This is a genomic window from Halobellus sp. H-GB7, from assembly GCF_030848585.1.
Lineage (GTDB): Archaea > Halobacteriota > Halobacteria > Halobacteriales > Haloferacaceae > Haloquadratum > Haloquadratum inordinatus.
Genome location: NZ_JAVDDW010000005.1, coordinates 110004 through 165299, shown reverse-complemented (window position 1 = coordinate 165299; position 55296 = coordinate 110004). Strand labels below are relative to the sequence as shown.

The 55296-nt window shown below is 67.0% G+C and carries 54 protein-coding genes and 1 tRNA gene (2 of these 55 running past the window's edge); 22 read left to right on the top strand and 33 right to left on the bottom strand.

Annotated features, from left to right (window positions below; all coding sequences use genetic code 11):
- Positions 1–860, top strand: partial view of a site-specific DNA-methyltransferase gene (locus tag RBH22_RS11145; RefSeq protein WP_306677509.1) — the 3' portion only. The gene continues 259 nt to the left of window position 1, outside the view; only the last 860 of its 1119 coding nucleotides appear in the window; its start codon lies off the left edge, out of view; it ends in the stop codon at positions 858–860.
- A 24-nt stretch (positions 861–884) separates the two neighbouring features.
- On the opposite strand, the gene RBH22_RS11140 is transcribed toward RBH22_RS11145, so the two are convergent.
- From RBH22_RS11140 to gatD, 4 genes are all read right to left on the bottom strand, one after another.
- Complete coding sequence (locus RBH22_RS11140) at positions 885–2189, bottom strand: 5'-deoxyadenosine deaminase (protein WP_306677523.1); 1305 nt, start codon at positions 2187–2189, stop codon at positions 885–887.
- 80 nt (positions 2190–2269) lie between these two features.
- Complete coding sequence (locus RBH22_RS11135; protein WP_306677508.1) at positions 2270–3814, bottom strand: hypothetical protein; 1545 nt, start codon at positions 3812–3814, stop codon at positions 2270–2272.
- The gene (locus RBH22_RS11130) at positions 3804–4088 is read right to left on the bottom strand and encodes a DNA-binding protein (protein ID WP_256288983.1); all 285 of its coding nucleotides are present in this window, start codon (positions 4086–4088) and stop codon (positions 3804–3806) included. Before RBH22_RS11130 ends, RBH22_RS11135 begins: the two co-directional genes overlap by 11 nt.
- A gap of 51 nt (positions 4089–4139) precedes the next feature.
- Positions 4140–5393 (bottom strand): Glu-tRNA(Gln) amidotransferase subunit GatD, encoded by a 1254-nt coding sequence (gatD, locus tag RBH22_RS11125; RefSeq protein ID WP_306677507.1) that lies wholly within the window; start codon positions 5391–5393, stop codon positions 4140–4142.
- A gap of 92 nt (positions 5394–5485) precedes the next feature.
- Between gatD and RBH22_RS11120 the strand changes: the two genes are divergently transcribed.
- The 6 genes from RBH22_RS11120 (at position 5486) to RBH22_RS11095 (ending at position 10963) form a co-directional block, all read left to right on the top strand.
- Entirely contained in the window at positions 5486–6034 is a 549-nt protein-coding gene (locus RBH22_RS11120; protein ID WP_306677506.1) for a hypothetical protein, read from the top strand.
- Between the two features lie 93 nt (positions 6035–6127).
- Positions 6128–6949, top strand: coding sequence for a DUF63 family protein (locus tag RBH22_RS11115; protein WP_306677505.1), 822 nt, complete (start codon positions 6128–6130; stop codon positions 6947–6949).
- A 100-nt stretch (positions 6950–7049) separates the two neighbouring features.
- Complete coding sequence (locus RBH22_RS11110; RefSeq protein WP_306677504.1) at positions 7050–7913, top strand: carbohydrate kinase family protein; 864 nt, start codon at positions 7050–7052, stop codon at positions 7911–7913.
- Between the two features lie 90 nt (positions 7914–8003).
- Positions 8004–8582 (top strand): hypothetical protein, encoded by a 579-nt coding sequence (locus RBH22_RS11105; RefSeq protein ID WP_306677503.1) that lies wholly within the window; start codon positions 8004–8006, stop codon positions 8580–8582.
- Between the two features lie 125 nt (positions 8583–8707).
- Entirely contained in the window at positions 8708–9436 is a 729-nt protein-coding gene (locus RBH22_RS11100; protein WP_256288978.1) for a nucleoside phosphorylase, read from the top strand.
- Positions 9437–9439: 3 nt separating this feature from the next.
- Positions 9440–10963, top strand: a complete 1524-nt coding sequence (locus RBH22_RS11095) for an HPP family protein (RefSeq protein ID WP_306677502.1) — start codon at positions 9440–9442, stop codon at positions 10961–10963.
- A gap of 15 nt (positions 10964–10978) precedes the next feature.
- Here RBH22_RS11095 and RBH22_RS11090 read toward each other — a convergent pair whose 3' ends face one another.
- A complete protein-coding gene (locus RBH22_RS11090; RefSeq protein WP_306677501.1) occupies positions 10979–12235 on the bottom strand; it encodes an NAD-binding protein in 1257 nt (418 codons plus the stop codon).
- A gap of 120 nt (positions 12236–12355) precedes the next feature.
- On the opposite strand from RBH22_RS11090, the gene RBH22_RS11085 reads away from it, so the two are divergent.
- The 3 genes from RBH22_RS11085 to RBH22_RS11075 are packed head-to-tail and all read left to right on the top strand — an operon-like array spanning position 12356 to position 15130.
- Positions 12356–13600 (top strand): TrkA C-terminal domain-containing protein, encoded by a 1245-nt coding sequence (locus RBH22_RS11085; RefSeq protein WP_306677500.1) that lies wholly within the window; start codon positions 12356–12358, stop codon positions 13598–13600.
- On the top strand, positions 13600–14820 hold the full coding sequence (locus RBH22_RS11080; RefSeq protein WP_306677499.1) for a TrkA C-terminal domain-containing protein: 1221 nt from the start codon (positions 13600–13602) through the stop codon (positions 14818–14820). Before RBH22_RS11085 ends, RBH22_RS11080 begins: the two co-directional genes overlap by 1 nt.
- 31 nt (positions 14821–14851) lie before the next feature.
- Complete coding sequence (locus RBH22_RS11075; RefSeq protein WP_256545585.1) at positions 14852–15130, top strand: ubiquitin-like small modifier protein 1; 279 nt, start codon at positions 14852–14854, stop codon at positions 15128–15130.
- 40 nt (positions 15131–15170) lie between these two features.
- On the opposite strand, the gene RBH22_RS11070 is transcribed toward RBH22_RS11075, so the two are convergent.
- Genes RBH22_RS11070 through RBH22_RS11055 form a run of 4 tightly spaced genes read right to left on the bottom strand, consistent with a single transcriptional unit; the run spans position 15171 to position 22935 of the window.
- A complete protein-coding gene (locus RBH22_RS11070; protein ID WP_306677498.1) occupies positions 15171–17186 on the bottom strand; it encodes a SpoVR family protein in 2016 nt (671 codons plus the stop codon).
- A gap of 43 nt (positions 17187–17229) precedes the next feature.
- On the bottom strand, positions 17230–18579 hold the full coding sequence (locus RBH22_RS11065; protein WP_306677497.1) for a DUF444 family protein: 1350 nt from the start codon (positions 18577–18579) through the stop codon (positions 17230–17232).
- Entirely contained in the window at positions 18570–20864 is a 2295-nt protein-coding gene (locus tag RBH22_RS11060; protein WP_306677496.1) for a kinase anchor protein, read from the bottom strand. The genes RBH22_RS11065 and RBH22_RS11060 overlap by 10 nt, the downstream gene beginning before the upstream one ends.
- A 1-nt stretch (position 20865) precedes the next feature.
- The gene (locus RBH22_RS11055) at positions 20866–22935 is read right to left on the bottom strand and encodes a serine protein kinase PrkA (RefSeq protein WP_256288970.1); all 2070 of its coding nucleotides are present in this window, start codon (positions 22933–22935) and stop codon (positions 20866–20868) included.
- A gap of 95 nt (positions 22936–23030) precedes the next feature.
- On the opposite strand from RBH22_RS11055, the gene RBH22_RS11050 reads away from it, so the two are divergent.
- Positions 23031–23162: a hypothetical protein gene (locus RBH22_RS11050; RefSeq protein WP_256288969.1), complete on the top strand. Its 132-nt coding sequence runs from the start codon at positions 23031–23033 to the stop codon at positions 23160–23162.
- Between the two features lie 123 nt (positions 23163–23285).
- Positions 23286–23729 (top strand): DUF5820 family protein, encoded by a 444-nt coding sequence (locus RBH22_RS11045; protein ID WP_306677495.1) that lies wholly within the window; start codon positions 23286–23288, stop codon positions 23727–23729.
- A 37-nt stretch (positions 23730–23766) separates the two neighbouring features.
- On the opposite strand, the gene RBH22_RS11040 is transcribed toward RBH22_RS11045, so the two are convergent.
- The 3 genes from RBH22_RS11040 to RBH22_RS11030 form a co-directional block, all read right to left on the bottom strand.
- A complete protein-coding gene (locus RBH22_RS11040) occupies positions 23767–25356 on the bottom strand; it encodes a hypothetical protein (protein WP_306677494.1) in 1590 nt (529 codons plus the stop codon).
- 82 nt (positions 25357–25438) lie between these two features.
- Positions 25439–26503 carry a hypothetical protein gene (locus tag RBH22_RS11035; RefSeq protein WP_256546642.1) on the bottom strand — a complete coding sequence of 355 codons (1065 nt, stop codon included), beginning with the start codon at positions 26501–26503 and terminating at the stop codon, positions 25439–25441.
- Between the two features lie 259 nt (positions 26504–26762).
- On the bottom strand, positions 26763–27593 hold the full coding sequence (locus RBH22_RS11030; protein WP_306677493.1) for a PspA/IM30 family protein: 831 nt from the start codon (positions 27591–27593) through the stop codon (positions 26763–26765).
- 58 nt (positions 27594–27651) lie between these two features.
- Here RBH22_RS11030 and RBH22_RS11025 point away from each other — a divergent pair, with 58 nt between their 5' ends.
- On the top strand, positions 27652–28359 hold the full coding sequence (locus RBH22_RS11025) for an alpha/beta hydrolase (protein ID WP_306677492.1): 708 nt from the start codon (positions 27652–27654) through the stop codon (positions 28357–28359).
- On the opposite strand, the gene RBH22_RS11020 is transcribed toward RBH22_RS11025, so the two are convergent.
- From RBH22_RS11020 to RBH22_RS11000, 5 genes are all read right to left on the bottom strand, one after another.
- A complete protein-coding gene (locus tag RBH22_RS11020; RefSeq protein WP_256288964.1) occupies positions 28338–28760 on the bottom strand; it encodes a hypothetical protein in 423 nt (140 codons plus the stop codon). The genes RBH22_RS11025 and RBH22_RS11020 overlap by 22 nt on opposite strands.
- A 345-nt stretch (positions 28761–29105) precedes the next feature.
- Positions 29106–29435, bottom strand: coding sequence for a transcription factor S (locus RBH22_RS11015; RefSeq protein WP_256288963.1), 330 nt, complete (start codon positions 29433–29435; stop codon positions 29106–29108).
- 75 nt (positions 29436–29510) lie between these two features.
- Positions 29511–30695, bottom strand: a complete 1185-nt coding sequence (locus tag RBH22_RS11010; protein ID WP_306677491.1) for a lycopene cyclase domain-containing protein — start codon at positions 30693–30695, stop codon at positions 29511–29513.
- Positions 30696–30759: 64 nt separating this feature from the next.
- Complete coding sequence (locus RBH22_RS11005; protein ID WP_306677490.1) at positions 30760–31428, bottom strand: hypothetical protein; 669 nt, start codon at positions 31426–31428, stop codon at positions 30760–30762.
- A gap of 7 nt (positions 31429–31435) precedes the next feature.
- On the bottom strand, positions 31436–32395 hold the full coding sequence (locus RBH22_RS11000) for a CopG family transcriptional regulator (RefSeq protein ID WP_306677489.1): 960 nt from the start codon (positions 32393–32395) through the stop codon (positions 31436–31438).
- A 104-nt stretch (positions 32396–32499) separates the two neighbouring features.
- On the opposite strand from RBH22_RS11000, the gene RBH22_RS10995 reads away from it, so the two are divergent.
- The gene (locus RBH22_RS10995; protein WP_256288959.1) at positions 32500–32760 is read left to right on the top strand and encodes a ubiquitin-like small modifier protein 1; all 261 of its coding nucleotides are present in this window, start codon (positions 32500–32502) and stop codon (positions 32758–32760) included.
- 82 nt (positions 32761–32842) lie between these two features.
- Here RBH22_RS10995 and RBH22_RS10990 read toward each other — a convergent pair whose 3' ends face one another.
- Complete coding sequence (locus RBH22_RS10990; RefSeq protein WP_256288958.1) at positions 32843–34147, bottom strand: acetamidase/formamidase family protein; 1305 nt, start codon at positions 34145–34147, stop codon at positions 32843–32845.
- A 97-nt stretch (positions 34148–34244) separates the two neighbouring features.
- Positions 34245–35603, bottom strand: coding sequence for a RimK/LysX family protein (locus tag RBH22_RS10985; RefSeq protein WP_256288957.1), 1359 nt, complete (start codon positions 35601–35603; stop codon positions 34245–34247).
- A 197-nt stretch (positions 35604–35800) separates the two neighbouring features.
- Here RBH22_RS10985 and RBH22_RS10980 point away from each other — a divergent pair, with 197 nt between their 5' ends.
- The 7 genes from RBH22_RS10980 (at position 35801) to RBH22_RS10950 (ending at position 41155) form a co-directional block, all read left to right on the top strand.
- Positions 35801–36817 (top strand): succinylglutamate desuccinylase/aspartoacylase family protein, encoded by a 1017-nt coding sequence (locus RBH22_RS10980; RefSeq protein ID WP_306677488.1) that lies wholly within the window; start codon positions 35801–35803, stop codon positions 36815–36817.
- Positions 36818–36941: 124 nt separating this feature from the next.
- Positions 36942–37337 carry a succinate dehydrogenase, cytochrome b556 subunit gene (gene sdhC, locus RBH22_RS10975; RefSeq protein ID WP_121569476.1) on the top strand — a complete coding sequence of 132 codons (396 nt, stop codon included), beginning with the start codon at positions 36942–36944 and terminating at the stop codon, positions 37335–37337.
- A complete protein-coding gene (locus RBH22_RS10970; protein WP_121569475.1) occupies positions 37337–37708 on the top strand; it encodes a succinate dehydrogenase in 372 nt (123 codons plus the stop codon). Before sdhC ends, RBH22_RS10970 begins: the two co-directional genes overlap by 1 nt.
- Before the next feature lie 13 nt (positions 37709–37721).
- On the top strand, positions 37722–38612 hold the full coding sequence (sdhB, locus tag RBH22_RS10965; protein ID WP_256288955.1) for a succinate dehydrogenase iron-sulfur subunit: 891 nt from the start codon (positions 37722–37724) through the stop codon (positions 38610–38612).
- Between the two features lie 69 nt (positions 38613–38681).
- The gene (locus RBH22_RS10960; protein WP_306677487.1) at positions 38682–40526 is read left to right on the top strand and encodes an FAD-binding protein; all 1845 of its coding nucleotides are present in this window, start codon (positions 38682–38684) and stop codon (positions 40524–40526) included.
- Positions 40527–40605: 79 nt separating this feature from the next.
- Positions 40606–40699 (top strand) — tRNA-Met (locus RBH22_RS10955).
- A gap of 216 nt (positions 40700–40915) precedes the next feature.
- Complete coding sequence (locus RBH22_RS10950) at positions 40916–41155, top strand: helix-turn-helix domain-containing protein (protein WP_121569472.1); 240 nt, start codon at positions 40916–40918, stop codon at positions 41153–41155.
- Between the two features lie 122 nt (positions 41156–41277).
- Here RBH22_RS10950 and RBH22_RS10945 read toward each other — a convergent pair whose 3' ends face one another.
- The 6 genes from RBH22_RS10945 to RBH22_RS10920 all read right to left on the bottom strand — a co-directional run bounded on the left by RBH22_RS10945 (position 41278) and on the right by RBH22_RS10920 (position 48334).
- Positions 41278–41427 carry a hypothetical protein gene (locus RBH22_RS10945; RefSeq protein WP_256288953.1) on the bottom strand — a complete coding sequence of 50 codons (150 nt, stop codon included), beginning with the start codon at positions 41425–41427 and terminating at the stop codon, positions 41278–41280.
- A 91-nt stretch (positions 41428–41518) separates the two neighbouring features.
- The gene (locus RBH22_RS10940) at positions 41519–41866 is read right to left on the bottom strand and encodes a hypothetical protein (protein WP_256545569.1); all 348 of its coding nucleotides are present in this window, start codon (positions 41864–41866) and stop codon (positions 41519–41521) included.
- Entirely contained in the window at positions 41859–42776 is a 918-nt protein-coding gene (locus tag RBH22_RS10935; RefSeq protein ID WP_306677486.1) for an ABC transporter permease, read from the bottom strand. The genes RBH22_RS10940 and RBH22_RS10935 overlap by 8 nt, the downstream gene beginning before the upstream one ends.
- Positions 42773–43786, bottom strand: a complete 1014-nt coding sequence (locus RBH22_RS10930; protein WP_121569469.1) for an ABC transporter permease — start codon at positions 43784–43786, stop codon at positions 42773–42775. The genes RBH22_RS10935 and RBH22_RS10930 overlap by 4 nt, the downstream gene beginning before the upstream one ends.
- Positions 43787–43828: 42 nt before the next feature.
- Entirely contained in the window at positions 43829–45553 is a 1725-nt protein-coding gene (locus RBH22_RS10925) for an ABC transporter substrate-binding protein (RefSeq protein ID WP_306677485.1), read from the bottom strand.
- A gap of 51 nt (positions 45554–45604) precedes the next feature.
- A complete protein-coding gene (locus tag RBH22_RS10920) occupies positions 45605–48334 on the bottom strand; it encodes an ABC transporter ATP-binding protein (protein ID WP_306677484.1) in 2730 nt (909 codons plus the stop codon).
- Positions 48335–48414: 80 nt separating this feature from the next.
- Between RBH22_RS10920 and RBH22_RS10915 the strand changes: the two genes are divergently transcribed.
- The gene (locus tag RBH22_RS10915) at positions 48415–48900 is read left to right on the top strand and encodes a hypothetical protein (protein WP_306677483.1); all 486 of its coding nucleotides are present in this window, start codon (positions 48415–48417) and stop codon (positions 48898–48900) included.
- A gap of 95 nt (positions 48901–48995) precedes the next feature.
- Here the strand turns inward: RBH22_RS10915 and RBH22_RS10910 are convergent, their stop codons facing one another.
- The 8 genes in view from RBH22_RS10910 to ilvC are tightly spaced (at most 59 nt apart) and all read right to left on the bottom strand, a layout consistent with a single transcriptional unit that may run on beyond the window.
- Entirely contained in the window at positions 48996–49478 is a 483-nt protein-coding gene (locus RBH22_RS10910; RefSeq protein ID WP_306677482.1) for a PTS fructose transporter subunit IIB, read from the bottom strand.
- Complete coding sequence (gene ptsP / locus RBH22_RS10905) at positions 49475–51175, bottom strand: phosphoenolpyruvate--protein phosphotransferase (RefSeq protein ID WP_306677481.1); 1701 nt, start codon at positions 51173–51175, stop codon at positions 49475–49477. Before ptsP ends, RBH22_RS10910 begins: the two co-directional genes overlap by 4 nt.
- A gap of 4 nt (positions 51176–51179) precedes the next feature.
- On the bottom strand, positions 51180–51449 hold the full coding sequence (locus RBH22_RS10900) for an HPr family phosphocarrier protein (RefSeq protein ID WP_256288944.1): 270 nt from the start codon (positions 51447–51449) through the stop codon (positions 51180–51182).
- Positions 51449–51913 (bottom strand): fructose PTS transporter subunit IIA, encoded by a 465-nt coding sequence (locus tag RBH22_RS10895; RefSeq protein WP_256288943.1) that lies wholly within the window; start codon positions 51911–51913, stop codon positions 51449–51451. Before RBH22_RS10895 ends, RBH22_RS10900 begins: the two co-directional genes overlap by 1 nt.
- A 59-nt stretch (positions 51914–51972) precedes the next feature.
- The gene (leuB, locus tag RBH22_RS10890; RefSeq protein WP_306677480.1) at positions 51973–52953 is read right to left on the bottom strand and encodes a 3-isopropylmalate dehydrogenase; all 981 of its coding nucleotides are present in this window, start codon (positions 52951–52953) and stop codon (positions 51973–51975) included.
- Positions 52946–53554, bottom strand: coding sequence for a 3-isopropylmalate dehydratase small subunit (gene leuD, locus RBH22_RS10885; protein ID WP_121569460.1), 609 nt, complete (start codon positions 53552–53554; stop codon positions 52946–52948). Before leuD ends, leuB begins: the two co-directional genes overlap by 8 nt.
- Positions 53551–54972 (bottom strand): 3-isopropylmalate dehydratase large subunit, encoded by a 1422-nt coding sequence (gene leuC / locus RBH22_RS10880; protein ID WP_256288941.1) that lies wholly within the window; start codon positions 54970–54972, stop codon positions 53551–53553. The genes leuD and leuC overlap by 4 nt, the downstream gene beginning before the upstream one ends.
- 52 nt (positions 54973–55024) lie before the next feature.
- Positions 55025–55296, bottom strand: the end of a protein-coding gene (ilvC, locus tag RBH22_RS10875; RefSeq protein ID WP_256288940.1) for a ketol-acid reductoisomerase. The gene runs 769 nt beyond the window's last position; 272 of the gene's 1041 nt are visible here — the last part of the coding sequence; the start codon falls outside the window, past its right edge — the gene reads right to left on this strand; it ends in the stop codon at positions 55025–55027.

Genomic DNA, 55296 nt, shown 5'->3' with positions numbered 1-55296 from the left:
CGATCATCGTCGGCGACGCGACGCGAAGCCTCGGCGATCACTTTCGCGTCTACCAGAATCACGCCCGCGTGATCGGGGCCTTCGACTCGCTCGGATTCGACCCGCTTCCGGAGGTACTCTGGCGGAAGCCGACGAACAGCGCGGCGAAGTTTATGGGCAGCGGGATGGTGCCGCCGAACGCCTACGTTACCCTCGAACACGAGTACGTCCTCCTGTTCCGAAACGGCACCTCGGGCCGCTCGTTCGAACCGGGCGAGACGCGGCGCTACGAGTCGGCGTACTTCTGGGAGGAGCGCAACCGATGGTTCTCGGACGTCTGGACCGACGTCCGCGGCGCGCGCCAGGCACGAAACGAGGACAGAGACGTCGCGTCAGCCGGACTCGGTGGCAGCGACGGCGACGTGGAAGCGGCCCGCGCCTCCGACGCAGACCGGGCGGCGGGCGAGCGCGACCGAACCGCGGCGTACCCCTTCGAGATCCCGTACCGACTCGTCTGTATGTACTCGCTGTACGGCGACACCGTCCTCGACCCGTTCCTCGGGACGGGAACGACGACGCTGGCTGCGATGGTCGCCGGGCGCAATTCGATCGGCTACGAACTCGACGCCGACGTCCTTTCGGAACTCGACGACAGCGTCGGCCGGGTCCGCGATCGGTCGCGCCGAGTCGTCGAAGACCGTCTCGCCGCCCACCGGGCGTTCGTCGAGGCACAGCGCGCCGAGGGCACGGTGTTCGAGTACGAGGCGGAACACTACGACTTCCCCGTGCGGACGCGTCAGGAGCGCGAAATCAAGTTCCGCGTGGTCGACGCGGTGGACGAGACTGACGACGGTTATCGGGTACGGTACGAGCAGATCTGAGCGCGGCGCGCAACCCGTCGCGCCTCACCCGCGCAACGCGGCCGCGACGTCCCGCGCGCGCCGGCGAATATCGTCGGCGTCGCCGGTCTGGAGGCCGCCGAAGTCGGCGTCGTAGACGACCTCGCCGTCGACCATCGTGAACGTCACGTCGTCGCCGTGTGCGGAGAAGACCAGATGCGAGAGCGGATCGTACAGCGGCGTCGCGCGCGTCACGTCCGTGTCGATCGCGATCACGTCCGCGTTCCACCCCTCGCGCAGCGCTCCGACCCGCTCGAACCCCGCAGCGCGCGCGCCGCCGAGCGTCGCCATCTCGAAGACGACCTGCGCGGGCGCGACTTCCGGATCGAGCGTGTCGACCTTCTGGAGGAGGCTCGCCTGCCGCATCTCGGTGAACGGGTCGAGCGTGTTGTTACAGGGTGGCCCGTCGTTGCCGAGCGCGACGTCGATGCCGCGGTCGAGATAGTCCGGGATCGGCGCGATGCCGGAGGCGAGTTTCATATTCGACGACGGGCAGTACGTGACGTGCGTCCCCGTCTCTGCGAGTATCTCGCGCTCCCGTTCGTTCGTGTGGACGCAGTGAGCGAGAACGACGTCCTCGCCGGTCAGGCCGACTTCGTCGAGCCACTCGATGTTCCGCATTCCCGTGTCGTCCTCGACGGTCTCGATCTCGTCGCGGTTCTCGCTGGCGTGGGTGTGAATCCGAACGCCGTCGTAGCGGTCGGCGATCTCGCGCGCGCCCCGGAGGCACGCTTCCGTACAACTCACGGCGAAACGAGGCGTGACGGCGTACCGGATCCGGCCGTCGGCCGCGCCGTGATAGGCTTGGACGAGCCGCTCCGTCGATTCGAGCGCCGCCTCGGTGTCTTCGGCCAGCCCTTCGGGGGCGCGCTTGTCCATCAGGACCTTCCCCAGTCGACCCCGGATCCCGAGGTCGATCGCGGCCTCGAATGCCGCCTCGGCGTGGTTGACCGAGAGGTGGTCGATCGCGGTCGTCGTCCCGCTTTCGAGCAGTTCCAGATAGCCCAGTTCGGCCGCCGTTCGCATCTCCTCGCGTCCGAGTGACGCCTCCATCGGGAGGACGTGCTCGAAGAGCCAATCCAGGAGGGCGGTGTCGTCGGCGATGCCGCGGCCGACGCTCTGGACCGAGTGGACGTGGCCGCCGACGAGCCCCGGTGCGAGCAGGTCGAACTCACGAACGGGGTGGTCGGGATAGGCGTCTTCGAGGTCGGCGCGCGGTCCGACGGCGGCGATTCGGTCCTCCGCGACGACGACTGCGCCCTCGTCGTAGACGGTCTCCGGGTCGGCGACGACAGTTCCTGCGAGGAGCATCCCACCGCTCTCAGTGGACGCGGCGACAAGTGCTTTGCGCTCGTCGCGGACGGTCGAAAGCGAGACGGGAGACCGCCCGGTCACCCGAGGAACGCGGGCGTCGTCGACGGCAGCGAGATGAGCCACAGACTCACCGCGGTGTAGCCGATCATCACGAAGACGAACGGGTACTGGCTCCGAATCGCCTGGAGCCGGCTGGGAAAGAGCTGATACGCCGTCGAGTGCGCGACCCAGATCGCGACCAGGTGTCCGCCGAGCACGAAGACGATGTTCAGCGCCGACACCCACGCCGGGAGCGTGAACACCACGGGGTTCGCCGGCGCCGACAGCGGGTCCGCGAGCACGGCCGACAGCGACGGCAAGAGCGAGAGGAAGAACGCGAAGTAGTGTGCGAGGTGGTAGCCCGCCGCGATGACCAGCAGCGACGGCGCGAAGGCGACGACGAGTTCGCGGGGCGTGCGCGTGGTCAGGATGCGGCGCACCGCGATGCGGGCGGCTCCGAGGAACGCACCGTAGAAGACGGCAAAGCCGCCGACGAAGAGCACCGCGTAGACGAGGATCGGCGGGAGGCCGACGCCGACGACAGCCCGGATCACAGAGGCGCCCTGCTCGGTCGTGACGAACCCGCTGAACGTGAGTTCCCAGACCAGCGCCACGGCGATTGCGACGTCGTCGAGGCCGCGGACGAGGCGGGTGTCGTCGGCGTCGACTGTCTGGCTGTCGCCACCGTCGCGGCGGGACTCGTCGGCCCAGTCCTCGACGAGCCGCATCGCCGGCAGCGACAGCCGAAGTCGTCCGTCCTCCCACGCGAGCGGCGCGACGCGGCCGTAGAACCGGAAGAACGCCGAAACCGGATCGGCGTTCCGGAACCACGCGTCGCTACCGACGAGCACCGCGCCCGCGAGGGCGACGACGGCGTAGCCGGCGACGGCGGCCGCGAGCAGGTTCGGTTTGTTCGTGACGCCCGTCGTCGTCTCAACCCAGATGAGAAGGAGAATCCCGGCGACAGCGGGCCACCGACCCAGCCGCTCGGGATAGTCGACGACGCCGGTCGGCAGCCGCGAGGTGACGGCGCGGAACGGGTTCAGCGCCGGCCACGGGTTTCCGATCGCGTACGCCGCCATCGTCAGGCCGGCACGACCGCCCGCGAAGACGACGACGACCGCGAAGTTGATGGTCGACACCTGCGGACCGGTGATACCACGGTAGACGATCAGCGCAACCAGGAGCGCACCGAGCAGGCTGCCGACCGCCATCCCGACGCCTCGGAGCCGGTCGCGTGTTCCGAGCCCGTGCCGCCACTCGTGGACGCGATTCACGAAGCCGCGATCGGTCACGAAGCCCGCCAGGAGCGCCGACGCGCCGATCGCAGCGCCGCCGGTCGCGACGTAGAGCCAGCGCGGGATCGAGAGCCCCTCGCTGGAGGCCTCAGAGAGTCCGACGGCCGCGTTGCTCGCGGCGACGCCGCGCGCGAGGAGCAGCACGCCGACCAGCGCGAGCGCGAACGCGCCGATTCGGGCGCCGCGCGGGCCGATGGTGCCCCCGAGACGTCCGGGTGCTGTCTCTGCGAGGTCGTTCACGGCGTCCTCGTCGTGATCGGACTGCGATGGGGTTTCAGGACGCATAGAACACGTAGAGGAAGAGAAAGCCGAAGTACAGCAACACCAGGATGCCGAGCGCGCGGATGCGGAACGAGCGGATCGCGCGCTCTTCGGCCGCGTAGGCGTCGCGGTAGGCGTCGCGGTCGGCCTCGTCGAGCACGCTCGGGTGGCGGACGCCGCGGTGCAGTACGAGCAAGTCGTCAGTGTAGAACGCGCGGCCGCAGACGTCGCAGACGTACTCGGGTGCGTCCCGAGTGTCGGCGGACCCCGCAGGGGCCGCGCTCGTGTGATCGCTCATCGTCGTTACCTGACCGTATCGGCGGCGTCGGTGTGTGTCTGTCGCTCTGTTTCAGGTCCAGGGAACCGATCGCTCCTGGAGTTCGCCGGCGAGCGGGCGCTGCATCGCCGCCGCCGGGTCGTCGACGTTCGCAAGCGTCCACATCAGTTTCACCTTGGCCGTCCCGGGGAGGGTGTCGCCGGCTTCGACGACGCCCGCATCGAGCAGATCGCGGCCGGTGTCGTACACGCGGTCGCAGACGCGGCCTTCCAGACACTGACTCGTCATCGCGACGACGACGCCGTCGTCGACCAGCGATTCGAGCACGGGGATGAGATCCGTGTGGACGTGTCCGAGGCCGGTGCCCTCGACGACGAGGCCGTCGAGATCCGCGTCCCGAAGCATCTCGGCGTAGCGGTCGACGTCCATCCCGGGGGTGAACTTCAGGAGGTCGACGTTCTCTTCGAGGTCAAGATGCGTCTCCAGGTCCGTCTCGCCGCGTTCGGCGTACTCGCGGCGGAACGTGACTTCCTCGGCGTCGTAGTCGACTTCGCCGAGCGGTTCGGCGCCGATGGTCTCGAAGGCGTCGCGCCGGGAGGTGTGGTTCTTGCGGACGCGCGTGCCGCGGTGGAGCGCACAGACGTCGTCCGACGTGGAGGCGTGCATACAGACGAGTACCTCCGCAGCGTCTGCTTTGGCGGCCTCGACGGCGCTGACGGCGTTCATCACGTTGTCCGAGGAGGGACGGTCCGCCGAGCGCTGACTGCCCGTGAAGACGATCGGGACGGGCGTATCGAGCATATACGACAGCGCGGACGCGGAGAACTGCATCGTGTCGGTGCCGTGCATCACGACGACGCCGTCCGCGCCGGCACGGATCTCCTCGACGACGGCCTCGGCGAGTTCCTGCCAGACGCCCGGCGTCATATTCTCCGAGAGGATGTTCGTGACGACCCGCCCGCGGTAGTTGGCGCGGCCGGCGAGATCCGGCACGGCCCGAAGCACGTCTTCGGCGTCGAACTGCGCCGTGACGGCGCCGGTGCGGTAGTCGACCGTCGAGGCGATCGTCCCGCCCGTCGAGATGAGCGAGATCGTCGGCAGGTCGTCGTCGAAGTCGATCTCGGAGGGGCCGGACTCCGTCTGTGCGGACTCGACGTCGTAGACGTCGGATTCGAGGACGTCCACGTCGGCGTCCTCGCGCGTGATGCCGACGTTGTACCCGCCGTCGAGTTTGACGACGAGGTGCTCCGACGTCGAGGAGGGCATCAAGACGCCCTCGTTCGTGACGCCCGCGCGTTCGACGCGGACGCGGTCTCCCGGGTTCATACCCCCGGATACCCAGGGCGCGGACTTGAATCCATTCGTTCGCGGCGAGCGAGTGGCACAAGAGTCACGACCCGTCGCAACGATGGTCGTGTATGCAGCGCTCAGAGGAACAGGAAGAACGGACGGCCGACCCCGCGTCGCTGCTCGACGACGACGGAGCCGAGAGTGATAACGCGGGTCCGCGTGACGCGGCCGGCAGATCAGCAGACGATGCGAGCGCGCGCGGTGGGCGGCTTCGGCGCGTACTTCCGTCGGCACCCGGGTCGCTTCGCTCGCCGTTCTCGATCCGCTCGTTCCTCGTCGTCCTCGCGCTCTCGGTGGTCGGCGTCGTCGCCGGCGGCTCGATCCCGCTCGTGGGGTCGGTCGGTCAGTTCCTCGGGCTGTTCGTCGTCGCCTTCGCGGTCGGGGCCGTCGGCTCGCGGCGGCGCTATCTGGAAGTCGGCCTCGCCGGGGCAATCGCGGCGGGACTCGCGTTCGTTCTCGGGACGCTCACCAGCGTCTTCGCGCCCGTCGCCGTGCGGATCCTCGCGGATTACGGCGTCGCCATCGCCGGCGTCGGGGTCGGCGCCGGACTCCTGGCCTCGCTCGCGGGTCATTACTTCGGTCGCGACCTCCGCGACGGGCTCACCCGGGATGTTTGAGGGACGGCCCAGGAACTGTTCGACACGCACTCCGTGGCGGTCGGATTCACTTCGCTTCGGTAGCGTTTTGCCGCCGGCTCCGGACTCGCGAGTATGGCGATACTTCCGGAGGGGTTCAGCCTACCGCCGCTGCCGTATCTCGTACTCCTCGTCGTGGCCGCGGGCGCCGTCGTCGGCGCGGTCTCCCGACGCCGCCCCGCGGTCACGCCCGGTCGCATTCTGGCGTTCGTGCCGTGGATGGTGCTCGGTTCGGCGCTGCACGTCCTCTACGTCGAGAACTCGCTCCCGTCTCCGGTCCGCCCGCTCGCTGGAACGCCCGCCGTCTACGTCACCGTCGCGATCGTCGGCGTCGGGGCGTGGGTCGCGGCGGACGCGCTCCTCGACAGCGGGACGGTCGCCCGTGCGCTCGCGCTGGTCGGCGGCGTGCTCGCGCTCGCGTCCGTCGCGGGCGTTTTCGCGGTCGGCGCGTCCGCGGGCACGCTCTCGCCGGTCGTCCCGCTGGCTGGACTCGTCGTCGCGGGCGTCGTCGCGGCCGTGACCTGGCTTCTGCTCACGCGCACCGTTCCCGATGTCCGGGCGACGGGCCCGATCGGTGCGTTCGCGGTCTTCGCGCACGCCCTCGATGGGGTTTCGACCGCCGTCGGCATCGACGTGCTCGGCTTCGGCGAGCGGACGCCGCTCTCGCGAATCATCATCGAGTTCGCCGCCGGGCTGCCGACCGAACCGGTGCTGGGTGCGGGGTGGCTGTTCGTCCTCGTGAAGATCGCGATCGTCTCGCTTCTCGTGTGGCTCTTCGCGGACCTGATGGAAGAGGACCCGACGCAGTCGCAGTTGCTCCTCGGCTTCGTCGGTGCCGTCGGCCTCGGGCCGGCGGTGCACAACATCCTGCTCTTTACCATCAGCGCGCCGGCGTAACTGCGCTACCTCGCAGGACGACGCTGTCTGATACCCTGATCACGCGCGCCCGCGAGCCACGCCCGAGCGCTTTTGTGAACTGGGGGCGTCTCCCCGAGAAATGTCACGCGTCATCTGCGCCGGCCACCTGAACTGGGACGTGACTCTCCGCGTCGACGCGCTGCCCGACCCTGACGGCGAGGTGGCCGTCGACTCGCGACGCTGCGGCGGCGGCGGCAGCGCCGCGAACGTCGCCAACGGCCTCGCGGATCTCGACGTCGACTCGTCGCTCCTGGGTAGCGTCGGCGACGACGAACACGGGCGAACGGCGCGGGCGGAACTGGCGGACAACGGCGTCGACGTCTACCACGTCGTCACCAGCGAGGAACTGGAGACGTCGACGAAGTACATCGTCGTTGAGCCCTCGGGCGAAGTGATGGTGCTCGGCTGTCCCGGCGCCAACGAGGCCTTCTCGGCCGACGACCTCCCCGACGCGGCGCTCGACGGGGCAGACCACCTCCATATGACGAGCCAGCGGCCCGAGACGGCGACCCGTCTGGCCGAGCGCGCCGCCGAACACGGCGTTCCGGTCAGCTTCGACCCCGGCCGCCGAATCGACGACCGGGGGTACGGTCCGGCGATCACGTCGGTCGATTACCTCTTCTTGAACGACCGCGAGGCCGCGCTCGCGCTCGATGCGTTCGATCTCACCGAGCAGACGCTCGTCCTCAAGCACGGCCCAGAGGGGGCCGAGATACGGGACGGCGAGCGGCGCGAGGCGCATCCGGGCTACCCGATCGACGTCGTCGACACGACCGGCGCGGGCGACGCCTTCGCGGCGGGGTTCCTCGCCGCGCGTGTCGAGGGCGCCGACGACCAGCGCGCGCTCGCGGTCGCGAACGCCTGCGGCGCGCTCGCGTCGAAAGCCCCTGGCGCGCGGACGTCGCTGACGTGGGACGACGTCCGGGCGTTCCTCGGGGAGTGACGCCGGACCTCTGCGGTGTGAGTTCGGACCGCCATCGGTGACCCGAAACAGGGGTGTTTTTGCCACCGGACGCGGGAGGTGTGATCGATTGTGACGTTCGTGCTCGTCGCTGCCGCCGCACTCGGGAACGCGCTCTCGGCCGCAGCCGGCCGTATCGGGTCCGTTTCACTCGTGACCGACACGGGGGGGATCATCGATGGCGGCGCAGCGTACTTCGTCGTCGCCTGCGCGCTCTGTGGCCTCCTGGCCGCCGTGGTGATGGACGTCCCGATGTCGAAACAGGAAGACGGATTCACGCCCGCGTACGTCGCCGCCGCCGTCGTCCGTCGGGTCGCGCCCGAGAAGGTCTCGCTCTCGGAGGCGATCGCAGTGCACCACGCCACCGGCGCCCTCGCGGGCGTGCTGTACGCGCTGCTGTATCTCGTGGTTTCGATCACCATTCCCGGACTGCTCAGGATCGGCGGCGTGGATCTGCTCCCGCATCTGGCCGCCACGGTCGGCGTCTCCGCGTTCGTCTATGGCTTTTTCGCGCACGTCGTCCTTCCGCGTGCCGGCCGCCGGATCTACGAGGAGCGCTCGACGGCAGTCCGGGGCCAGTGGCTCCGGTCGACGTTCGTCTTCGCCGCCGTTGTCGCGGTCGCGACGCCAGCGTTGACGACGCTCCTCTAGGCGCGAGGACCGATGGCGTTCCGCCGAGCGCCCGCGGCGACGACACGGACGGTCGGTGCGTTCCGTCGCCGCGCGATCGGCCGGTGACCGCGTCGTTTTTCACCGTCTCCCGCGAGCAATCGGATATGGCGAAACAGCCGCACCTCCTCGTCGAATCGGGCGACGTTCACGACACCGCGCTCATTCCTGGTGACCCCGGTCGCGTCGACCGGATCGCGAGTCAGTGCGAAGACGCCGAGACGGTCGCCGAAAACCGCGAGTACAAGGTCGTGAACGCCACCTACGAGGGCGTGCCGCTGACGATCTGCTCGACGGGGATCGGCTGCCCCTCGGCGGCGATCGCCGTCGAGGAACTCTCCCGCGTCGGGGTCGAGACGGTGATCCGCGTCGGGACGACGGGCGCGCTCCAGTCCGGGATCGAGATCGGGGATATGGTCGTCGCGACCGGCGCGGCGAAAGAGGAGGGGACCTCGAAGCGCTACGAGGACGCCGTCATTCCGGCCGTCCCCGACTACGACGTGCTCTCGGCGCTCGTCGACTCCGCCGAGGCGAACGACGAAGACGTACACGTCGGGCCGATCGTCTCCGACGACGCGTTCTACAACGAGACCGACGCCTACGTCGACGACTGGGAGGACGCGAACCTCCTCGCCGTCGAGATGGAAGCCGCCGCGGTGTTCTCGATCGCGCGACGGAAGGGGATGGCCGCCGGCGCGATCTGCACCGTCGACGGCAACCTCGTCGAGGGGACACAGAAGGGCGCCGACTCCGACGCCGAACTCCCCGAGAAGGCGAAGAACAACGTCGAGCGAGCCATCTCGCTCACGCTGGACGCCGTCGTCGATCTCGCGTAGGCGATGTTCGGACGGCGTCTCCTCGACGCGGCGCTCGAAGCGCTCGCCGCGGCGCGGAACCGCCTCCGACGGATCGAGCGGCGAGAGGCGTCTGAACTCCGCCGCTGGGTCCAGAACACGGGCAATCTGTTACACCTCTCGATCGTCCTCTTCATCCCGGTCGTCATCGGATTCGTCACGTACCTCTCGAATCAGGTCCAGACGCTCTCGTTCCTGCTGTTCCCGCCGCTCGCTTCGGGGACTTACACGCTCGTTTCTGATCCCGAAGGTCAGTACGCCGACCCGCTTCGGTTCGTCGCGAGCCTCACCGTCGGCGCGCTCTGCGGCCTCGCGGCGTACACGGCGACGACGTGGGCGTACGGCCCCATCGAAACGGGGATCGTCCACCCCGAGAGCGCGGCGCTCGCGATCTTTCTCACCGGTCTCGTCACCTGGGCGGCGCGCATCGAGGCCCCCTCGGCGTTCTCGACGGCGCTCCTCGCGCTCGTGACCGGCGACGTGGAACCGGTGACATACGTCGCCAGCATCTTCCTCGCGGCGACGGTGGTCGCGACCGCGTTCGTCGTCTGGCGCGAGGAGTTCTACGAGAAGCGCGCGCAGTACCTCTACGAGACCGTCCACGGCGACGACCACGTGCTCGTCCCGATGCGGGGCGAGACAGCCGAGCGGACCGCGCTCTTCGGCGCCCGGCTCGCGGCCGCCCACGAGGCTGGTAAGGTCGTCCTCTTCGACGTGCTCTCGACGGCGGAAGCTGAGGCCACGGAAGCTGAGGCTGTGGAAGCTGAGGTTGCGGACGCCGACACCAGCGCGGAATCGGCCGCCTCGATGGCCGGAGGCGGGGATGCGACCGCAACGACAGCGGCGGAGACGACCGGAGAACGCGGCGACGACACCGACGCACCCGTGGCGAACGAGTCCGTCCAGCGACTCGAACGGTGCGCCGACGTCATCCGCACGCGCGTCGGCGTCCCCTGCGAGGTCGTCGTCGTCGCCGGCGAGCCGGTCTCGGCGACGGTCGAGGCGGCGCGGAACGCAAACTGCGACCTCGTGGTGACGCCCTACGAGGAGGACCGCGGCACGCTCTCGGGCTACGTCAGCGGTATCTTCGACAGCGACCTCGACGCGGTGGCGTTCCGGTCGGTCTCCGATCGTCGCCGCTGGAACCGCGTGCTCGTCCTCGTGGCCCGCCCGGGCGACGTCGCTCACGGGATGGTCGATTTCGCGACCCGCCTCACCGGACAGCGCGGGACCGTGAGCGTCACCACCTGCATCGGGGGCGAGGTCGAGCGCCGCCCGGCGGAACGCCGGCTCGACCGCCTCGTCGAGACCGTCGAGGGGAACATCGAGACGCGCGTCGCTCGCTCGCCCGTCGACGAGTTCATCGCCGCCAACGCCGACAACTACGACCTCCTCGTCATCGGCTCTAGCGGCGAGCGATCGCCGGCCTCGCGGTTCGTCTCTCCGCCGACGTTCGAGCGCGTCCAGCACCTCGATTGCGACGTCGCCGTCTTCGACAGAGGTCGCTGATCCGATGCGTCGTGATCAGTGATCGGAGTCGGCGTGGCCGCTGCGTTCGCTGCCATTCTCGTCGTCTCCATCAGCGGCTTCACTAACGGCTGCGGCGGCAGCCTCTAGGTCTTCGTCGCCCTCGGCACCCAGCAGGCGTTCTTCGAGCGCTTCGGCCCCGTGGCCGCCGAGCGCGGACTCCGCGAGGAAGTGCGCGCCCAGCGTCGCCGGACTAATGACGGTGTCGGCACCGGCGCGCTTCAGCTTGTTCACGTTCTCGCGCTGCGTCGCGGCCGCGACGATCGTCACCTCGGGATTGAGCTGGCGCGCGGTCAGAATCGCGAGCGCGTCCTCGGCGTCGTTGTTCGTCGCCGCGACGACGGCCTGTGCGACCTCGACCTTCCCGCGTTGCTGGGCCTCCTCGTCGCTCGGATCGTCAGTGAGGACGGTGTAGCCGCGGTCCGAGAGCCGCCGGGCGCGCTCCTCGTCGGGGACGACGACGAGCACGTCGGCCTTCGAGGAGAGTTCTTCGAGAATCGGTTCCGTCAGGTCCCCGAAACCGAGAACGAGGACGTGGTTTTCCAGTACGTCGAGTTGTTCTTCTGTCATACGTCCGAGTGCTTTCGAGAACTGCGCTTCGATGAGTGGGGTGAAGACGACACCGAGGACGACCGCGAACGACGAGACCGTCACGAGCAACACCGACAGCGCGAACAGTTCGCCGACCGCCGAGCGCGGCGTGATGTCGCCGTAACCGACGGTGCTGCCGGTGACGAGCGAGAAGTAGAATGCGTCGAGGAGCGTGCTCACGCCGTTGAACTCCTCCTGTAAGGCGTACGCCCCGACGGTCCCGTAGCCCTGTGCGCCGGCGAGCGCCGCCAGCGACGCGATCTGCGTCGTCGACAGCGACAGTTCGCGGTCGAACGCGCGGACGTTCACTCCGACGACGAGCAGCGCCAGCACCGAGAGGGCCACGAGCGGTAGCGACAGCTCCGAGGACTGCAGGACGCCCTGAGCGGCCGTGATCGGAAACAGGAAGAGCGTCGCATACCACGCCGCGCGGAGGCGTCGCCGAAGCCCGAACGCGCTCACGAGGAGCAGGAACCCGGTCAGTGTCCCCGTGAAGGCGGTGATCTGGCGGACGACGCCGGAGACGACAACGCCGAACAGCTGAAAGTCCGCCGTGCCGCCGACGCCGATGTTGGCGATGCCGGTCACGACGGCGAGGACACCGACGAAGAACGTCAGTACGACTGACGCGCGTGCGCCGATCCAGTCCCGCGAGAGCGCCATATCTCTCTCTGCGTCGTCTCTGGGTTAATAGTCTCGTCATTTTCCTCGCGCGACCGCTTCACGGCTTCCGGAAGGCGATGCAGCGACAACTGTAAATCGTCGGGCCGAGAGGTGCCGTCGATGGCGTCGCTCCCTGTCGAGGTCCTCTACGGACTCTACCTCGGCGTGTTGACCGGACTCGTTCCCGCGCTCATCGCGTGGCTGCTCGGGTTCGGGTTCAAATACTTTACCGGAATTACGATCCCGGGGCTGGGGGTCGTCGGCCTCGGTGTCGCGATCGCGGGGCTCAACGGCGGTCTCCTCGCGCTCGCGGACCCCTCGCTCACCGGGTCGACGAACCAGTTGCGGCTCACGATCGCCTTGCTCGTCGTGCTGATGGGGACGCTGTACGCCCACGCACAGGGCGATAAGATGGGGGCGGCACTCCCGAAGCGGCTCAACCTTCGGGAACTCACGAAGCGGACGCTCTCGACCGACGTCGTCGAACTCGTCGGCGGGCGCGGGCAGGTCCGCATCAGCGTCGTCGGGGACGTCGGCGACGTCGAGGGGTATCCGCCGCTCCCCGAGGCGCTCCACGAGTCGATCCGCGCGGAGACGTGGACGTTTCCGGCCGACCTCCCGCTCGTCGAACTGGAATCGCGCGTCGAAGCCGCGCTCCGGACCGAGTACCACCTCGTCGAAGTCGCTGTGACGCTCGACGAGCGCGGCCGGGCGACGGTCGCGGCCGCGCCGCCGACGAGCGGGCTCTCGAAGCACCTCGATCCCGGGGAGCGGGCCGTCTCGGTCGACGCGCTGATCCCGACGGGCGCGGCGCGTGGCGACGAGGTGACCGTTCTGGCGGACGGCGAGCAGTTCGACGCGCGACTCCTCGGCGTCGTCGACGGGGGAACGACGCCGACTCCGTCCGGGGATACCGAGACCGACACGACTGACGAGGCGGCCACCGACGGCGGCGACGCAGACCTCCCACCGGAGTCGCCGTCGCTACCCAGGGCCGTCGGCGGTCGGGTCCGAGTCACGCTCGCGACCGATCGGCAGACGGCGACCTCGCTGCTCGGAGCGGACGACGTCCGCCTCGCCGTCCGTTCGCGAGGGAGCCGCCGGGAATTCGAACTGGTCGGACTCCTGCGCCGGACGGGCAAGCGATTCCGGCGGGTCACGGTCAGCGATCGGAGCGAACTGGCTGATACGACGCTCGGTGAGGCGTCGGTCCGGGACACCTACGGCGTGGCGGTACTGGCGGTCAGACACGGCGGATCGTGGGCTATCGCCCCGCGCGGGACGCGGTCGATCACCGCGGGCGACGACCTCGTCGTCGTCGGGAGCACGTCGGAGCTCGATCGGTTCGCGGAGGTGGCGTCGTAATGTCCTCAGTCGGCGTCGCGCTCACCGCGCCCCTCCAACTCGGCGACACTATCCCGGCGGACCCGTCGTTGATCGGCGCGCTCACTCGGGTGGTCGGGCTCGCAGCAGTCGCTGCGATAGTCGCTGCCGCTGCCGCGGTCGTCTATCGCTGGTACACGCGCGAGGAGATCCCGGCGTGGCTGGCGACGCTCACGGGGGCGTCCGGCGTCGCGCTGTATCTCAACGCCGTGGGCCTCTTCCAGCAGGCCGTCGGATCCGACCCGGCGGCGGTGTTCGACCCGATGGTCGTCCTCGTCAACGCGGCGGCGCTCGGCGCGGCAATCGTCGTCTCGCCCGCCGGACGCGCGGTCGGCGATCGGCTCACCACGAGCGCGTTCGCCGTCGTCGGCGCCCGCGAACTCGACACCGAAGTCAGCCGGCTCGTGAGCAACGTCGGGCGCGTCCGCGCCGTCGAACTCCCGGAGGTCGAATCCGACGTCGACGACATCGAGGGCTACGAGCCGGTCCCGGCGGCGACGAAGGACGCGCTCGCCGGGAAGACGCTGCTCGTCCCCCGCAATCTCCGCGGTGACGCCCTCCGCGACCGGGTCGTCGCGCGCATCAAGGAGGACTACGGCGTAGGCTACGTCGACCTCGAACTCGACGACGACGGCACCGTCACGCGGCTCGGGCTGGGCCGGCGCGTCGCGGGACTCGGAACGACACTCGCCCCCGGCTTTGCCGCCGTCGCTGTCCGGGCGGACCCCGGGGCGGGCGCGTCGGCGGGCGACGCCGTCCAGTTGTGGCGGCGGACCGAGGCAGGTGAGGGCGCGGTGGAGAGCGCGAGCGGGACCGCAGCGCGCGTCGCGAGCGGCGAACTCCGGGCGGTGACCGGCGACGTCGCCACCGTCGTCGTCGACGAGGCGGACGCCGAAAACCTCGATCCCGCGGCGTCCTATCGACTGCTCACGCTCCCCAGCGACCCCGGCGCGGAGCGGGAGTTCACCTCGCTGCTACGCGCGGCCGACGAGACGATGGACGTCGTCACCGTCGGCGCCGGGAGCGACCTCGACGGGGCGACGGTCGGCGACGTCGACGCCACTGTCGCCGCCGTGCGCCCCACGCGTGGGGCGATCGAGCCGATTCCGGCGCGGAGCCGCACGCTCGCCGCCGGCGACGCGCTCTATCTGGTCGCCCGCCCGGAACGGCTGCGCGACGTGGCAACGCTCGCAGCGGCGTAACGCTCAACTCGCCCGGCGCGCGAGTGGAAGTATGCACACGGTCAACTGGCGACTGTTCGCCGACCTCGCCGAGGTGGCGGGCGGACGCGAACACGCCGTCTCTGTCGAGGCTGAGTCGACGATCGGCGACGCACTCGACGCGCTCTTGGCTGACTGTGAGGGACTCGGCGACCGGATTCTCGACGGCGAGGACCTCGCGGACGACGTGAATCTGATGCAGAACGGCTCGCCGGCGGACCTCTCGGCGTCGGTGGCCGACGGCGACGAACTCGCGATGTTCCCGCCCGTGACCGGCGGGTCCGCGCGCTGACGGGCGGCGACCGCCGATACGAGGAAAAACGGCGCGGCGACTACGACAGCCACTCCTCGGGCTTGGTGTCGTAGTCGACGTCGGACGCCTGAATCCGCTCTTCTAGCTCGGGGTCGAGTTCGAACTCGTCGAACGAGTCGCCGTCGTAGCGGATTCGAACGCCGGCTTCGGTCGGTTCGGGCTCGCGGTTCCGCCGCCGAGCGACTTCGACCTCGTGTTCGTCGAACTCCTTGCGGATCGTCATCAGATTCACCGGGCGCCCCCACAGCTCGTGGATGCGTTCGAGCACGTCGCGTGCTTCGCCGATGTCGAGCATAATGCCGTTGTAGCGGTGCCCGAGCAGCAGTTCGCCACGGTTCTCGAAGTTGTCGTCGAAGACGGCGATCGTCGGCTTCCCGAAGTTGGTGAACTGCAGGAGCAGCTTCTTTTTCACGTCGGCGTGGTCCGTCGACGCCACGCGGAAGTCCCCCGTCGCGCGGGTGTACTCGTAGGTGAAGTAGTGGTTCTCCTCGACGAACTCCGGCGAGAGGAACGCGTCGACGAACGTCACGTCGTTGTGACTCCGGCGGACCTCCCGCATCCGGTCCCAGCCGGCCGTCTTGTCGACGTCGTCGATAGCCTCCTCGACGCTCGCGTACTTCTCGTCGTCGAACATGTATCTGGAGAGCTGTTCGAGTTCCGAGCGGCGGATGCGACGCAGGAAGCCGCAGTACTGCGGTTTCAGGAGCGAGAAGTGCCGCTCGGCGAGTCCCTCGTAGGTGAGGACCTTCCACGGGTAGCGGTCGACGTCGACGGCGTCCGGATCCGACAGCGCCCGGTCCAGCGACTCCCAGTCGACGCGCGGGTCGTCCTCGGGCAGCGCAGCGAGGTCGTCGATGGTGTCGCTTCGGACCGTGTCGATCGCCGCCGGCGGTTCGAGCAGCGACTGCACCCGCTCGAAGTCGACGGCGTCGTGGAAGTTCCGCCAGGTAATCCCCTCGACGCGGAGCAGCTTGTCCGCCACCTCGCGCCGGTTGGTCGTGTTCTCGACGTACTCCCACAGCTCCTTCCCGAGCTTGTAGGGGTTCATCCCCGGCGAACCCAACACCCGCGATTGGTGATCGGCGTAGGTGAGGAACTCGTCTTCGCCGGCAAAGCGCTCCTCGCCCATCATCAGCGACTCCCAGAAGGCGGCCCACCCCTCGTTCATCGTCTTCGTCATCTTCTGGGGGGCGAAGTAGTACGCCTCCCGGCGGAGCAAGTCGAGGACGTCCTTCTGCCAGGACTCCATCTCGACGGCTTCGCCCGCCTCCTCGTCGTAGACCGTCGCGTGCTCGCGGAGGAACCCGAGCACGTCCGAGCGCGGGTGATCGAGGTCGGCCGCGGCGGCTTCCGCCTCCGCGAGGTCGTCGAGCCACTCGTCGTCGAAGACGGCCTCTCTGACCGCCGCAGAGAGGTCCATCCCGTCGAGTCGCTCCCGGAGGTCCTCGGGCTGGGTCCGGCCGGTATCGGGGTCGGCGCTCAGGGGTCGGTGTTGGTCGATCGTATCCTCTAAGCACGTGACGGCGTCGACGAAGCGCTCGACCGCCTCGCGGTCGATGTCGGAGCCGTCGACGTACCGCTGGATGGTCTCGGCGTGCCGTTCGAGCATCGCCGCGGCGTCGAGGTCGTTGTCGCCGGAGAACCGGCTGAACCACTCGTTGTTGCGGAAGAAGTCCGCGTGGGCCTCGACGTGGGTGATGACCGCCTTCTGGTCGGCCAGCGTGTTCGACTCCTGCAGGAAGGCGTGGCTCGGGTCGTCGTTGTTGACGATCTCGAAGGCCTTGCCCATCCCGAACTGGTCTTGTTTCTGCTGGCGGTCGTAGGTCATCCCCCAGCGCCAGTGCGGATACCGCCGCTGGAACCCGCCGTAGGCGATGAGCTGATTCATCTCGTCGTAGTCGACCACCCAGTAGTTCACCGGGTAGGGGTCGAGTCCGAGTTTCCGGGCGAGCGCGGCGGCCTCCCGGACCGGCTCTTCGAGCCGCTCGGCCTCCTCGCGTGCCGCCCGTCTGAAGCGTCGCAATCTGGTGGTCATAGTGTGTGTTGTGTGATTGGTTGAGTGGTGTCGGCGCGCATCGTCACGACGTCTCCGCCTTGGCCTTCGCCGACGCCGGCTGGAGGATCTCGTAGATCGCGTCGGTGACGTCCTCGGGCGAGCCGACGGACGCGACGACGACGTCGCCGTCGTCCGCGAAGGCGCGATCGACCTCCTCGGCGTGCGTCGCGTTGATCGCGGTGCCGCCGGGCTGGGTCTCCACGTACGCGTGGCGGTTCGCCGGGATGTCCCGCATCAGCGGGATCACCCGCTCGGTCGTGTCGTTCGAGGAGTTCTCGGAGTCGCCGGCGGCGAAGACGTAGCGGTTCCACTCCGCCCAGGGGTACTGCTCTTCGAGGACCTGCTTCGCCAGTTCGTACGCGCTGGAGATGCGCGTGCCGCCGCCCGAGCGGATGCCGAAGAACTCCTCGCGGTCGACCTCCCAGGCGTCGGCGTCGTGGGCGATGTAGACGAACTCGGCGTTGTCGTACTTCCCCTGGAGATACCAATCCAGCGGCGTGAACGTCCGCTCGACGAGTTCGCGCTTCGTCTCGCGCATCGAACCCGAGACGTCGCGGATGTTGACGACGACGACGTTCTTCTGCTTTTTCTCCTCGATCTCGGGATGCCGGTAGCGCTCGTCGTCCCGGCGGAACGGGATCTCGCGGAGCCCGCGCCGTCGGATGCGCTGGACGGCCGTGCTGCGCTCGACGTTGTCGGTCATCTCCTCGAAGGAGTCCCAGCGGCCCCGCTCGTCGTCCGAAATCTTGTCCCACTCGGACTCGATCCACGGGAGCGAGACGAGGATGTTCTCCTCCCGGCACCAGCGGTAGACCGACTCGGGCGTCTCGCCCGCGACTCGCATCGCCTCGCGGACGAACTCCTCGTCGAAGTCGGTCGCGAGCTTCCGCTTGAGTCCCTGTTTGAACAGCCGTTCGAAGTCGAGCGTGCTGTTGGGGCCGGTGCGGGTGACGTCGGTGAAGTCGCCCTCGATCTCTTCGATCACTTCCTTCCCTTTGGGTTCGAGATCGAGACCGAGCTCCTCGTCGAGTTCCTCGGCGAACTCCTCGGGGTCCATCTCGTAGTAGCCGTGCTCGCCGCCCTCCTCGCCGGGTTCGCCGTCCTCGTCGCCGTCGCCGTCCCCGTCGCCGGGTTGCGGCTGTGGCTGGCCGACGGGCTGGCCGACGTCTGGGGTGCCGCCCTGTCCCTGGCCGACGCCGCCGCGGTCGAGTTGGTCGTACTTGAACTCCGGTAAGTCGACGACCTTGATCGGAATCTCGATCTCGTCGGAGTTCGAGCCGCTGAGATCCCCGTATCGAATGAACGATTCGAGGTCTTCGCGGCGCTCTTCGCCCACTTCGCGGAATCGTTCGAGGTCTTCTCTCAGTCCCATCGGTGGCGCACCTCACGCATCACTGCGCGGCTCGTCAGTTCGGCCGACGCCGGCGTGTAGCCGCGGGCCGTCAGTTCGTCGATCGTCTGTGCTTTCAGCCGCGCCGTCTCCGTGTTCTCCGGCGGGTCGTCCCACTGTGCGGGGTCGAAGTCCTCGTAGAGCCGTTTGACGTCGTCCCAGTCGTAGGTGTCGAGCACCGATCGGATCACCGGAATCTCCGAGAGGTCGACGTCGTCGACGGTGAACCCGGCGTCGCGGTTCTCCCACGCGTAGCGGTTCAGCGCGGTGATGATCTTCTCGCGGCGGAACTCCTCGACGGAGTCGGTCGGGCGGTTTCCGAGGTAGTCGTCGTCGTCGAACCGACCGAGCTGTTCGGTCTCGAAGAGCTTCATCAACAGCGGATCGGGATCGACCGGTCCGCGCTCGGTCTCGATCTGCTCGTCGCCGTCCCACGCGTAGACGTGCTCGACGTACTCTGCGACCGTCTCGCGTTCGACCGAGCGGTCCGCGAGCAACGCAGCGAGCACGTCGGACTCCTGTCTGTCGAGAACGTACTCCTTTGCCAGCGTTACGCGGTCCTCGTACTCCGCGCGCTCCGAGCGGGAGAAGACGGGGGCGTCGTGGAGGCCGGCAGCCATCGCGTCGAGTACGTCCTCGGGCAGGACCACGTGTTCGACGGCGAGGTCGGTGTGCCAGCGGTCGGTCTCCTCGTGCAGCAGGTCCGCGATGACGTCCCGGGTGAACGTGACGGGGACGCCGTGGATCCCCTCGCCGTCGCCGTCGAAGTCGAACTCGTCGACGCGCGTCCGGTCGTCGCCCTCCTGAACGTAGCCGAAGTCGAAGAGCAGCGCCTTGTCGACGAGGTCGTAGCCGGCGGGGACGTCCTCGCTGTCGAGTCGGGTGAGCACGCTGTACATCGCGGCCGCCTCCACAGCGTGCGGCGCGAGCTCTCTGGCCCGCACCGACCCCGGCGCGTTCTGCACGTCGACGACGAGCGGCGCGCGGACGCGCTCGCGGAGTTCCTCTTCGTCTTCGACGTCCCAGACGGCCGTTTCGTCGGTGAGCTCCCGGCGGATCAACTCCGCCTCCAACGAGACGTTCGTGAGGTAGCGGAACTCGTGTTTGTCGAGCCGGCGCTTGAGCGCCTTCAGCGGGTCGCGACCGTTCCGGTCGGCGTACTTGTCGAGTTCGGCGTCGAGGTCGGGGTTCGAGATGATGACGAGTTGGGTGTCGACGTCCATCCCGATTCCCTTATCTAGCTTGACGTGTCCTTCGTCGGGGACGTTCAGGAGCTTCTGGAGCAGGTCCGCGTGCTGGGCGGCGTCCTCGACGATCGTGAGGAGGCCGTTGCCCTGCGAGAGCACGCCGTCGTAGCTGAACGCCTGGGGGTTCTTCCGCCCGCGCGAGTCGAGTTCGCGGAGCATCCCCGGCATCCACGACCCGACGAGGCGCTCTTTGGGCGAGCCGTCGTCCTCGGAGTGGAGGACGCCGATCCCGCGCCCGACGTCGACGACGTAGTTCTTCACGCGCAGGTGCGAGGGGTCGGTCACCGCCGAGAACAACTCCCGGCGCCCGTTGCGGCGGTACTTCTCCTCTAAGAACTCGTAGGCTTCCCTGCAGAACGGGTCGAGTTCCTCGTCGACGGCGATGGGGACGTGATCGCCGGACTGGCGGTTCAGTTCCGCCAGGAGGTCGCTGCGAACCGCCGACGGGAAGACAGACAGCGGGTGTGACTGTACCGGGCTCTCGTACCAGTCGGACTCCTGTTCGGGCGCGGTCGACTCGCCGCCGTACGAGAGGCCGCGGGTGTCGCTGGCGGCCGCGACGTTCCACTCGACGGTGTAGCGCCGACCGGCGTCGGTCTTCGAGTACGCGCGCAGGCCGTTGATGAGACAGCGCTTGAGCTCGGACTTTCCGGTCGCGGTCGGGCCGTCGAACCAGAGGATCTTCTCGGACTTCCCCCGGTCGGCGGCGATCGTCCGGAGGTCGTCGACGAAGCGGTTCAAGACCTCGGTGTTGCCGAGGACGGCGTGTTCGCCGTCGTTCGCGGGGTCGTCGAAGAAGCGGTAGCGCTCGCGCGTCTCCCCCTCTTCGAGAACCGTTCGCGTTCCCATCGACTCGATCGCGTCCAGCAGGTACTTCGAGGCGTGGGCGGCGATCGACGGTCGCTCGAACGCGGCATCGACGTACGCCTCCAGGCTCATCGGCTCCTCGTAGGTACCGCGGAGGTGGTCGTCTGCGGTCTCGACGTAGTCCTTCGCGGGGTTTGGGTTGTGGGCGGTCATCTTACTCTTCCAGTTCGCTCTTTGCCACCTCCGCGCCGGCGAACTCGAGCACTTCGCGGGCCCCCTCCGGGGAGTAGCCCTGGTCGATCAGGGCGTCGATCCACGCGCTGCGCTCGTCGTCGTCGAGTTCGTTCGCGCTGACCAGCGCCGAGAAGTTGATGTTGTGTTTCTTGTCTTCCCAGAGTTTGCGTTCCAGCGCGCGGCGGAGTCGGTCGTTGTCCTGCGGGTCGAAGGAGGTCCCGTCGCGGGCGCGGCGGGAGACCCAGTTCGAGACCTCCTGGCGGAAGTCGTCCTTCCGGTCTTCGGGGATCTCGAGTTTCTCCTCGACCGAGCGGAGGAACGTCTCGTCGGGGTCCTGCTCGCGCCCGGTGAGTTCGTCTTCGACGGTGGCGTCGTCGATGTACGCCATCACGTGATCCATGTACTTCTCGCCCTGCCGCTGGATCTCTTCGAGATCGTACGCGAGCGCGTGCCGCACGTCCTCGATGGCGCGCGCCTTGTACTCCTCGCGGACGAGTTCGAGGTAGCGGTAGTAGCGGTCGAGGTTGTCCTCGGGGATCGACCCGTGGTTCTCCAAGTTGGCCTCGAAGTGCGAGAACACCGACAGCGGCGAGAGGTACGACCGGTCGCGGTGGGTCGAGTCCATAATCGCCTCGGCGATCTCGTCGCCGATGAACCGCGCGGAGACGCCGTCCATCCCCTCGCCGATGTCGGCTTTCTCCTCGCCGCTCTCGCGGATTTTTCGGACGTCGACGTCGTCGCCGTCGTCGATTTCGCCGTTGTACGCCTTCGCCTTCTGCACGAGCGAGACGTTGCCGTCGGGTTCGGTGATCCGGGTGAGCACGCCGAACAGCCCCGCCATCTCTAAGGCGTGCGGTTCGATGTGCATATCCGGGACGTCGGCGTTCCGGAGCATCTTGCGGTAGATTTCGGCTTCCTCGTCGTACTCTAACACGTACGGGAAGTCGATCCGCTTGGTCCGGTCGTTGAACGCCTCCATCTTCTCGTCGCCCTTCTTCTCTCTGTATTCGGGCATGTTCGTCCGCCCGACGATCACCTGGTCGATGTCGATCCGGGGGTTGTTCTTCGGCTTGATCGTCTGCTCCTGGGAGGCGTGCAGGAAGTCATAGAGGAACTCCCGCTGGAGCTTCAGCAGCTCTTCGCCGGAGAAGAGCCCGCGGTTGGCGTTACAGAACGCCCCGGAGTAATCGAACGCGCGCGGGTCGGACTCGCCGTAGACGGCGAGTTTCGAGTAGTTGACGTCGCCGGTGAGTTCGGTCTCGTCTTGGTTCTTCTTGTCCTTCGGCTCGAACGTCTCGACGCACTGCCGCTTGTTCTCGGAGGCGACGAGGCGGACGATCTCGACGTGGTTCTCCAAGACGGCCTGGAGGTCGTCGTCGTAGGACGCAAGCAGCGAGTCGAGATAGAACTCCGAGGCGGGGTCGAGCGTCTGGTCGTTCCGGATCGTGTACGGCGCGTCCAGTCGCTCGTTGAGGCGCGCGAGGACCTCGTCGCGCTGCTCTTGTGGGAGGAGGACCAGCGGGTCCTGATTCATCGGGGAGGTGACGACGTCGTCCTCGGGGTCCTGATCGCGGATGACGTCGCAGAGGTTCGTCCACCGGAAGGTGTACATCCGCCCCGCGTCCGTCGCGGTGTAATCCTCGAAGTAGCGTCGGACCATCCAGTCGAAGTGCGATTTCCCGGAGCCGACCGGGCCGAGGAGGAGTTTGATCCGCTTCTCGGGACCGAGTCCGCGCGCACCGGATTTCACCTTGTTCACGAACTCGTGAATCGACTCGTGGACCTCCCGTCCGTAGAAGGTGTTTTCACCGTCGTGGAGCGGATCTTCGGCGGCCATCCGATACTCGACGACGCCGGCGTCCTCGTCGTAGTCGGTGCCGTAGTGGTCGAACATATCGGCCACGCGCTGGTGGGCGTTTCTGGCGATACGCGGGTCTTCGTACACCGCGTCGAGGTACCACTCGAAGCGCTTCGCTTCGCGAAGGTCCGAGGGAACCGAGTCCTTGTATTGCCGACTCAGGGATTCGAGGGTTTCTCTGTCACCGTTCATTGTTTGTCCGTCTCGGGGAGCGACGCCGCGTCTCCCTGGCGCGTGGCGAGGGTAGACGCGCACGGACGCGATGGCGCGCTCGTGGCAAGTATGGTATGATTACACATACCAATCAGCACGCGCGCGGCGAGACGTCATCGGGCGACAGCGACCAGGCGGCGACAGGGCGACAGAACGTCGGGATTCAGCGGGCGGTGCGCGTACAGGCGGTCGCTCGATCCGATTGACCGAGACTGAGAGTGTGTGAGTGATCGACACACATAAGCCTTCCCTCGGTTTGGGGGGCGATACCTGGGAACTGACCGTCCACAACGCGACGATATATGTATCCGGGAACCCGAAGACGGAGTATGGAGGACCGCCCGCGACCGGCGAGAGACGACGAACGCGACGGCGCGGCAGACGACGCCCCCGAGAGACCCCCATCCGGTTGGACCCTCTGGAACGACGAGCCACAGGGCCGCCGTATTCTGGTGTTTCGGCCGGACGTATTCAACGAACAGAACGGCCTTCCCGCGGAGTGTCTCCCGACGATTATGATCTCGAACGGGTCGCGGGCCCGCCGTCCCGGTGCTTCCCAGATTCCGACGACCACCTGGCACGTCGTCCTCACGCTCGAACCGGAGATCGAGGCGGTAGCCGAGTCGTACGACAGCCGCGCCGCCGCACTCGCGGGCGCGAACGACCTCGCCCGCCGCTTCGCCGACGGCGACGTCGACTACCGCGCGGCGTATCAGATCCCGCGCGAGACCTACTTCGAGCGCCTCGACGAGGTCGTCGGCGCCGGCGAGTGAGCGTATTCGGTCAGATTACCACGCCACAAACTGGTCCCTACCACTGCGCGAACGGCGTTCCGCCCGCGACACGTTCGACGTACTCTCCCTGCATCTCGCTGATCGCCGCCGGCAGCGACGCCCCGTCTTCGACCGCTTCGCGGACCCTCGTTCGCTTCCACGCGCTCGGCGATGTGTGCGCCGCATCGCGCCGCGCCTCGATCGGTCCGAGTGCCCACTCGGTCGCGTCCGCACCGACGCCGAGTGCGTCGAGGCCGCGACGTGCAAGCGCGAACAGGTCGTCGTAGATAGCTTCGGTTTCTCCCGTCTGCTCGCCGTCCTGCGTCACCCAGCGTAAGTCCGCGTCCGGGCCATCGTCGACCGCGGCGTAGAACGATGCTCGCGCGTCCTCCCACGAGAGCGTCGCGAGCGGGTGGTCCGCGACGTCGACGCCGCGGAGCACGCCGGCGACGAGCGCCTGCACGCCGACGGTGTCTCTGAGCGTCGGCTGCGTCGGGAGCGGCCGGTACTCGATCCGCACCGACTCCTCGCTCGCCCCCGGGATCGGTGCGCCGTCCGCGCCGCGCGGGATCTCGCCGCCGAAGACCGGGCGAACCCAGCGCCAGTACGTCCCGCGTTTCGCCCCGAACGCGGGGTAGCGCTCGCTTCCGGGGTCGCCTTTTCCCCCACTGTCGCCCCGCGATCCGCCCTCGTCGCCGTCTTCGTTGCCGTCTGCACCCAGATCCGGCGGCGCGACGAGCGTCGGGTCCTCGGCGATTCGGTCGATCAGTTCGTCGATGCTCGCCACGTCACGCGGAACGCGACACTTGTTCGTTCCCTCGTCGACGGAGCGCTCGAAGATCGGAATCCGGAGTTCGTGCGGGGTCTGCGCGAAGACCTCGACGAGATCCGAGACTGGCTCGTCATCGTATATATCCGCTGGGAGGAACGGCGAGTTGGCCGTCAGCGAGAGGATCGGCCCCATCGTCCGCGTGGCGACGTTCAGGTAGCGCGGAATGTCCGTCGGGTCCGGGAGCTGGAGGTGTGGCTGCATCGACGTCGCGAGCGACTCGACGAGCATCGAGCGGGCGTCGTCGTAGCCGGGCAGGCCGAGTCCGATTCGTCCCCCGTTCGCCTCGCGGATTTTCTGATCGAGGGCGACGTACCGGGGAACGGGGCGCATATTGTCGGCGAGAAAGATCCCGTCGGTTGCCGTCCCCGCGCTGAGATACTGGCGCGTGCCCGACTCGGGCGGCACAGTCCACATCGCATCGAGGACGAAGCGGCGGTCCGACTCGCCGAGGTGGCGCTGGATGTCGTCGTAGATCCCTCGCAGTTCGTCGTACTGCTGGCGGAGTCCCGCGTCGGAGACGACGTCCGGCGCAGTGTGAATCTCGGCGTTGTGGACGCCGAGTTCCCGGCTACAGCCGTCGATCTCGAAGAGGCTCTCGGGGGCGGCCGCGAGTCGGCCGTCGGCGTCGACGACGTAGCCCTCAAGTTCGAGTCCGACGGCGAAGTCGGGCGCGTCGAAGGCGCCCGCGGCGACGTCGTTCCGCAGTGATTCGGCTTCCCGGTCGACGCGGCGCTCGAAGGCGGCGCGTCGGTCTGGATCGAGCGCCGCGCGGACGGCGTCGGTCGTCTCGGTCATTGCGTACGTGTCGCGGCCGACGGCTACTGATACTGTCGGCTGTGCGCGCCCCGCACGGTCCCCCGAGTCGGTCCGGGTCCCTTCACTCGTCGTCGCGTCTATTATCGCTGCGTCCACTATCGCCGCGTCCACCGCCGACCTCGTCGCCGCCGGTCGTACGCAGGATGAACGGACCGATCGAGAGCGTCCGCTTCGCGATCGTGCCGATCCGGAGGACGAACGACAGGAGGATGGCGAACGGCGTGAGCGCGATCGAGGCCGTGAGTGCGACGATCCAGACGTAGTGGGCGATTCCGAGCGTCGCCCCCGACACCGACCCGAGCGTGCCGTGAAACAGCAGCGTGTTCGTCGCCACCAGCAGTGCCGGAACCGCGCTGTAGAGCATCGCTCGCGAGAGGTCGACCAGTTCCCACTGGAAATACAGCGTTTTGACGTGCTCTCTGGCGGGACCGAACAGCGTCAGCGCCGCCACGACCGAATCGAGCGCATCGCGCAGTTCCCGTATCGACTCGGCGTCCGCAGTCTCGTCGGCCTCCGGAAGCGACTCGCGCAACCGTCGCGCCTCGTGTATCTTCCAGGAGTAATTGAAGTTCAGCGCCGCCGAGAGGACGCCGAACGTACCGAACTGACGGTCCGCGAGGTCGCTGCTGACCGACGAGGCGTGGCCGCGGACGTCGTCGGCGAAGGCTCGTGTCCGCTCGGTTTCGACCCGCTCGGATGCGACGGCCGCTGCGGCCTTCGAGAGTCGAGCGCCACGCCGTTCGACGCCGTCGACGAGTACCCGGAGGAACGCCGCGGGTGTCGCCGGCGCGGTCTCGACGCCCAGTTCGTCCTCGACGTCGCGGCGGAACGACATCGCGCCCTCCATCCGGTCGCGCTGGTCGCCCAGCGTCCCCAGTTCCTGTGAGAGCACGAGCGAGTTGATCGAGACGACGAGCGTGACGCCGGTGATCGTCGCGGTCACGAGCCCCTGAAAGAGCGTTTCGACCGGATCGCCGACTGAGAGGACGACCCGGTCGGGGACGAGGGCAGCGACGAGGAGCGTCCCGAGAACGAAGCCAGCCAGGACGACCGCGGCGACGACCCACCGATTCGCCTCCAACAGGAGCCAGAGTTTCAGCCGGTTCTCCGTGCCGCGGCGGCGCATCGTGTCGCTCGGCTCGTCGGCCGATCCCCGGCTCCCTGCGGCTTTGTCGGCTGCTGTCTGGTCAGCGGGCGGTTCCTCGACGGCCGACCTGTCGGTCGTCGCGTCCTCACTCGCCGTCCCGTCGTCGGTCGACGTCTCTTTGCCCATCATCGGAATTCTCGAAGGCCGCAGCGACAGTGGTGTCCGGACGCCCCGGCCGGGTGGTGAAAAGTGCTCGCGCCGACGTCCGCGACGCAGCGGTGTGTTCGGCTCGCGAGCGTCAGTTCTCGTCGTCTTTCAGCTCTTCCAGTTCGGCTTCGACCTCGGCGTCGGAGACGTCGACGTCCGGGGCGCTCTCCTCGCCCGCATCCGATTCGGCCTCGACGTCGGCGGCTTCCGTCTCCCCCTCGTCGGCCCCGCCCATCTCGGCTTTCAGCGTTTCCAACTCTGAGTCGACCTCGGCGCCGGTGCGGCCGCTTTCGAGCTGTCGGTCGATGCTGTCTTTGTCCGACATCGCCTCGTCGAACGCGCCGGTGTCGACGAGTTCGTCCATCGCCTCCGAACGGGCCTCCATCTCGTCGGTGCGTTCCTCGGCGCGCTCGATCGCCCGGGAGACGTCGGCCATCTCGTCGCCGACGCCCGTCATCGCCTCCGAGACGCGCGAGGACGCCTCCGCGGCCTCGTAGCGGGCTTTCATCGTCTCCTTCTTCGTGCGGAACTCCTCGATTCTGCCCTGGAGTTCGTTCTTCTTCTCGACGAGGTCGTCCTGAGTCGACTGGAGCTCTGCGATCTGTCCCTCCAGTTCTTCGATCTGGGACATCTTCGCCTGCTTCTTCTCTAGGGCCTGTCGAGCGAGGTCGTCGCGGCCCTGCCGGACGGCCTCGCGGGCCTGGTCGTTGTGCTTTTCGACGTTCTCTTCGAGCCGGCGCTTTTGAATCTCCAGGCGCTTCTTCTGGGTCGTCAGGTCGGCGATGCCTTGCTTTACGTCCTGCAGTTCGTCACGCATCTGCTCGTAGGAGTAATCGAGCGTTTCCGTCGGATCCTCTGCGCGGTTGAGGAGGGCGTTGAGCTTCGAGCGGACGACGTAGGACGCGCGTGAGAGGATTCCCATACGTCCCACGTTGGGCACGCTGGAGTTAAAACCTCACGTGCCGAACGCCGCACGTTCGATGAGCGAGACGATTCTGCTGCCCGGCGGCCGCGACGCTCGCGGGACGCTCGACGTCGCTACAGACTCTGATGGCGCCGCCGCGGACACCGGGACCGACGACGCGGCGACTGCGGCCGACGCGTGCGTCGTCGCGTGCCCACCGCACCCCCAACACGGCGGCCACCGCGGTGACCAGCGCCTCCGGGCGGTGAGCGACGAACTCCGAGAGCGAGGGATCGACTGTCTGCGGTTCGACTACGGCCCCTGGGACGGCGGCCGGGGCGAACGAACCGACGCGCTGAACGCCGTCGCGTGGGCGAACGAGCGGTACGATCGCGTCGCGCTGTTCGGCTTCAGTTTCGGCGCGTCGGTCGCTCTTTCGGCCGCCGCCCACGGTGCTGACGTCGTCGCGGTCGCCGCCCTCGCGCCGGACGCGCGGCTCGGAACGACACGAGCGGACCCCGAGACACCGGATGACGGCAGCATCGGCGGTATCGACGTCGTCGCGGACCTCCCGAAGATCCCGGAGCAGATCGGCGTACAAGTGCTGTACGGCACGCGCGACGACGTCGTCGACGTCGGGGCAGTCGTCGACGCCGCACGCACACGCGGTCACTCGATTGTCGAGTTCGCCGCGGACCACTTCTTCATCGGGCAGGCCGGAAAAGTCGCAACAGCCGTCGCGGAGTTCCTGGAGCCGGCGCTTCAGGCGGACGTCCCGCGGTAGCCCGCGGCGAAGGAGACGGCGACCGCGACGACGCCGGCGACGACCGCGAAGGTCCAGAAGCCGGCCCACGCGGCCGCGCCGAGATCCGTCGTGACCGCGTACGTGACCACGACGCCCGCGAGGCCGCTCCCCACCGGGACGAGAAACGCGAGGTCGCTCCACTGGCCGCCCGCGTTGGCGTACTCGACGGCGTACCCCCAGAGGTTGCCGAGGGTGAACCGGAGGACGACGACCGCGAGGAGGCCGGAAACGATGGCCGTGACGAGCGCGAATAACGGGGGAGCGGTCTCGAATCCGGAACTGTTGCGCCAGAGCGATCCCCCGGCGCCGAATATGAACGCGGCGAGGTCGAGGAGGTACCACGGGCGGAGTCGGTCGCGGAAGCGTTGGTGGAGGGACATATCACGCCGTTCGGTGCCCGTTGGTAATAGTGTACCGTGCCGTACAGAGGCGGAGCTGTCGCGGAGCTGTGGCGGAGGCGGAGCTGTGGCGGATGCAGAGCTGTGGCGGATGCAGAGCTGTGGCGGATGCGGAGCTGTGGCGGAGGCGGTGCTGTGGCGGAGGCGGTGCTGTGGCGGAGGCGGTGCTGTGGCGGAGGCGGTGCTGTGGCGGAGGCGGTACCTACGAGTAGTACCGCGAGGCGAGCGAACGCGAGCCTCGCGGCTTTTTCCCTCCAGGTTTTTGTGCGGTGGGTTCCCACAGCGGCGCGAAGCGCCGCGAGGAAACCCACCGTGGAAAAAGGTGGGTTAGTTGTACCCCCGCCACCGATGGCCGCACTCGGTACACTTGAAGAATCGCGTCGGCGGTTCGTCGGCCGAGCCGGTCTGTTTGATCGTGTACCACGCCTCTTGATTGCCGCACTCGTCGCAGACCACGTCGGTGGCCGTCGGTTTGCCCTCGAAGTTCGCGTCTTCGGTGGTTTCGATCACGTCGTCGTCGGTCTGAGCCTCCGTCGAGACGAACTGCTCGGCCAACTCCTCGTCCTGTTCGGCCCGCGCGCCGCAGTCCTCGTTGGTGCAGACCATCGCGCCGTCCCGAGAGACCATCATCGAACCGCACTCGTCGCAGAACTGCATTTACTCCTCGTATCGGTCCCGGACACAAGTGTCTCTCGGGAGTGTCCGCCGCGTACACGAAAGGCTACTGCGGCCTCACTCCCGCTCGTCGGCCGCGGCGGTGCGCCCCCTGCCGTTCACTGTCTCGTGGATCCCGATCACGAGCGCCGGGACGACGAGCATAAACAGGTGTTCTTCGACTGGAATACCAAGGAGTTCGACGCCGGTCCGCAGCGGAATCGCGAACACCCCGACTTCGAGCGTGTACCAGTCCCAGACGTACGCGAGTGGATATAGCGCCAGGACCGTCACCGCGGCGCGGCGGAGGGCGTCGGCGTACACCAGGAGGGCGAGCGCGAGTGTTCCGAAGGCGATTTCGGTCGCGAGATAGGTGTACGGGCCGAGCAGGCCGATATCCGGAAGCGGTACGCCCGCGAGCGGGCGGTACCAAACGGCGACGACCAAGAGCGCGAGGAAGACGTACGCGCCGCGGACGAGCAGCATCGTCGCCACCGTCGCGTCTGCCCGCGTCGCGACGAGCGCGACCATTCCGAAGGCGACGGCAGCCAGCGGTGCGGACGCCGGGAACGGCCCGCCGACGGCGAACAGGACGACGAACACGAAGCCGAGATACAGCAGCGCGTACGCCAAGCGTCGCGCGCGTTCGAGGCCGAGCGCGACGGCGACCGTCCGCTTGCCGATGGAGCGGTCGTACTGGTAATCTGTGGAGTCGTCGACGATCTTCACGCCGGCGAGCGTCGTGAGAAAGACGAGCGCGAATCCGAGCGGTTCAGCGCCGAACTGCCCTGCTTGGGCGTAGTGCCCGCCGACGATGGCGAGCGCGATGCCGAGTGGATATCCGAGCGTCGTCGTAACCGGGTTCGTGTCGAACTGCGGGGCGTGGAAGAATCCCAGCAGCCACATCGGGACCGTGACGGCGGCGGCGACGACGTCGACGCGCGTGCCGAGCAGCACGGTGACGATGCCGAACCCGAGCGTCGCGCAGGCGAGCGCCCGTCGACAGCCCGCTTCGCTCATCGGGTGGTCGTCGTCCTCGCCGCGACGGTAGAAGTCCACGTAGCCGTCTTTGACGTGCGCCGTGTAGACCGCGAAGAACGTGGCCATCGCGTGGAGGACGAGCGGTGCGGGCGTCGCCGACCCGGCGAGGACGGCACCGAACCCACTCGCGGCGAGCGGCGGCAACATAAACACCGGGTGGACCTGCGAGAGGAGCGCACCGAGGTCGGTTCGCTCCTCGCTCCCCTGGCGAGCGAACGCCATATGGTACCGTTTGTCTATGTAAGCAAAAGCGTTCGGCAGGATTCTCGATCACCCGCGGACGGGTTCACTCGTCGACCATCGGACACTCTCGCACCCGGAAGTGATCGGCGTCGACGACAGCGACGATCTCCGTTCCGTCGTGAGCGCAGGCCAGCTCCGGCGGTTCAGTCAGGTACGGACATTTCTGGCAGTACTTCGTCTTCGAGACGACGTGTTCCGTAGCCCGCGACGACGTCCGCGTCGTCGTGCCTGCTTCGGAGACGCTGCTGGCGGTCTCACCGAGCCCGACCTGCTCGGCTGAATCGTCGCTTTCGAGCGACGACCAGAGCGTCTCCGCTTCGATATCGCCGACGGACATCTCCTCGAAGAGGTCGTCCGCGTCAACGCTCTCGCCACGACCTGTCCCGTAGTCCTCGCCTGCGGCGTCACCCTCGGCGTCCGGCTTGCTCGCATCGCTGCCGCGGACGCTGTCACTCTGCGTCGTCGACGCGGTCTCGGGGTCCCGTGCACCACGGCGCTCGGACACCCGACGCGCTAGATCCGACAGCGGAGCCCGTTCCTCCTCGGGGCTGGCTTCCGGTTCGGGAGTCCCGTCCCGCTCGTCCGCTGTTCCCGCAGAGCGGTCGTCGTCGTCGACCCAGTCGATGTCGGTCGCCTCATTCGCATCCCGCTCTGGCGAGGTCCCAGGGTCAGCCGAGCGATCGGCGTCAGGGTCTGTGTCTTCGTCGGTCACTTCTCGATCACTCGTTTACCTGCGCTGTGCTCGCAGTTCGATCCGTGTCGCGCTCGGAGACGTCCTCTGCTGCGGCACTCTTTTCTTGCTCTTCTTCTGCGGTATCGTGAGACGTGGACCCATCCGCGCGCGCACCGGACGTATCTTCTGCACCCCGACTTTCGTCGTCGAAGAGGCCATCGCGTTCGGCGCCGGCGCTCGCGGATTCGGTCGGTGCCTCCAATGCCGGCCGCTGGCCCACCGTGAGCCGGTGTGAGCCGAAGAATCCGCGCTTGGGCTCGACGCCGTCGAAAGTCGATTCACAGTGCGGGCAGAACGGGCTGTCGAGCAGGCCGAGGTGGACCGACTCGCCGCAGGACTCACAGACGGCCTCGGCGACGCCCTGTCGGTTCGCCTCCCGACGGAGGTCGGCCGCCGCAGCGCGCTCGTTCGAGTCCCGTTCGAGGGTCGCGATGCGCCCTCTGAGGTCGACGATGGCGCTGGCGACAGTATCCAGTTTCGCGTCGTGGTCGTCGGTCGTCTCGGTGAGGTACTCTAAGATCTCCTCGTAGTTCTCGAAGCCCTGACGTAGCCGGCGTTCGATGTCGGGGTGGTCGTGGTCCTCGGGCGCTTTGGCGTCGGTTTCGCGCTTGACCTGGATGACGCGCTCGCGGACGTCGGTGATCTTCTCGTCGAGGTCGTCCTCCAGCGCGTTGATCCGCGCGACCATCTCGGCGACGTCGGCCGTGAGAGCGTCGACCTCCGCTGAAACCGCAGTATCGTCGTTGGTGTCCGGCGCGCTCCCGAGTAGTTCGGTGACGTCGATCGATTCGGGGTCCTCAAGAGCTTCCGGATGCTCGTCGAGCAGACGGTGGGCCGCGAGGAGCCGACGGAGGACGTCCGCTCGCGAGGTATCTGTGGCTGCGGCTCTGTCGGCCACCCACGAGTCGAGCTCTTCCGGCAGCCCGTCAACGCCCTCACTCCCCATCTACCGCATCCTTTGGGGTCCACATCTTAAGTATTCCCTTGGTCCCACAGAATATTCGCTGGGCCCACAGAAGCATCCAACTTCCGGGGCGACGAAAGCAACGTATGGACGTCACGGTGTACGGACCGCTTCGGAGCGCGACCGGCGACAAGCACGTACAGATCGAGTTCGAGGGTGGAACGGTTCGAGACGCGATCGAGGCACTGGTCGCCGCGTATCCGCGGGCGAAAGCCCAGATGTATCGGAACGACGGTCGTATCGCCCCGAGCGTTCGCATCTCGGTCGACGGCGACTCGGCAGACGTAGACGACCCGTGTCCGGCCGACGCGTCGCTCGCTGTGCACCCGGCAGTTCAGGGCGGGTGAGCGTCCGCGCGGTCGCCGGCCACCGTCTGCGCGCGACTCACAATCCGCCGGCGCTCGGGGCCCACAGTCCGTCGTTCGCGGCTCACAACCCGTACTGATCGCGCACGAGGTGGTCGAGTCCGCGGTCCGCGAGCGTCTCCATCGGCGCGAGCATCGTCAGCTGGACGACGCCGGGGAGCCGACCGATTTCGACGCCGCCGGTGAACGTACAGCGGGTCCGGACCTCGCCCTCGCTCATTCCCAGCAGGTCGCCGGCGCGATCGAAGGCGTTGTCGGTGGCGTCGTTGATCGTCGCTCCGGATCCGATCACCTGAATCGGCCCCATATCGGTTTCGACGTCGACGCCGTACTGCGCGCCGAGTTCGCGCCCACGCTCGATGTCCGATTCGCTGTACGGTTTGCTGATGTGCGGGAGGTCCTCCTCGTTGGGCAGAAGGAGCGGTCCGCCGATGTCGAGACCTTTGATGACCTCGACCTCGAACTCGGTGTGGCCGCTGACGTCCGTCGTGTGGAGTGCGAGTTCGCCGTCGCCCTGATTGGCGTGCATATCGCCGACGTAGATGCCGCCGCCGTCGACTTTCACCGGACAGATCAGGACTGCGCCCTCGCGGACCGCGTTGATGTCCATATGCCCGTCCGTTCGGGCGTCCAGTTCCGATTCGTCTTCGAGGCCCCACTCGTGGCTGGCACCGATGAGGAACTGGCCGAAGTCGCCGGCGTTATGGGAGTCCGGCAGTTCGACCGGCGGCGTCGTCCCGATGTTGCCGAGGAACGGCCGGAGATGTCCGAGCGTCCCCGGCATCTCCGACGGTTCGTACAGCAGAATCGGATGTTGTCTGGAGTTCTCCGGCAGCGCACTCGCCTCCGCGGCGCGCTCGGCGAGGTCGTGGGCGGCCGCCTCGTCGACGGTCAGGCCGACCTCGTAGTCGTCATCGAAGACCGTCGTGATGCCGTACTCGAACGCGAACGAGGAGGCGTTCGCACCGCACTCGGCACACCTGATGGCGTCCTCGCCGGTCCCCTCGACGACGCTCTCGGGCCACTCGGCACCGCACTCCGGACAGCGGTGATCCACGAAGGGGTCGTCGCCGAAGGCGTCCTCGCGTTCCGCCATCGACCCGGTGCTCGTGGCGACACTCGTCACTTCGATGTCCTTGATGTGAATCGCGATCGCGTCGCCGACCTCCGCACCGTCGACGGCGATCGGCTTCGTGACCTCGTGACCGCCCCGGAACTTCGGTGTGATCATCGGTCCCCAGCAGGCCGGCGGCGTGTGCGTCCGGACCGTACCGCCGTCGGCGACCGTCCCGGCCCACTCCTGATCGGGACCGACCAGCCCGAGCGTGTACTCGTCGACCTCGAGTTCGGTGACTACCTGTTGAGACATATACATTGTGAACGATCGTGAGAGAATCTATTAAGCGTTGGTGCGGAACGAACCGAACGCGAGAGACAGTGGCTAAGAGCCGGTGAAACGGGCAGGTCTACTCCAGGTACTCCTCTTCGCGCTCCTCGTCGTCGCGGCCGGGTTCGTCGGTCCGGCGCGTGACGTCGACCTGGTAGTGTTCGAGGATGTCGCGACCGAGGAGCAGGGGGTAGTCCATGTGCGAGCGGTCCTCGACGCTCGCAGTGACTGTGTGCTGGGTGCCGCCGATCCCGATGACGAGGTCGACGACCGGGCGGGCCTTCCCCGACTTCAGCGAACCGGACTTCACGCGCGTCATACTCTTGATCGGCCCGGCACCGATCTCGGCGGCCAGCGAGGTGTCGATGCTCGTCCGCGTCGCCCCGGTGTCGGACTTGGCTTTCGCCTGCGTCGACCCGCTGGTACCGGAGACGACGACCTCCTCGATGTAGCCGATCGTCGGGCGGTCGCCGACCGGGCCCGAACTGACGCGTGGCATCCCCGCGGGCCGGGAGTCGTCGAGCGTCGCCGACAGTTCCTCGACGCGCTCGTCGTCGACGTCGCCGCCGACACGCTCGATCGCGAGCTTTGCGATGTACGGCGCGGGACTGCGGCCGGTCGCTTTGTGCAGCCCTTTGAATCCGGCCGTCGGGTTGACTTCGAGGACGAACCAGCCGTCGTCACCTTCGATGAGGTCGACGCCGACGTAATCCAGTCCCATCACTTCGGCGGCGTACAGCGCGGTCTCCCGCGCTTCCTGCGGCATATCGTCGGTCGCGTCGACGACGTCGCCGCCGAGTGCGACGTTCGTCCGCCACTCGCCTTCGGGCGCGTAGCGGTACATCGCGCCGACGACCTCGTCGTCGACGATGTAGACGCGGAGGTCGCGGTGTCGCGTCTCGTCGCGGTCGATGAGGTCCTGCAGGAACGCCTGACGGTTGCCGACCTTGGGGTTCACGGGTTCGGTGAGATCGACCTTCCAGGTGCCGCCGCCGTGCGTTCCGATGGCGGACTTGTAGACGCCGACCTCGCCGAACCGATCCCGACCCTGGTTCAGGCGGTTGTTCGAGAGTGCGAGCAGGGCGTCGGGGACCTTGATGTTCCAGTTCGCGAGCGTCGCCGCAGTCGCGAACTTGTGGATGGCGGTGAGGACCGACGCCGGCTCGTTCAGCATCGGACGGATCCGCTCGAACGTCGTCGCCAGCCCGAGTAGTTCGGCCGGCTCTTCGGTGTTCGAGAGCAGCAGACGGTTGGCAACGACGTCGACTTCCGGTTCGATCGCGACGTCGCCGTCTTCGATGGAGATCGCGGAGTTCTCCCGGCGTAACCAGATCCCGTCGTGGCCGAGATCGTCGACTGCGTTGAGAATAGCCTTCGTCTCCTTGCTGTTGTGTAACGAGAGGACGCCTACGCGAACTTGCTCTCCGTCGGAAGACATATTGTTCCGTACTCAACCACACAATCAAAGAGGTGCCGATCCAGCACTCAGAACAGCTGGTGTGACCGTTTCACACTTCGCTGATGTGACCGTTTCACACTTCGCTGATGTGACCGTTTCACGCTTCGGGGGTCGACACGAGCGCGAGCGCGGGAGTCGGTGCGAGCGTTTATCCCCCCGGCCCGTCCACGGCGAGTATGAGCACCGACGGGACCTTCACGTACAACGGCGGGAAGGTCGAACCCGGAGAGCGGCAGAATCTCCGCTACGGGATCAGCGAGACGTATCTCGGGGACCCGGTCCGCATTCCGGTCACCATCATCAACGGCGAGCAGGATGGGCCGACCGTGTTCCTGTCTGCAGCCGCGCACGGCGACGAGCTCAACGGCATCGAGGTCGTCCGTGAGGTCGCCCACGAATGGGACCTCTCGGACCTCGCCGGCACGCTCGTCTGTCTCCCGGTGCTGAACGTCCCCGCGTTCCTCGCCCAGCAGCGCTATCTCCCCATCTACGACCGCGACCTGAACCGATCGTTCCCCGGTCGCGAGGACTCGACGAGCGCGAAGCGGATGGCCGCGCGCATCTTCGACAACTTCGTCGCCCCCTGTGATTTCGGGCTCGACTTCCACACGTCCACGCGCGGGCGGACGAATATGCTCCACGTCAGGGCCGATATGTCCGACGACGACGTCGCCCGGCTGGCCCGGTCGTTCGGCACGAACGTGATCATCGACTCCGAAGGGAGCGACGGCGTCCTCCGCACGGAGGCGACGCGGGTCGGCATTCCGACCGTCACGATCGAGATGGGCGAAGCCCACCGATTCCAGCGCGGGCTCATCGACGACGCGCTCGCGGGCGTCAAGAGCGTCTTCGCCGAGTACGAACTCCGGGAGGCCGGCTCAGTCCGCTGGCCCGGCTGGCGCACCGTCATCGACAGCGCGAGCGAGAAGACGTGGATTCGCGCAGACGCCGGTGGCATCGTCGATATGCACTACGAGCGCGGCTCGCTGGTCCACGAGGGCGAACGCATCTGCACGCTCACCGATCCGTTCAAGAGTGACAACATCGCCGTCGAAGCCCCCTTCACCGGCCTGCTCGTCGGCGTGCTGGAGAACCCCGTGGTCTACCCCGGCAATCCGCTCTGTCACCTCGTCGAACTCGACGAAGACGTTCGCCGGGTCGTCGAACGGGAACAGTCGGCCGGTTCGCGGTAGCTTCGAGGCGGTCTCGACCCGCCAATTTCGCCGCTGAACACGCGCTGGCAAATAGTTCCAGCGAATGGCTCTCGACCCGTACACGTAAGTTCTATAGTGGGTCCGTCCTGAATCTCACAAGAGTATGAGTCAGTCTTACAATCGGGGCCTCATCGAGGACTTCGGCCGCTGGCGGGAGTTCTCAGCGGGAATGTGGGCCTGGGTGTTCCACAAGTTCACGGGTTGGGTGCTCGTGGGGTACCTATTTACCCACATCGCCGTCCTCTCGACGGCACTGCAGAGCCCGGATGCGTACACGACGACGATCCAGACGCTCGAGGGATTGCTGGTCGTCCGCATCCTGGAGGTCGGATTGCTCGCAGTGGCCGTCTTCCACATCCTCAACGGTCTCCGGCTACTGTTCGTCGACCTCGGCGTCGGCCTGGAATCTCAGGACAAGAGCTTCTACGCGTCGCTGCTCCTGACGGGTGCGATCGTCGTCGCGAGCGTTCCGACGTTCCTCGCGGGGGTGTTCGGCTGATGGCCGAGCGTTACTCCTCGTTCCAGGCCGGTGGACGCCGGTGGCTCTGGCAGCGCATCACGGCCGCGTTCCTCGTGGTCGTCCTCGCGTTCCACTTCTTCCTCCTGCACTTCGTCCACCACGCCGACGAAGTCACCTTCGCGATGTCGCAGGGTCGGATGCAGGAGCTGACGTACTTCTCGCTTATGATCTTGTTCCTCCTGACGGCGACGTTCCACGGCGTCAACGGCGTCTACAACGCCCTCATCAATCAGGGCCTCACCGGGACCCGCAAGACCGCCGCGAAACTGGTCCTCGGCGTCGCGAGCGCCGTCGTGATCGTGCAGGGCGTCCGAACCGCACTCGCGTGGGCCGGAGGCGTCCCACTCTAAGCGTCACAGTACAATGAGCACGCAACTTCCCGAACAGGTCGAAGAAGAATCGTCCGCCGCCGAGGCCGAACCGACGTCTGCAGCCCAGGAACGCCGGCTGGAAAAGAAGCGACAGCGCGCCGAAGAGAAAGAGCGCCAGCGCCAGGCCGAAGAGGCGGAGAAAGCGCTCGACGAAGAGGACACCTACCATCTGAAGGTGTTCCGCTACGATCCCGAGATCGCAGGCAAGAAAGAGCCGCGCTTCGACGACTTCCACGTCCCCTACCACAAGGGGATGACCGTCCTCGACGCGCTGATGTACGCGCGCGACACGTACGATTCGAGCCTCACGTTCCGGCACTCCTGCCGACAGGCGATCTGTGGTTCGGACGCGATGTTCGTCAACGGTTCCCAGCGCCTCTGCTGTAAGACACAGCTCTCGGACCTCGAAGAGCCGGTCCGCATCGAACCGCTCCCGCACGCGGAGGTCGTCAAAGACCTCGTCGTAGATATGGAGCACTTTTACGACCAGATGGAGGCCGTCGAGCCGTACTTCCAGACGAACGAGCTTCCGGAGGGTGAACTCGAAGAGCAGCATCAGACGCGTGAGAACCGCGAGAAGGTGAAGATGTCCACGCGCTGTATCTGGTGTGGCGCGTGTATGTCCTCGTGTAACATTGCCGCGGGCGACAACCAGTATCTCGGCCCGGCAGCGCTCAACAAGGCGTATCGCTTCACGATGGACGAGCGTGAGGGCGAGGATATGAAGCAACAGCGGCTCGAAATCCTCGAACAGGAACACGGCGTCTGGCGGTGTCAGACCCAGTTCTCCTGTACGGAGGTCTGTCCGAAGGACATCCCGCTGACCGAGCACATCCAGGAACTCAAGCGCGAAGCGGTCAAGAACAACCTCAAGTTCTGGTAGACCTGAGGAGTACGTAACCGCAATTCACGCGACGAACACGAGACCAACGCAATTCAGCAATCATACATTATGCACGAACACGACGTCATCGTGGTGGGCGCGGGAGGCGCGGGCCTTCGCGCGGCCATCGCGGCACAGGAAGAAGGGGCCGACGTGGCCATCGTCTCGAAACTGCACCCGGTTCGAAGCCACACCGGGGCCGCCGAGGGCGGCATCAACGCGGCGCTCCGCGAGGCCGACTCCTGGGAGGACCACGCCTACGACACGATGAAGGGGTCGGACTACCTCGGCGACGCGCCGGCGATCGAGACCCTTGCGCAGGACAGTCCCGAGGAGGTCATCCAACTCGAACACTGGGGGATGGCCTTCTCCCGAGAGGAGGACGGCCGCGTCTCCCAGCGTCCGTTCGGCGGCCTCTCGTTCCCGCGGACGACCTACGCCGGTGCGGAGACGGGACATCAGCTCCTGCACACGATGTACGAACAGCTCGTCAAGCGCGGCATCGAGGTCTACGACGAGTGGTACGTCCTCGATCTGGCCGTCAGCGACGAGGACGACCCCGAAGACCGGACCTGCCACGGCGTCGTCGGCTACGACATCCAGTCCGGAAACATCGAGGGCTTCCGCGCCCGCGACGGCGTCATCCTCGCGACCGGCGGTCTCGGCCAGGTGTTCGATCACACCACCAATGCCGTCGCGAACACCGGCGACGGCGTCGCGATGGCCTACCGCGCCGGCGTCCCGATCGAGGACATGGAGTTCATCCAGTTCCACCCGACGAGTCTGCCCAGCACGGGCGTGCTCATCTCCGAGGGGGTTCGCGGCGAGGGTGGAATCCTCTACAACTCCGAGGGCGAGCGCTTCATGTTCGAGTACGGGTACGCCAGCAACGACGGCGAACTCGCCTCACGCGACGTCGTCGCTCGCGCCGAACTGAGCGAAGTGAACGAGGGGCGCGGCATCGAGGACGAGTACGTCCACCTCGATATGCGCCACCTCGGCGAGGAGCGTATCACCGACCGCCTCGAGAACATCCTCCACTTGGCCAAGGACTTCGAGGGCGTCGACGCGCTCGAAGAACCGATGCCAGTCAAGCCCGGCCAGCACTACGCGATGGGCGGCATCGAGACCGACGAGAACGGTGAGACGTGTATCGGGGGGCTCTACGCCGCCGGCGAGTGCGCGTGTGCGTCCGTCCACGGTTCGAACCGTCTGGGCGGGAACGCGCTGCCGGAACTCATCGTCTTCGGTGCGCGCGCGGGCCACCACGCCGCGGGTCGCGATCTCGGAGAGGCCGAGATCACCACCGGCAAGCGCGGTGAGTGGGAGTCCGGCGACGTCGAGACGCCAGTCGCTCCCGGCGAGGCTGGTATCTCCGGCGCCGACGCCGTCGCGGACGGCGGTGCGGCCGCCGAGGGCTCTGATCTCTCGCCTGACGAACTCGTCGCGCGCGCGACCGAGCGCACGGACCGGCGCGTCGACGCGCTCTTGGAGAACGACGGCCGCAACCACTCGGAGATCCGTTCGGACGTCCAGGAGTCGATGACCCAGCACGTCAACGTGTTCCGAGAGGAGGACGGCCTCAAGCAGGCGCTCCGCGACATCCGTGACGCTCGCGAAGCGTACCAGAACGTCGGCGTCGCGGACCAATCGCGGACGTTCAACACGGACCTGCTGCACACCATCGAGACGCGGAACATCATCGACATCGCCGAAGCCATCACGCTCGGCGCGCTGGCGCGCGACGAGTTCCGTGGTGCGCACTGGCGGAAGGAGTACCAGGAGCGCGACGACGAGAACTGGCTGAAGCACACGATGCTCTCGTGGAACGACGGGTCGCCGGAACTGTGGTACAAGCCGGTGCTGCTGGAAGGCGAAGAGAAGCGCTACGAGCCGAAGATCCGGAGCTACTGAACGCCGTTCCACCGTCGTTTTTTCTGCTCGGACGGAGGTGCCGTCATCCATATACGACAGCGTCGCGTAGGTTTCGATCGGAAGGGTGGCTCAGTGGTAGAGCAATCCGGCAGTGACCGTCATACGGTCGCGCCGGCTTACGGCTTCGCGTGGTTCGACTCCCGCCCCTTCCACTGTACCGAGACGCGCCCCGGCCGCTCGGCCGCGCCGATATCGTCACCAGTCGAAAAAAACGGCGACGATCGCCGGCGAAAAAGAAATGAACATTCGTCCACATTTCGCAAAGCGGGCCTGAGAGGCGCTCTATCGCTATTTCTCGAATCGGGGCTGTTCGACAATCGTCGTGGATGGGTTTTATTATCGTCGAATCCAAGGAGTAGACAACAACGATGCAGGGCACGATGCACACACGACCGACAGCAGGGCTCGAAGCGCCGACGATTCCGTCCGAACTCGAATCGCCGCGCGCGAAACTCGTCTATCTATTCCTGTCGACGTATGGGGAAGCGACGATTTCCGAACTCGAATCCAGTCTGGAGATGAAGAAGATTTCGCTGTACAGTATTCTTTCGACGCTGTGTGAACGCGGCCTGATCGACCAGGACGCCGAGCGCTACCGCCTCTGTTAGATCCGCGAACTTGCCGTAGTCGCTGCTCGCCGATCGGTCACGAGCGCTGCCGCCAGCAGTAACGCGAAGAAGAACCCGGAGAGTGGGGTCGAGGCCGGGACGACAGCCGACTGAGGCGGAGATCAGATTTCGTCGCCGGTACGGAACAGCGTCAGTTCCTCGGCTTCGTAGATGTTGATGAGTTCGGTGACGATTTCGTCGTAGTCTTCGTCTTCCTGACGGAGCGAGTCCAGTCGCGCAACCGTCTCCTCGTCGAGGTGCACCTGTGGCATACCCGGGACCACGCCGTGGGGAAACTTAAGCGCCCGGTCACTGTCCGGTCGTGTCCAACGTCTCACTCGTCAGCGACGATCACCGGCCAGCTCACAGGCCGACGAGTAGGATCGAGGCCACGACAGCGGCGGCCGACCAGCCGACGCCGATCCAGGTCAGCACGGCGAACGCCTGCCGGGCCCCGCCCTGGTTCCACCCCGACTCACCGCCGAGGTGATCCTGCACCGCCGCCATCGACTCGCCGAAGCCGACCGTTCCGGCCCACGTCGCGACCCCGAATCCGAGCACCAGCGTACCGAGTGCGAAGGAAGCGTCAGTCGCGGCTTTGGCTCCGACAACCGAGAGAAGCGCGGCCGCGACGACAGCGCCGACGAACGCGCCGACGCCGACCCACCGCGTGACCGCGCGACCGAACGGTCGGACGTCGATCTCAGTCAACGGTCTCCCGCATCCGCGGGTCGAGCGCGTCGCGCATCCCGTCGCCGAGGAGGTTGAACCCGAGCACGGTCAGCGCGAGCAGCAGGCCGGGGAAGAACGACCACCACCACGCCCCGGAGAACAGCCCGAATTCGACGCCGTTCGAGAGCATCATCCCCCAGGTCGGCTCGCCGGGACTGGCGCCGAAGCCGAGGAACGAGAGCGCGGCGATGTCGATGATGGCGAGGCCGTAGTTGAGCGTCGACTGGACGGTGATCGGCGCGAGGCAGTTCGGCAGAATGTGCCGGACGAGCAGTCGCGGGTCGGTCGCGCCGAGCGCCTTCGTCGCGTCGGTGTACTCGTCTTCGAGTACTTTCAGCGCCGCGCCACGAACGACACGGGCGAACCGGGGGGTGTAGACGAGCGTCAGCGCGCCGACTGCACGCCACAGGCCCAGCTCCTCGGGGAAGATCGTGACGAGCGCGAGCGCCAGCAGGAGCGACGGGAACGACAGTAGGACGTCCATTGTCCGCATAATGACGTTGTCCGTGAGGTCGCCGTAGTACGCCGCGACGATGCCCAGGCCGACCCCGAGGAACGTCGAGGCCGCGACGGTGACGGTTCCGTAGAGGACGGCGTACCACGCGCCGTACAGCACCCGCGGGAAGATGTCACGAGCCTGTCCGTCCGTGCCGAACGGGTACTCGATACTGGGAGCGGCCTCCGAGGGGTTGGTGCCGAACTGCGTCGCCATCAGATTGCTGAGGTCGTAGGTGAACCGCGCGTAGATCGCGACCACGACGACGACGGCGATGATGACGAGCCCGGTGACTGCGAGCCGGTTCGAGAAGAGTTGCGAGAGGAACGGACTCGCGCGCAGGCGCTCGACGATGCTCCGATCGACGGTTCCGGTCTGTGTTTCTGTGCTCATTGTTCGATGCGGGGATCGAGGACCGAGTACGTGATGTCGACCGCCAGGTTGACCAGCGTGTACAGCACGGCGAAGACTAAGACAGTGCCCTGCACGACGGGGTAGTCGCTGCGGCTGATCGCGTCCACCAGTAGCGTGCCGATGCCGTTGATCTCGAAGACGGTCTCGGTGAGGACGGCGCCGCCGAGGAGCGAGCCGAACTGGATGCCGATGACGGTGATGACGGGGATGAACGCGTTACGGAGGCCGTGTTTCATCACGGTGATCTTCGACCCTTGGCCCTTCGCCCGGGCAGTCCGTATGTAGTCTTGGCGGATCACCTCGACCATCGACGAGCGCATCATCCGCGAGAGCAGGGCCATCTGGTAGATCCCCAGCACAACCACCGGCAGGAGCAGGTGAACGACCGCAGACTGGAACGCCGGGACGTTCCCGGCTAACAGCGTGTCGACGAGGATCAACCCCGTGGCCGGTTCGATGAAGTACTCCGAGCCGATCCGGCCGCTGGTCGGCAAGATCCCGAGGAACTGCGCGAAGAGCAGGATCAAAAGCGGGCCGCTCCAGTAGATCGGTACGCTGATCCCGCTGAGCGCGCCGACACGGGTGAGGTGGTCGGTCCAGGTGTCCTGCTTGACGGCGCTGAGGATGCCCAGCGGAAGTCCGAACAGGAGCCCCGCAAACTGCCCGAGCAGCGCGAGTTCGATTGTGATCGGAAGCCGGTCGACGAGGATCTGGCTCACCGGCGTGCCGCGGTTCACCTGGTAGGACTGACCGAAGTCGAACGTCGCGACGTCGCCGAGGAACCGGACGTACTGCTGCCACAGCGGGTCGTCGAGTCCGAGATCCGAGCGGATCTGCTCGACGAACTCCTGGCTCGCTCTGTCGCCGGCGATGACCACGGCCGGATCGCCGGGCGAGAGATGAAGGATGGCGAAGACGACGGTCGCGACCCCGAACAGCACGGGGAACAAGAGGAGCAGCCGTTTCAGGACGAATCGATTCGAGACCATTCTGGGGCGCGGTGAGTGAGATACTGAATGAGACGGTACTCGTTACTCGACCTCGACAACTTCGAGGAATGGGCCGCCGATCGCAGCGACGGTGTAGTTGCTCACGGTGTTAGCGACGCCGCGGACTTCGTCGGCGTAGTCGATGAACACCCAGGGGGCTTCGTCGTGTGCGAGTTGTGCGGCCTCGCGGTACAACTGTGCCCGCTCGTCCTGATTCGTGGTCCGCTGGGCCTGCTCGACGAGGTCCATATACTCGGTGTTCGCCCACGCGGCGTTGTTCGAGGTGTTGTAGCCCTCGGTGTCCCAAGAGACCCAGTCCTGTCCGTCGGGCACCTCGACTTGCGGGTGCAAGAGGACGTAACAGAAGTTGTCCGGGTCGGCGTTGTCGGTGTACCACCCCGCGAGCGTCGCATCGTGGCGCCCCTGACTGGTGTAGGTGAGGTAATCCGAGAACTGTCGGTCGTCGATCGACATCTCGATACCGATCTCCGCGAGGTTCGTTCTGATCGTCTGTGCGGTCGGGAGCGGTGCGGGGTTGTAGCCACGGGGGTTCTGGAAGGTCGTCAGCGTAAAGGAGAACCCGTCGCCGTAGCCGGCCTCGTCGAGGAGGCTCTGGGCCTGTTCGGGGTCGTGTTCGTAGGGGCTGATGTCGTCGTTGTGGCCGAACAGTGCGGGTGGGATCGGCTGGTCGGCCTGCGTGGCGATTCCCGAGTAGATGTTCTCGACGATCGCCTGCGTGTCGATCGCGTAACTGATCGCCCGGCGGACGCGCCGGTCGCGGAACGCCTCGACCCGCGAGAGGTTGAACGCCATATACCCGATGTTGATTCCGGTCGCCGTCCGGTTCTCGGCGGTGTCGGACCCTTCGACGATCTGCATACTGTCGGGGTCGAGACCGTCGATGATGTCGAGTTCCTGTTCGACGAGCGCCTGCGCCCGCGTGGAGTTCTGTCCGCGGGTCAGGAACAGAACCTCGTCGACGTTCGGACCGTCGCCCCAGTAGTCGTCGAAGGCAGTGAGGCGGATGCGGTTGTTGGCGTCGTCGAGCGTCTCCAACTGGAACGGTCCGGTGCCGACCATCTCCTCGCCGAGGTTGGTGTCGCCTTCGATCGCCTCCTGGGAGATGACGACGGCCGCGAACATCGCGAGGTTGCGGAGGAACGGCGCGTACGTCTGGGTCAGGGTGATCGAGAGCTCGTAGTCGCCCGCTGCTTCGACGCTCTCGATCCAGTTCCCCAGCGTGAACGGACCGTACACCGAGGCGTCCTCGAAGTAGTACTCGTAGTCCTCGTCGACGAACCGGCGGTACGTGGCGATGAAGTCGTCGGCGGTGAAGTCCGATCCGTCGTGGAACGTCACTCCCTCACGCAGCGTGAGCGTCACCGATTCGCCGTCCATCGACCAGTCGGTTGCGAGCCCCTCGGTGAGAGACGCCTCGCCGACCTGGAAACTGATCAGCCCATCGTAGGCCTGATTCGTCACCTTCGCGACCTCGCCGCTCGTGGTGTTCTGCGGGTCCAGGGTACTCGAGTGGGCACCGCGGCCATACCGGAGCCTGGTCGTTTCCTCACCCTCGCCATCGCCGGTGTCACCCTCTGTTTCGGTGTCGCCGTCGCCGGTGTCGCCACCGGCGTCCGTTTCGGTCTCGGTGTCGTCGTTCCCGCCGCCGCACCCGGCGAGCGTGGTGATCGACGCCGTTGCGACCGTCGCGCCGCCGGCCCGCTTCAGGAAATCCCGTCTCGAGGGGTCCTTGGTGTTTGAGGCCATACCTCAGGGAATATGTTGCTAGATTAATAATACTGGCGGAAAAACAGAAAATTACTCCGGTTCTTCGTCGTGCAAGTGACAGGCAGCCGGGTGGTCGCTCTCCCCGAGTTTCGGGTGTTTTCGTTCACAAATACTCTCGAAGGTGTCCCGGAGCGTCGCTTCGGCCTGCTCCCAGCGGTCGTTCTCGAGGTGCTCGAAGGACTCCGCGACCGCCGCTTCGGCCTCTCCCGAGAGCGGACCGTCGAAGAAGTACTCGAATAGGGCCGCGTGTTCACCACCGTCTGCGACGGCGGTGGGTGTCGTCTCGGCTTCGATGCGGACCTCCGACTCGATGGCGTCGAGGTCGACGTCGCCGGCTTCGAGCCGCTGCCGGTAGAACATCACTTCGCGATACCGCTCCTGCTCGATGTCTAAGTCGTCCGGTGGGATGATCGACGGACAACGGGTCCGGAACCGGCAGTTCGAGGGCGGGTTGATCGGCGAGGGGACGTCCCCCTTGAGGATCGTGCGATCGCCGGTGTCTGCGAGCGGATCCGGTTCCGGAATCGCCGACAACAGCGCCCTCGTGTAGGGGTGCTTCGGCGTCTCGAATAGGTCGTCCGTCTCGGCCACCTCGACGATCTCGCCGAGGTACATCACGGCCACTCGGTCGGAGATGTGCCTGACGACGCTCAGGTCGTGGGCGATGAACAGGTACGTGAGCCCGAACTCCTCTTGGAGATCTTCGAGGAGGTTGATGATCTGCGCCTGGACCGAGACGTCCAGGGCCGACACCGGCTCGTCGGCGACGATGAAGTCGGGATCGACAGCGAGCGCCCGCGCGATCCCGACCCGCTGGCGCTGGCCGCCGGAGAGTTCGTGCGGGTACCGTCCGTACTGTCCGCGTTCGAGTCCGACTGCCTCCATCAACTCGAACACCCGCTCGCGGCGGCGACCCTCGGCGAGGCCGTGGATCTTCAGCGGTTCCATAATCGTCTGGCCCGCCGTCATCCGCGGATCCAGACTCGACATCGGATCCTGGAACACCATCTGCATATCCTTCCGGCGCTTCCGGAGTTCGGACTTCGAGAGCGTCCCGAGGTCGTCGCCCGCGAACACGACGGTGCCGTCGGTCGGCGGGTCCAGGTAGAGGATCGCCCGCCCCGCGGTGGACTTTCCGCAGCCGGATTCGCCGACGAGTCCGAGGGTCTCCCGCTCGCGGACGTTCAGGTCGACGCCGTCGACCGCCTTGACGCTCGGGCCGCCGCTCCCCAACACGCGATCGAGGGGACTGTCCTCCTGTTCGTAGTACTTGCGCATACCCGTCACCTCGACGAGCGTCTCGCCGATGTCGGGCTCGGTCCCGGCCTCGACGCCCTCCGTTCCGTACGCCGCCTTGTCGAACGCCTCGTGGACGCACTTCGATCGGTGATCGACGTCGGCCGGCCCGTGCTGGAGATAGGGTATTTCGCCTTCGAGACACTGGTCTTCGGCCCACGGGCAGCGAGGCGCGAAGTGACAGCCCTCGGGCATATCGATCAGGTCGGGGACGTTCCCCTCGATCGGGGTCAGCCGCTCTTTTTCCTCGGTCGGGACGGACTCCAGCAGGGTGTAGGTGTAGGGATGGCTCGGATTGTGGAAGATTTCCTCGACGGGGCCCTCCTCGACGATCTCGCCGGCGTACATCACGGCGACGCGATCACAGGTCTCGGCCACGACGCCGAGGTCGTGGGTGATCATCAGGACGGACATCCCGAAGTCCGTCTGGAGGTCGTCGATGAGATCGAGGATCTGCGCCTGGATAGTCACGTCGAGAGCGGTCGTGGGTTCGTCGGCGATGAGGAGGTTCGGCCGGCAGGCGAGCGCGATAGCGACGAGCACCCGCTGGCGCATCCCGCCGGAGAACTCGTGTGGATAGTCGTTCAGTCGCTGTTTCGCCTCCGGGATTCCGACCGCCTGGAGCATTCTGAGGACCTCCTCCATCACCTCGTTGTCGCCGTCACGCCCCCCGACCTTCGGGAGGATCTCGCGGATGCCGTTGAGCCAGGAGTCTCGCTTTTGGCCGCCGTACCGATGGAGTCGTAGCGACTCGGCGATCTGCTCGCCGACGGGAATCGCCGGGTTCAGCGAGGTCATCGGGTCCTGGAAGATCATCCCCATCTCGCCGCCGCGGATGCGCCGGACGGCCGCCTCGGGGGCGGCCGTCACGTCGACGACGCCATCTGAGATTTCGACGTCGTTCGGGTTCGCGCCGTCGCGGATTCGGGCCCGGGCGTCGTCGTCGACGTAGACGAACCCGTCGGCGGCGTCGTCGAGCGCCGCGGCGAGTTCGTCACCGACGGCTTCGGCAGCGGTCCGGTCATCGAGCCGATCGGCGGCCGTTCGGAGGTCGGACGCGAGGTCCGCCGGGTCCGCTACGCCGGCGAGGTCGTCGGCTATCGCCCGGAGTTCTGCCGACGTGTCGCGGACGTGCGTGCCGGCGCGGAGGTCGCTACTGATGGCCGCGACCGCATCAATCAGTTCGGAGGGGTACGGGACGAGCGCGTTGCCGAACTCGTCGAGGAGCCTGGTGGCCAGGGCCGTATCGCGGAGGGTGATGCGACCGCCGACGATCTCGCCCGGGTCGTCGACGAGGTCCATCGCGGACAGGGCGGTGACGCTCTTGCCGGACCCTGACTCGCCGACGAGGCCGACGGTCTCGCCGGCCTCGACCGTGAGGTCGATCCCGTCGACGGCCTTGACCGCACCCCGTTCTGTTCTGAACTGGGTCCGGAGGTTCGAGAGCGAGAGGAGGTTTGTCACTTTCTCCCATAGTGCACTTCCAGGAGAAATATCTTGGGGAGCGGGGAACCATTTATGGCGCTACCGGAACGCGTGCCCGTATGACCGAACCGCCCGCAGACGACGCCCCTCCGAACGTACACGCACAGGAAGGCTGGCCGGCAGTGATCGAGGATATGGAGGCGACCGCGGCCGAATACCGGGACCGCGGGTGGACGACGCTCGAACTCCACCCCGGTGACTCGGTCCTTGTCGACTCCGAACGCCGGACGGGCATCGACGTTCTCCTCTCTGGCCCCGAGTTCGAGGAACTCGAACGCCTCGTCGAACGCCAGTCGTTCCGTGACGTCGAGGTGTTCCGCGCTGCGGGCGACGGACTGATGTATCTGCTCGTCGCCGAGCGAGACCCCGAAACCGAGACTGCCGTCTTCGTCCCCGCCTACTACGATCCGAGCGGGGCCACCGACACCGTCGAGTCGATCCGGGAGACGGGGACGATACGGCTCTTCTGCCGTCGGCTGAACGACGACACCGTGACGTTCGTCCACGACGACCCCGAGCCGTTCCTCCCGGAACCCGTCGGCTGATCGAATAGCGAACAAACGGGGCGTAAACGAGACGTTGTCACAGGTGGTTCGTGACCTCGGAGCAGCGGCATCCGTACCGGCGCACAGCGACCGGATCAGGAGAACAGCTTCTTGATCCGTGCCAAGAGACCTTGCCCGCGGTCGTCACTGCGGCGACCCGAATCGTCCTCGGTGGCGTCGCTCGCTGTACCTGCCGTCGCTCCGTTCGCGCCGGCACCCGCATCCGACTCGCCCCCGCTGCCACCACCGACTTCGATGGTTCTGGTCCCGCCCGCCTCCACGAGGTCGACCGCGTGCTCGAAGAGGCCCTCGGGATCGTCGACGCCGTCTTTCACCGATGCCCCCACGAGCGGTTTGCCCTCGAAGCGGTCGCGACTGACTGCCGTGTCGGCGGCGATGATGACCGCGTCCGCGTCGTCGATCTCGGCGGCTGTGAGCTCGTTCTGTGTGCCAACCGCGCCCTGGACTTCGACTTTGATCTCGTGGCCGAGCCGCTCGCCCGTCCGTTCGAGGTTCTCGGCCGCCATCTGGCAGTGAGCGATCCCGGTCGGACAGGACGTGACTGCGACGACGTTCATCGTGTGGTCCCCGTTAGCAGACAGTCGACTTCACGTTTCGTGCTGGCCGCGAGCGCGCGCGCTGCGAGTTCGCGCGCGTCTGCGACGGTCGTCTCGCTCACGGCTCGCTTGACTTGTGGCACTGCGACCGCGCTCATACTCAGTTCGTCGAGCCCGAGGCCGACGAGCAGTTCCGTCACGTCGGGGTCGCCGGCCATCTCGCCGCACATCCCGACCCAGACGTCGGTCCCCTGGGCCGCCGCGACTGTCGTGTGGATCGCACGGAGCACCGCGGGCTGGCGGTAATCGCCCAGCGCTGCCACGCGGTCGTTGCCGCGCTCTGCGGCCATCACGTACTGCACGAGGTCGTTCGTGCCGATGCTGAAGAAGTCCACGTGCTCGACGAGTGCGTCGGCGAGAAACGCCGTCGCGGGCGTCTCGATCATCACGCCGAACTCCGGGAGCGCGCCGGAGACGCCCTCGGATTCGAGGTCGGCCGCGACTGACTCCACCGTCTCGCGCGCCTGGCGGACTTCGTCGACGGTGGCGACGAGCGGGAGCATCACCGAAAGCTCTCCGCCCGCCTCCTCGCCCGCCGCACGCAGGAGTGCGCGCAGTTGCGTCTCGAAGAGATCTGCGTCGGGACCGAGCGACCGTCGGATACCGCGCTCGCCGAGGAACGGGTTCTCCTCGTCGGGCAGATCCAGGTACGCGACGGGCTTGTCGCCGCCGATGTCGAGCGTCCGCACGACGACGCGTCCGTCGGGGAACGTCTCCAGCGCCTCACGGTAGGTCTCGTACTGCTCGTCTTCGCCCGGCGGCGACTCCCGGTCGAGAAAGAGGAACTCCGTTCGGAACAGCCCGATCCCGTCGGCGCCGCGCTCGACCGCCGAGGCCAGGTCCGCTTCCGTGCCGACGTTCGCGGCGACCTCGATGGGCGCTCCGTCCGCCGTCTCGACAGTACCGTCGCGGACCTCGACGGCTTCCTCGCCCGCGGTCTCCCCGCGGGTCTCCTCGTCGGGGTCGACCAGAAGGGTTCCGTCGCGGCCGTCGACGACGACGTCGGTCCCGTCCGCGACGTTCCGTAGCGCTGTGCCGACGCCGACGATCGCCGGCAGGGCGAGCGAGCGCGCGAATATCGCGGCGTGGGACGTCCGCCCGCCGGTGACGGTGGCGAAGCCGGCGACGCGCTCGGGATCGAGCTGTGCGGTGTCGCTCGGCGTCAAGCGCTCTGCGAGTACGACGCTGCCCTCCGGCAGCGACCCGAGGTCGGCGCGTTCGTCGCCGCCGAGCGCGCGCACGAGCCGATCCCGGACGTCGCGGAGGTCGTCTGCGCGCTCGGCCATTCGCCCCTCCATCCCCTCGAACTGCTCGATGAACTGCTCGAAGGTACGATCGACCGCGTGCTCGGCCGGGAGTCCGTCGTCGATCGCGGCTTCGACGCCCTCGGTGATCTGCGGATCGTCGAGGAACTGAACGTGGGCGTCGAACACTTCGGCTTCCGCCTCGCCCAGGCGCGCTGCGGTGCGCTCGCGTTCGGCGCGGATCTCCTCGCGAGCCGCGTCGCGCGCCGTCTCGAACCGCTCGCGCTCGACGTCAGCGTCGATCGTCTCCGGGTCCGGCGGAGACCCGAGTTCGGCGTCGGGCGCGTACCAGACGGCGGTGCCGACGCCCGACAGCGGGGTGGCGCCGACGCCGGAGAGTCGACGCTCGGTCATCGACTCAGCCTTCGCCTTCCGGCGTCGAGAGGATGCGTTCGAGTTCGTCGAGCGCAGCCTCGGCCTCTTGGCCCTCCGCGACCAGTCGCACGTCCTCGCCCGCGGTGACGCCGAGTCCCGTGATTGCGAGCATACTCGCCGCGTTCACCAAGTCGCCGTCGACGTGACCCACCTGGATCTCGATATCGTACTCGCTCGCCGCCTCGACGAAGTTCGAGGCGGGCCGCGCGTGGAGGCCGTCTTCGGGCACGACGGTGACGACGCGCTCGGGCATCAGTCCATCGCCTCCCGAACGGCGTTCTGGACGGTCTCTGCGTCGTCGGCCCCGAACAGCGTCTCTCGAACGTCTTCGTGCATCAGTGCTCGCGAAAGGGAACTCAAGATGTGTAAGTGTTCCTCGGCTCCCACCTCGGGCACGAGGATCAGAAACAGCAAGCGCACGGGCTCGTCGTCCACCGCGTCGAAGTCGAGGCCCGCGCGGGAGCGAGCGAACGCGACTGACGGCTCCGCAACGGCTGCCGTCTTGGCGTGTGGGATCCCGATTCCCATTCCGACGCCGGTTGGGGCCACATTCTCGCGCTCACACAACGCGTCGAACGCGGCCCCTCGGTCGGAGACGCGGTCGTTGGCCGCGAGGAGATCCAGAAGGAACTCGATCGCGGCCCGTTTACTCGCCGGCGGGTCCGAGAGCGCGATGTGCGCTCGCGGAAACAGCCGGTCGATGTCGTCTTCGAGCATACCTGAGCAGATGGGTGTTCGCGAAACTGACGAGAAAACGAAACGGCGCGACAGCGCCGTTATTCGAGTCGATCGATGATCGCGTTCGTGACGTCTTCGGTCCCGGCGTCGCCGCCGAGGTCGGCCGTCCGCGGACCGTCTTCGAGCACGGATTCGACCGCGTTCCGGACGTTCGCGGCCTCGTCGTCGTAGCCGAGGTGTTCGAGCATCATCGCCGCCGAGAGGACCGCCGCCGACGGGTTGGCGACGCCCTCGCCCGCGATGTCCGGGGCGGTCCCGTGGACCGGTTCGAACAGCGCGTTGTCGGGGCCGACGTTCGCCGACGGTAGTAGCCCGAGGCCGCCGACGAGGCCGGCCGCGAGGTCCGAGAGGACGTCGCCCGCGAGGTTCGGACAGACGACCACGTCGAACTGCGTCGGGTCCAGACAGACGCGCGTCGCGAACGCGTCCATCAGCACTTCTTCGGTCTCGACGCCCTCGGACTCGGCGACGTCGACGACGGCGTCGCGGAACCGGCCGTCGGTCTCGCGCATCACGTTCGCCTTGTGGACGACCTGGAAACCGTCCTCCTCGCGTTCGTCGACGTACTCGCAGGCGAACTCGGCCAGTCGCTCGGACGCGGAGGTCGTGACGACGCGCGTCAGCGTCGAGAGGTCCTCCGAGAGTTCGTCCTCGTGGCCCGCGTAGACCCCTTCGGTGTTCTCACGCAGGAAGACCAGATCGGTCTCCGGGCGCACCGCGTCGACGCCGGGGTACGCTCGCGCCGGGCGGATGTTGACGAACGATCCGACGGCCTCCCGAAGCGGGAGGATGACGTCGGCGGCCGTCTCGCCGGCCGCGCCGAACAGCGTCGCGTCGGCCTCGGCGACGGTGTCGTAGGTCTCCTGGGGGAGCGCCTCGCCGGTCGTTTCCTTGACGGCGTCGCCGGCTTCAGCCTCGACGAAGTCGAATTCGCCGACGGCTTCGAGCACGGAGACGGCCGCGGGAACGACCTCTCCGCCGATGCCGTCGCCTTCGATGACGACGATCTCCTCAGACATCGACGTAGGGGAGTTCGGCGGCTTTCTCGGCGACTGCGTCGGCGTTGGACTTCATCAGCGCCGTCGTGTCCCAGACGCCCTCGGTGAGCGCCCGTCGCTGGGCGTCGTCGACCGTCGCTTCGATCGTCGTGTCTCCGTAGGTGACGGTCTCGGCTTCGACGTCGACGTCGATCTCGCCGTCGGGGTTCTCGTCGATCCACTCTTGCAGGGCGACGATCTCCTCGTGATCGGCCGTGACCGTCGGGATACCCAACGCGAGGCAGTTGCCGGCGAAGATCTCGGCGAATGACTCGCCGACGATGGCGTCGATCCCCCAGCGCATCAGCGCCTGCGGCGCGTGCTCTCGGGAGGAGCCACAGCCGAAGTTGGCGTTGACGGCGAGCACCGAGGCGTCCTGGAACTGCGGTTCGTTGAAGGGGTGGTCCTTCGGGTTGTCGTCCTCGTCGAACCGGAGGTCGAAGAACGCGAACTCGCCGAGGCCGTCGAACGTGACGACCTTCATAAAGCGAGCCGGGATTATCTGGTCGGTGTCGATGTCGTTCCCGCGGATGGGGACGCCCGTCCCCGTCACGGAGTCGATTTCTGGGATCTCGTCGGTCATGCCAGCGTCACCTCCTTCAGTTTGCGCACGTCAGTTACCTCGCCTTTGATCGCCGCCGCGGCGACCATTCGCGGGTTCATCAGGACGGTACGGCCGTCTTTCGAGCCCTGCCGTCCGATGAAGTTCCGGTTCGAGGAGGAGGCGGACGCCTCGTCGCCCTCCAGTTGGTCCTCGTTCATCCCGAGGCACATCGAACAGCCCGCGTTCCGCCACTCGAAGCCGGCGTCCTCGAAAATCTCGTCGAGGCCTTCGGCTTCGGCGGCAGCCTTCACGCGCTGGCTCCCGGGGACGACCATCGCGCGGACGTCCTCGTGGACCTGTCGGCCTTCGACGACGTTCGCGGCCCGACGGAGGTCGGGCAGGCGCGCGTTCGTACACGAGCCGAGGAAGGCGACGTCGATCTGATAGCCCTCCATCGTCTCGCCGGGGGTGACACGCATATGCTCCTGTGCGCGTCGCGCGGTGTCCTGTTTGTCCTCCGGCAGCGACTCGGGCTCGGGGATCGGCTCGGAGATGCCGACGCCCTGCCCGGGCGTGGTACCCCACGTGACGACGGGTTCCAGTTCGGAGCCGTCGATCGTGACGACGTCGTCGTATTCGGCGTCGTCGTCGGAGCGGATCGACTCCCAGTAGGGCTTGAGTTCGTCGAACTTCTCGGGGTTCTCCTGGAAGTAGTCGGTGTTTTCGAGCCACTCGTAGGTGGTCTCGTCGGGGTTGACGTAGCCCGCGCGGGCGCCGCCCTCGATGGACATATTACAGATGCTCATCCGACCTTCCATATCGAGGTTCTCGATGGCTTCGCCGGCGTACTCGTAGACGTAGCCGACGCCGCCCTCGGTACCGAGACGACGGATCACTTCGAGGATGACGTCTTTCGCCTCGACGCCCGGGCCGAGTTCGCCCGTGACCTCGATCTTCCGGACGTCTTTCTTCTCCATCGCGACGGTCTGGGTCGCGAGTACGTCGCGGATCTGGCTCGTCCCGATCCCGAACGCCAACGCGCCGAACGCGCCGTGCGTCGAGGTGTGAGAGTCGCCGCAGACGATCGTCTTGCCGGGCTGGGTGAGTCCCTGCTCGGGCCCGATGACGTGGACGATCCCCTGATCGCCCGAGTTCGGGTCCGAGAACTGGATGCCCGACTCGCGGACGTTCTGTTCGAGTTCGGACATCATCTCCTCGGCGGCGTCGTCGCGGTACGGCCGCGACTGATCCGACGTCGGCACGATGTGATCGACCGTCGCGTGCGTCAGTTCGGGATAGGCGACTTCCAGATCGCGCTCCTGCAGCATCCCGAACGCCTGCGGACTCGTCACCTCGTGGATGAGGTGGAGGCCGACGAACAGTTGCGTCTGTCCGGTCGGCAGTTCCGCGACCGTGTGTTCCTCCCAGACTTTGTCGTACAGCGTTCCCTCACTCATCTACATCACCGCGGATTTCCGTGTATACCTGTGTCACTGTCATTTCCGTCGTTCAGTCGTCAGCGGCCGCTTCGGCGGCTTCGGCTTCGTCGCCCTCGTCGGCCCACGAGAACAGGTCGCGCAGCGGTGCGCCGACCTCTTCGACCTCGTGGGTCTCCTCGGCGTGCTTCAGCTGGGTGTAGGACGGTCGGCCGGCCTGGTTCTCCGCGATCCACTCGCGGGCGAAGGTGCCGTCCTGGACCTCTTCGAGGACCTCCTCCATCTGCTCGCGCGCGTGCTCGTCGATGATGCGGTCGCCGCGAGTCAGGCCGCCGTACTCGGCGG

Excerpts from the sequence above, each read along its gene's own strand:
- RBH22_RS11140 (WP_306677523.1), bottom strand. The coding sequence starts at position 2,189 with ATGCTCCTCGCAGGAACTGTCGTCGCCGACCCGGAGACCGTCTACGAC.
- RBH22_RS11135 (WP_306677508.1), bottom strand. The coding sequence starts at position 3,814 with ATGCGTCCTGAAACCCCATCGCAGTCCGATCACGACGAGGACGCCGTG.
- RBH22_RS11130 (WP_256288983.1), bottom strand. The coding sequence starts at position 4,088 with ATGAGCGATCACACGAGCGCGGCCCCTGCGGGGTCCGCCGACACTCGG.
- gatD (WP_306677507.1), bottom strand. The coding sequence starts at position 5,393 with ATGAACCCGGGAGACCGCGTCCGCGTCGAACGCGCGGGCGTCACGAAC.
- RBH22_RS11120 (WP_306677506.1), top strand. The coding sequence starts at position 5,486 with ATGCAGCGCTCAGAGGAACAGGAAGAACGGACGGCCGACCCCGCGTCG.
- RBH22_RS11115 (WP_306677505.1), top strand. The coding sequence starts at position 6,128 with ATGGCGATACTTCCGGAGGGGTTCAGCCTACCGCCGCTGCCGTATCTC.
- RBH22_RS11110 (WP_306677504.1), top strand. The coding sequence starts at position 7,050 with ATGTCACGCGTCATCTGCGCCGGCCACCTGAACTGGGACGTGACTCTC.
- RBH22_RS11100 (WP_256288978.1), top strand. The coding sequence starts at position 8,708 with ATGGCGAAACAGCCGCACCTCCTCGTCGAATCGGGCGACGTTCACGAC.
- RBH22_RS11095 (WP_306677502.1), top strand. The coding sequence starts at position 9,440 with ATGTTCGGACGGCGTCTCCTCGACGCGGCGCTCGAAGCGCTCGCCGCG.
- RBH22_RS11090 (WP_306677501.1), bottom strand. The coding sequence starts at position 12,235 with ATGGCGCTCTCGCGGGACTGGATCGGCGCACGCGCGTCAGTCGTACTG.
- RBH22_RS11085 (WP_306677500.1), top strand. The coding sequence starts at position 12,356 with ATGGCGTCGCTCCCTGTCGAGGTCCTCTACGGACTCTACCTCGGCGTG.
- RBH22_RS11080 (WP_306677499.1), top strand. The coding sequence starts at position 13,600 with ATGTCCTCAGTCGGCGTCGCGCTCACCGCGCCCCTCCAACTCGGCGAC.
- RBH22_RS11075 (WP_256545585.1), top strand. The coding sequence starts at position 14,852 with ATGCACACGGTCAACTGGCGACTGTTCGCCGACCTCGCCGAGGTGGCG.
- RBH22_RS11070 (WP_306677498.1), bottom strand. The coding sequence starts at position 17,186 with ATGACCACCAGATTGCGACGCTTCAGACGGGCGGCACGCGAGGAGGCC.
- RBH22_RS11065 (WP_306677497.1), bottom strand. The coding sequence starts at position 18,579 with ATGGGACTGAGAGAAGACCTCGAACGATTCCGCGAAGTGGGCGAAGAG.
- RBH22_RS11060 (WP_306677496.1), bottom strand. The coding sequence starts at position 20,864 with ATGACCGCCCACAACCCAAACCCCGCGAAGGACTACGTCGAGACCGCA.
- RBH22_RS11055 (WP_256288970.1), bottom strand. The coding sequence starts at position 22,935 with ATGAACGGTGACAGAGAAACCCTCGAATCCCTGAGTCGGCAATACAAG.
- RBH22_RS11050 (WP_256288969.1), top strand. The coding sequence starts at position 23,031 with ATGATTACACATACCAATCAGCACGCGCGCGGCGAGACGTCATCGGGC.
- RBH22_RS11045 (WP_306677495.1), top strand. The coding sequence starts at position 23,286 with ATGGAGGACCGCCCGCGACCGGCGAGAGACGACGAACGCGACGGCGCG.
- RBH22_RS11040 (WP_306677494.1), bottom strand. The coding sequence starts at position 25,356 with ATGACCGAGACGACCGACGCCGTCCGCGCGGCGCTCGATCCAGACCGA.
- RBH22_RS11035 (WP_256546642.1), bottom strand. The coding sequence starts at position 26,503 with ATGCGCCGCCGCGGCACGGAGAACCGGCTGAAACTCTGGCTCCTGTTG.
- RBH22_RS11030 (WP_306677493.1), bottom strand. The coding sequence starts at position 27,593 with ATGGGAATCCTCTCACGCGCGTCCTACGTCGTCCGCTCGAAGCTCAAC.
- RBH22_RS11025 (WP_306677492.1), top strand. The coding sequence starts at position 27,652 with ATGAGCGAGACGATTCTGCTGCCCGGCGGCCGCGACGCTCGCGGGACG.
- RBH22_RS11020 (WP_256288964.1), bottom strand. The coding sequence starts at position 28,760 with ATGTCCCTCCACCAACGCTTCCGCGACCGACTCCGCCCGTGGTACCTC.
- RBH22_RS11015 (WP_256288963.1), bottom strand. The coding sequence starts at position 29,435 with ATGCAGTTCTGCGACGAGTGCGGTTCGATGATGGTCTCTCGGGACGGC.
- RBH22_RS11010 (WP_306677491.1), bottom strand. The coding sequence starts at position 30,695 with ATGGCGTTCGCTCGCCAGGGGAGCGAGGAGCGAACCGACCTCGGTGCG.
- RBH22_RS11000 (WP_306677489.1), bottom strand. The coding sequence starts at position 32,395 with ATGGGGAGTGAGGGCGTTGACGGGCTGCCGGAAGAGCTCGACTCGTGG.
- RBH22_RS10995 (WP_256288959.1), top strand. The coding sequence starts at position 32,500 with ATGGACGTCACGGTGTACGGACCGCTTCGGAGCGCGACCGGCGACAAG.
- RBH22_RS10990 (WP_256288958.1), bottom strand. The coding sequence starts at position 34,147 with ATGTCTCAACAGGTAGTCACCGAACTCGAGGTCGACGAGTACACGCTC.
- RBH22_RS10985 (WP_256288957.1), bottom strand. The coding sequence starts at position 35,603 with ATGTCTTCCGACGGAGAGCAAGTTCGCGTAGGCGTCCTCTCGTTACAC.
- RBH22_RS10980 (WP_306677488.1), top strand. The coding sequence starts at position 35,801 with ATGAGCACCGACGGGACCTTCACGTACAACGGCGGGAAGGTCGAACCC.
- sdhC (WP_121569476.1), top strand. The coding sequence starts at position 36,942 with ATGAGTCAGTCTTACAATCGGGGCCTCATCGAGGACTTCGGCCGCTGG.
- RBH22_RS10970 (WP_121569475.1), top strand. The coding sequence starts at position 37,337 with ATGGCCGAGCGTTACTCCTCGTTCCAGGCCGGTGGACGCCGGTGGCTC.
- sdhB (WP_256288955.1), top strand. The coding sequence starts at position 37,722 with ATGAGCACGCAACTTCCCGAACAGGTCGAAGAAGAATCGTCCGCCGCC.
- RBH22_RS10960 (WP_306677487.1), top strand. The coding sequence starts at position 38,682 with ATGCACGAACACGACGTCATCGTGGTGGGCGCGGGAGGCGCGGGCCTT.
- RBH22_RS10950 (WP_121569472.1), top strand. The coding sequence starts at position 40,916 with ATGCAGGGCACGATGCACACACGACCGACAGCAGGGCTCGAAGCGCCG.
- RBH22_RS10945 (WP_256288953.1), bottom strand. The coding sequence starts at position 41,427 with ATGCCACAGGTGCACCTCGACGAGGAGACGGTTGCGCGACTGGACTCG.
- RBH22_RS10935 (WP_306677486.1), bottom strand. The coding sequence starts at position 42,776 with ATGAGCACAGAAACACAGACCGGAACCGTCGATCGGAGCATCGTCGAG.
- RBH22_RS10930 (WP_121569469.1), bottom strand. The coding sequence starts at position 43,786 with ATGGTCTCGAATCGATTCGTCCTGAAACGGCTGCTCCTCTTGTTCCCC.
- RBH22_RS10925 (WP_306677485.1), bottom strand. The coding sequence starts at position 45,553 with ATGGCCTCAAACACCAAGGACCCCTCGAGACGGGATTTCCTGAAGCGG.
- RBH22_RS10915 (WP_306677483.1), top strand. The coding sequence starts at position 48,415 with ATGACCGAACCGCCCGCAGACGACGCCCCTCCGAACGTACACGCACAG.
- RBH22_RS10910 (WP_306677482.1), bottom strand. The coding sequence starts at position 49,478 with ATGAACGTCGTCGCAGTCACGTCCTGTCCGACCGGGATCGCTCACTGC.
- ptsP (WP_306677481.1), bottom strand. The coding sequence starts at position 51,175 with ATGACCGAGCGTCGACTCTCCGGCGTCGGCGCCACCCCGCTGTCGGGC.
- RBH22_RS10900 (WP_256288944.1), bottom strand. The coding sequence starts at position 51,449 with ATGCCCGAGCGCGTCGTCACCGTCGTGCCCGAAGACGGCCTCCACGCG.
- RBH22_RS10895 (WP_256288943.1), bottom strand. The coding sequence starts at position 51,913 with ATGCTCGAAGACGACATCGACCGGCTGTTTCCGCGAGCGCACATCGCG.
- leuB (WP_306677480.1), bottom strand. The coding sequence starts at position 52,953 with ATGTCTGAGGAGATCGTCGTCATCGAAGGCGACGGCATCGGCGGAGAG.
- leuD (WP_121569460.1), bottom strand. The coding sequence starts at position 53,554 with ATGACCGACGAGATCCCAGAAATCGACTCCGTGACGGGGACGGGCGTC.
- leuC (WP_256288941.1), bottom strand. The coding sequence starts at position 54,972 with ATGAGTGAGGGAACGCTGTACGACAAAGTCTGGGAGGAACACACGGTC.